Below are 56,931 nucleotides of genomic sequence, written 5' to 3'. Positions count from 1 at the left end.
GCTGCGGCAGTTCTTCCTCAGCCTGCCCGCCGAGCTGGAGGAGGCGGCCCGGCTCGACGGCGCCGGACCGGTGCGGATCTACTGGTCGGTCATGCTGCCGCTCGCCCGGCCGGGCCTCGTCGCGCTGGCCGTCCTGACGCTGCTGTGGTCGTGGAACGACCTGTTCTGGCCGCTGGTGGTCAACACCGACCCGGAGAAGATGACCCTGTCCGCCGGGCTCGCCTCCCTGCAGGGGCAGTTCCAGACCGACTATCCCGTGCTGATGGCCGGCTCCCTGCTCGCCTCCCTGCCCGTCATCACCGTCTTCGTGTTCCTGCAGCGCCAGTTCATCCAGGGCATCGCCCACACCGGCATCAAGGGCTGAAACCACTCACCGTCACATTCGCCCAGGGAGACCCCCATGTCCCGAATCCTCGCGTTACTCGTGTTCTTAGGGGCGATGGTCGTCGTCGCGCCTCCGGCGCACGCGGCCATCGGCGGCCAGTCGGCCACCAACACGGCCACCACGGTGACCTACCGGTTCACCTACACCGGCAGCCCGGCCTTCGCCCGCACCTACATCGACACCGACCGCGACCCCGGGACCGGATTCGCCCAGGGGCCGGTCGGCGCCGACTACCTGCTGGAGAACGGCGGCCTGTACCGGCACAACGGCGGCGGGTGGAGCTGGACGTTCGTCAAGCCGGTCGCCTACTCCGCGTCGGGCGGGACCGCCCGCTGGACGGTGGACCGGGCCGACATCGGCGAGAGCGCCACCCCCAACGACGCCGACCTGGTCTTCCAGGTCGAGGCACCGCTGGAGACCTCCGCCAGGTACACCCACGTCTACAGCGGGGGCGGGGGCGGGGGCGGGGGCGGGGGCGGCACGACGGTCACCTACCGGCCGTCCGGGGAGAACTTCGCCAACCCGGAGCGCGGCCTCTACCACCACACCGGCGACTGCGACAAGAACGACTTCTCCCTGCCGACCCTGCGGAGCTACCGCACCGACCAGCACATCTCCCTGGTGATGTGCGTCTTCTACCTGGCCGAGTTCAAGGCCGCCCCGATCGGCAAGGCGGCGCTGGACCGGCTCCAGCGGCAGTTCGACACCGTACGGGCGGCCGGGTTGAAGATGATCCTCCGCTTCGCCTACACCACCTCCACCACCGGCGACGACGCGCCCAAGGACCGGGTTCTCGCCCACCTGGACCAGCTCGCGCCCTACCTGAGCGCCAACAGCGACGTCATCTACCTCATGCAGGCCGGCTTCATCGGAGCCTGGGGCGAGTGGTACTACACGCAGCACTTCGGCAACGCGGGCAACGTGACCGCGGCCGACTGGGCCGCCAGGAAGGCCGTCACCGACAAGATCCTCAGCGTGCTGCCGTCCACGCGCATGGTGCAGCTGCGCACACCGGCCATCAAGCGGACGATGTACGGCACCGCCGCGCTGCCGCCCGGCCAGGCCTACGGCGGTTCGGCGAACGCCCGGCTCGGCCACCACAACGACTGCTTCCTGGCCGGCCCCGACGACTACGGCACCTACCAGGACCCCGCCGCCGAGTACCCCTATCTGGCGGCCGAGACCCGCTACCTGGCCATGGGCGGCGAGACCTGCGGCGTCGACCCGCCGCGCTCGGACTGCCCGACGGCCCGCGACGAGCTGGCCCGCTTCCACTGGTCCTTCCTCAACACCGACTACCAGCCCGACGTGCTCGCCGGCTGGAGCGCGGGCGGCTGCCTGCCCGAGATCGGCCGTGACCTCGGTTACCGCTTCGTCCTGCAGAGGGGCACCTACCCGAGCACGGCCTCGCGAGGCGGTCCGCTGCCCGTCAGCGTCACCATCAGGAACGACGGGTACGCCGCGCCCGTCAACCCTCGAGGCCTGGAACTCGTCCTGCGCAACGGGTCCACCGTCTACAGGTTCCCCCTGAGCGGTGATCCCCGGCGCTGGGCGGCCGGGACCACGACCACCGTCGGTCAGACGCTCACCCTGCCCCCGGCCATGCCCGCCGGCACCTACACGCTCCTGCTCAACCTGCCCGACCCGAAGCTCGGCGACCGGCCGGAGTACTCCGTCCGCATGGCCGACGAGGGCACCTGGGAGGCGGGCACCGGCATGAACCTCCTGCTGCACACCGTCACGGTCGGAGACGGCGGAAGAACGTCCTGACGTCGGCGACGAGGGTGTCCGGTGCCTGCATGGCGGCGAAGTGGCCACCCTCGTCGAACTCCGACCAGTGGACGACCGTGTGGTTGCGCTCGGCGAAGCGGCGGATCGTGGAGTCGCCGCGGAAGACCGCCACCCCGAGCGGGACCTTGGAGAACTCCACCTCGCGCCCCCACGCGGACGCGCCCTCGCGGTACAGGCGCGCCGCCGAGCCCGCCGTGCCGGTCAGCCAGTACAGCGACACGTTGGTGAGGATGGCGTCGGCGTTCACGGCGCCGACGTTCTCGCCGTAGTCGTCGAACCATTCGAGGTTCCAGGCGAGCTGGCCGACCGGCGAGTCGGCGAGGGCGTACGCCAGGGTCTGCGGGCGCGTGGCCTGGATCGAGGCGTACCCCATCCGTTCGGTGTGCCAGCGGCGCAGCAGCGCCAGCCGGGCCTGCTCGGCCTCGGTCAGCCCCTCCAGGTCCGCCGCGTCGCCGGACGGGGCGACGCTGAAGGCGTTGACGTGCACCCCCGCGACGTGCTCGGGGTCGGCGCGCCCGACCTCCGGGGAGATCTTGCCGCCCCAGTCGCCGCCCTGCGCGCCGTACCGCTCGTACCCCAGGCGCCGCATCAGCTCCGCCCAGGCGCGGGCGATGCGCTCGACACCCCAGCCGGCCTCGGTGGTCGGGCCGGAGAAGGCGTACCCGGGGAGCGAGGGCGCGACCACGTGGAAGGCGTCGGCCGGGTCGCCCCCGTGGGAGCGCGGGTCGGTCAGCGGCTCGATGATCTCGAGGAACTCCGCCACCGAGCCGGGCCAGCCGTGCGTGACGATCAGCGGCAGCGCGTCCGGCTCGGGTGAGCGGACGTGCAGGAAGTGGACGTTCTGCCCGTCGATCGTCGTGGTGAACTGGGGGAACCCGTTCAGCCGGGCCTCCTGCGCCCGCCAGTCGTAGCCGGTCCGCCAGTATTCGGCCAGCTCCCTCACCCGTCCGGGCGAGACGCCGTACGACCATCCGGAACCGGGGGGCTCGTCGGGCCAGCGGGTGCGGGCGAGCCGGTCCCGGAGGTCGTCGAGCTGCTCCTGCGGGATGTCGACACGGAAGGGTCGGATGTCGTCCATGAGGGTGACGCTAGACGCCCATCCGGTCAGATTGCGGCCTGAATTCACTTTCTTCGACCTGCTCCAGGAAGGCGCGGACCTCGTCGGCCTCCGGGACTCCGAGCTCGCCGTAGAGACCGAGAGCGGCCCGCCCGTGCTCACGAGCCTGCTCCGGGCGCCCGAGCGCGAGGTGGGCGCGCGCCAGCCCGTCGTGAGCACGCGCCTGCTCCGGCCGGTTGCGCGTCAGGCCGGCGAGCGTGAGCGCGGCGGTGTGCTCCTCGACCGCCCGCGCCGGGTCGTCCGCGGCCTCGGCCAGCCCGTTGAGCGCGGCCGCCTCGTCGGCGGTGTTGCCGAGCCTGCGGCAGAGCGCCGCGGCCTGCTCGTGGCGGGTGCGCGCCTGGGCGAGATCGCCCTGGTGCCGGAGGACGACGCCGAGGTGGTCGAGGACCACCGCCTCCCCGGCCGGGTTGCCGACCTTGCGGTGGAGCGCCAGCGCCAGGTCGAGATGGCGCCGGGCCTCCTCGGGGCGGCCGGCCCGGTCGAGGACGAGCGCGAGGACGCCGAGCACCTGGGCCTCGCCCCAGGTGTCGGCGCCGATCCGGCTGAGGTCGAGCGCCTGGTCGAGGTACTGCTCCGCCTGCCTGTCCCGCCGCCGGCGCACGGCGACATTGCCCAGCGTGAGCAGCGCCCGGGCCCGCTCGTAGGCCTCCTCACACGCCTCGAGGGCCTGGTGAGCGTGCTCCTCGGCCTGCTCGTACTCGCCGAGCCGCCAGTAGGTCCACGCCAGGTCGGTCAGCGCCCGCGCCTGGACCTCGCGGTCGCCGAGCTTGCGGCTGCGCTGGAGCGCCAGGGTGTGCAGCGTGAGCGCGTCGTCGTGGTGCGCCTGCCGGTCGAGATAGGGGCGCAGCGCCAGGGCCAGCATCCCCAGGCAGATCTCGGGCCCGTGGACGGCGGTCGCGATGATGTTGGAGCGCTCGGCGTCGAGCCAGGCGATGGCCTCCGCGGCGTCCCGGATGGGCGCGATCGGGGCGGCCGGCTGTGGGATGCCCTCGCGCTGGGCGACGCTGTAGGGGTAGAGCCGGTCCATCGCCGCCCGGGAGCGGTGCAGGTAGTAGGTGAGCAGCCGCAGCACCGCGCCGTCGTCCTCGGCGATCGAACGGGCGTGCTCGCGGAGCAGGTCGTGGAAGGTGTAGCGGCCCGGTTCGAACTGCAGGAGCATGTGGGCGTCGAGAAGGCCTTCGAGGAGCTCCTCCGCCTCCTCCTCCGGGATGCCCGCGAGCGCGGCCGCGCCGCAGGCGTCGATGTCGCGCCCGGGCACCAGCCCGAGCAGGCGGAACATGCGCCGCTCGTCCTCATGGAGCTGTTCGTAGGAGAGGGCGAAGGCCGCCGACACCCCGTCCAGGAGCCGGCGATGGTCCCGCAGCCGGCCGGCCAGATAGGACACGCTCCAGCGCGGGCGGTGCTGGAGGCGGGCTGCCGAGATCCGGATGGCGAGCGGCAGGCGCCCGCACAGCCGCAGCACCTCGCGTACGGCGTCCGGCTCGTGGCGGGCGCGCTCACCGACGATCCGCTCGAACATCTCGGCGGCGTCCTCCTCCTCCAGCACGTCGACCGACAGCGCGTGGGCGCCGTCCAGGTCGACGAGCCGCCGCCTGCTGGTGATCAGGACCAGGGTGTCGGAGTGCCCCGGCAGCAGGGGGCGCACCTGCTCGGCGTCCAGGGCGTTGTCCAGTACGGCGAGCACGCGGCGTTCGGCCAGCTCGGCACGCCACAGGGCGCTCCGCTCGGCCGGGGTGACCGGGATGCGGTCCGCGGGCACCCCGAGCTGACGGAGGAGCGCCTCCAGCGCGGCGGCGGCGTCGACGGGCTCGCGGCCCGCGGTGTGGGCTTGCAGGTCGAGGAAGAGCCTGCCGTCCGGGTAGCGGGCGGCCAGCCGATGGGCCACGTGGACGGCGAGCGTGGTCTTGCCGATCCCGGCCATGCCGTCGATCGTGACGACCGCCGGCCCCTGGTGCGTGTCCACCAGCCGCTCCAGCTCGGCCGCGCGTCCGGAGAAATCGGGAATGTCGTAGGGCAAGGTGGAGCGGGGCGCCGGGGCGGACACCACCGGTGCCGCATCGGGCAGGCGCAGGGCCGGGTCGTCCGTCAGGACCGCCCGCTCCAGCTCGGTGAAGGCGTGCCCGGGGTCCAGCCCCTGTTCGTCCGCGAGAGCCGTACGGTAGGCGCGCGCCGCGGCCAGGGCGTCGGCCTGCCGCCCCGCCCGGTGCAGGGCCAGGACGAGGTGACCGTTGAGCTTCTCGCGGAGCGGGTTGGCGCTCACCTGGGCGGCGAGCTCGTCGAGCAGGGCGCCGTGCCGCCCGGCGGCGAGCTCGCCCTCCACCAGACGCTCGTACGCCGACAGCCGCCGGTCGTTCCAGAGCTCCCGGACGCCGCCGACGTAATGGGCGTGCACGTCCTCAAGCGCCTCGCCGCTCCACAGATCCAGGGCTCGGCGCAGCTCACCCGCGGCCACCAGATCGGTGAACTCCTGCGCGTCGACCTGCCCGGGCTCCGGCCGGGCGACGTAGCCGCCGGCCCGCGTCTCGAGGAGCCGTACGGCTCCCGCGCCCCGCAGCGCCTTGCGGATCGCGGTGATCGAGGCATGGATCTGCGATCGGGCGGTGTCGGGCCGGTCGTAGCCCCACATCGCGTCGCTCAGCCGCTCGATGCTGATCACCCGGCCGGCGTTGAGCAGAAGGTAGGCCAGCACAGCCCGGTGACGTGGGGCGATGCCCGTCAGCGGCACACCGTCGACGACCATCTGGACGGGGCCGAGAAGGGTGAAACGCAGCATCGTCCCCCCAATCACCATCGCATCGTGCGCCCATAGCGAATGTATCAATCCGTGCGGACACTCTGATCTCACACGAACCGAGACGGAGGAACACGATGGAAGCCCGGATGAAGAACCCCGCCACGATCATCCCCACCGCGATGAAGCCGATCATGGAGCTGATGAAGGCCGCTCAGTCGCAGGGTCTCCCCCAGGAGCTCATGGAGATGATCCACCTGCGGGTGAGCCAGATCAACGGCTGCAGCTTCTGCGTCGACGCCGGCCTGAAGAGCCTGCGCAAGCTGGGCGAGAGCGACGAGCGCATCGGCCTGGTCGCCGCCTGGCGGGAGGCTCCGTACTACACCGACGCCGAGCGGGCCGCGCTGGAGCTGGCCGAGGCCTCGACCCGGCTGTCCGAGAACGCCGGCGGCGTCTCCGACGAGGTCTGGAACAACGCCGCCGGCCACTTCGACGAGCGGCAGCTGGCCTCGATCCTGCTGATGACCGCCGTCACCAACCTCTTCAACCGCCTGAACGCCCCGATCCGGCAGGTCGCCGGCAGCTGGTGAACCCCCCGACCCCACGTACAGAAGGAGACACCGACATGTCCGTCGTCCGCTCGCACCGCTACTCCGTCGCCGGCGCCGACCTGGAGGAGTTCCTGGCCCGCCGCAGCTCGCTGATCGCGACCGTCCGGAAGGGACACCCCGGGCTCACCCACACCGTGCTGATCCGGCTCGAGGACGGCACCTACACCGACACCTGGCACTGGGAGACCACCGAGCAGCTGGGCGCCGCGCTCGCCGCCCTCCCCACCTTCCCGGAAGCACCGCTCACGATGGCTCTCACCAAGGACGGCACCGCCCTGAACGGCCAGGTCGTCGACGCGCACTGAGACCAGCTCGTCGCAGGCGCCCATCAGATCCCGACCTCGTTTCCCCGCTCACCCGGGGGAACGGAACGAGCGTCGCCCCGGCCATGAGGACGGCCGCGATGAGGAAGGCGTGCGGGACTCCCTGGGCGAGCCCGGCTCCGTCGCCCGGCGGAGCACCGCAGAGGGCCACCGTGATCACGACGCCGACGGCGGCGCCGAGGTTTCCGGCCGACTGGACCACCCCCGCCGCGCTTCCCGCCGTGGCCGGGGACGTCCCGGCCAGCGCGGCGGTCTCGCACGTCATCCAGATCAGCGGCGCCCCGGCCCCTGCCAGCGCCATGCCGGGCAGGAAGCCGCTCACATAGCTCGCGTCCGGGGTGATGCCGGACAGCAGCACCAGTCCCGTCCCGACCAGGAGACAGCCGAGGTGATAGGCGGCGCGAGGTCCGAGGCGGGCCAGGAGGCGCCGGTGGCTCCGGCCCGCCAGCACCACCCCGCCCAACGCGGGCAGCAGCGCGAACCCGCAGGTCCGGGCGTCGAGACCGTGGACCCCCTGGAGATAGAGGCTGCTGCCGAAGACGACAGGGCCGGTCGCGGCGGCCACCAGGAAGACACCTGCGCAACCGGAGATCAGCCCGCGCTCACGCATCAGGCCGCGAGGGAGGAGCGGGTGCGGGCTACGGGCCTGGACGGCCGCGAAGAGGGCCCCCTGGACGACGACCAGGCCGAAGGCGGCCCAGGTCACAAGGTCCCAGCCGCTGTCCGGAAGGCGTACCAGCGCGTGGGTGAGGACCAGCAGGCAGCCGATCAGAGCCAGAGCGCCGGGGATCTCCGCGAGGGAGCCTCCGGCACGCGTCCGCCGGGACAGGCTCCGCCAGGCGACGGGCCAGACCGCGACGACGAGCGGGAGGTTGAGGTAGAACGCCGCCCGCCAGCCGAGATCGCTCACCACCAGGCCGCCGAGGACGACTCCGCAAACAGTCCCCGCGCCGCCGACGCCGACCCAGGTGGCCAGGGCTCTGGCCCGCTGGGCCGGTGTGGACGCCGCGCCGGCCAGGGCCGCCATCGCGGCGGGGACCAGCAGGGCCGCGGCCACGGCCTGGGTGGCGCGGGCCGCGATCAGGAACCCCGCTGTGGGCGCCGCACCGCAGGCGGCGGACGTCGCGGCGAAGCCGGCCAGGGACACGAGGAACAGTCGCCGCGCGCCCAGGTGGTCGGCCAGCCTGCCACCGAGCACCTGCAACCCGCCGACGACCAGCACGTAGATGTTGGTGACCCATTGGGCGGTCGCGAGGGTCATCGCGAGATCGCGCTGGATGTCCGGGATCGCCAGGGACACGATGCCGCCGTCGGCGTTGGCGAGGAACGGCGCCAGGGCGAGCAGCGCCACCGCGGGCCGCCGGACCGGTACCGGTGACCGAGGAGAGCCGAGCGGAGGGCAGGTGGGGGCGGCCATCAAGGCTCCTGGAAGAGGCGGGCGACGGGAGACCCGACCGGGCCGGGCACGGCGCGAGCCTGGGTCAAGGAGGGTGAAAAGGGGCCACAGCACGCGGAAGGGGCCTCCGCCGTTCGGAGAAGGCCCCTTCCGTGCCGGTCACAGCTCCCTCGAGGGAAGCCGGAGTCAGAGCTCCTTGAGGAAGCCCCCGTCGACGGCGACGTCCGCGCCGGTGGTGGAGGCCGAGCGCGGGGAGGCCAGCAGGGCCACCATGTCGGCGATCTCCTGCGGGTCGACCAGGCGGCCGGTGACGAGCTTCATCATCTGCGGCGCGACCGTGTCCAACACGGCGTCCCGGTCGGTGCCGGCCTGGGCGGCGATGATGTCGGCGGCACCGCCCTCCTCGGTCCACCACGCCGTCCGCACCGGCCCCGGCGAAACGGTGTTCACCCGGATGCCCTGCGGGCCGTACTCCTCCGACAGCGCCTTGGTCAGCGTGTTCAGGCCCGCCTTGGCCGCGTTGTAGTCGACGTTCATCGGCGCGGGCTGCCGGGCGAGGACCGAGGAGACGTTGACGATCGAGCCACCGCCGCGGGCGAGCAGCTCGGGGATGGCCGCGCGGATCGCCCGGACCACGGAGAACAGGTTGAACTCGAACATCTCCCGCCAGTCCGCGTCGCTCGGCGTCTGGAAGCCGAACCGCGGCAGCTTCACGCCGGGGGGCGGCCCGCCGGCGTTGTTCACCAGGATGTCCAGGCCGCCGAACCGCTCGACGGCGTGCGCCACCGCCTGGGCCGGCGCGTCCGCGTCCATCAGGTCGACGGCCGCGTGGTGGAGGCTCGGCCCGGCCAGCGCGTCCAGCTCGGGGCTGCTCTTACGGGAGGCGGCCACCACCCGCACGCCCTCCTCCAGCAGTGTGCGGACGACCGCCAGGCCGATGCCCTTGGAGGCGCCGGTGACGACGGCGACCTTGCCGGAAAGCTGCAGATCCATCGAATCTTTCCCTTCGTTCGCTTGTGGTGACGAAGGTATTCGGACGGAGCGTGCGACCACCGGCTGGAATCAGACCACCGATTGTGGAGGGTTTCGGACGTGGTTCACGAACGCAGGAAGGGCCCGCGCGCGGGGACTTTCTAGGCCGGCTGGGTTATCTGGGGGGAGGTGCCCGTCATGGCCGCGAGGGTCTCGTACATGTGGCGGCGCAGCTCCTCGAGGCGGACCTCCAGGATGAACGAGGCGATCTGGGGGTTGTTCTCGATCATGTCGCGCAGCCCGCTGCCGCCGGGGCCGTGGACGAAGCTGTGACGGACGACCGTCTGCTCCGGTGAGGCGCCCGGCAGCAGGTCGTAGCGCCAACTCGAGGAGGGCCGGTCCGGGTCGTCGCGGCCGTCGAGGACCAGCCAGGCGAACGAGGACGGCCGCTGGGCCTCCGTCACCACGCAGGTGACCGACCACACCATGTCCTGCCTGCGGTTACGCGCCTCGAAGCGCTGTCCCTCGCGCAGGGCGGGCGCGCCGAGCCAGGCGGCGTACTCGCACTCCGGGCTCCACTCCCCCAGCCGCGGCACGGACGTTATCAGGTCCCAGAGCCGCTCCGGCGGCAGGTCGACGGTGGCCTCCAGGTCGACCCGTGCCCCCGTGACGCCGTAGTCCTCCATGCCGACCTCCGCGATGCCGTGGCACTCCACGCCGTGCCTTCCGCCGATCGCCTCCCAGAATGGACCATCGGCCCCGGCGCGGACATACCCCTAGTCTCGCCCTCCGGGAGTTAGGGGTGCGCCGGACCCGAAGCGCGTGTCCGCCGTCGTGGCGGCCGTGACGAGTCCGGACGCGGCCTCCGCTGTTCTGGCTGTGAGTCGAGGGTCAGGGGCGGCGCGCGGCCCAGACGGTGCGTTCGGTGCGTACCGAGAGGTCGTCGCGGCGCAGGATGCTGTGGGGGCTGCCGGTGTCGAGCAGCCGGTCGAGCGCGGCGAGGTCTTCGCCCGGGAGCGCTTCGGCGGCGGCGCCGCGGATGCGCCGAAGGGCGCCCAGGGCGTAGTGGCCGACGGCTTCGGAGCGGGCACCGTCGATGTTCACGGTGATGGTGCGCTCGCCGTCGAGGGCGAACCCGGCGGCGGTGAGCATCGGACCCCAGTCGGCGCCGCGGTAGGGCACGTGTTCGGCGTGGAAGCGGTCGGTCGCCGCGTGACAGCGATCTTCCAGGCCGGGCCGGTCTTCGGGGGCGCCTTCCGGCAGGAAGCGGGGGAACCCCGCCAGCTCGACGACGGCGAACAGGCCGCCGGACGGGAGCATGTCGTGGACGTTGCGCAGGGCGTGGCCGGGGTCGGCCATGTGGTGCATCGAGGCCGAGGCCCAGACCAGGTCCGGCGTGCCGAGGTCGGGCCAGCGGGCGGCGTCGAGGTCGGCCTGCACGGTGCGCACACGGTCGTCCGCATCCTGGGCGCGCAGCTTCTGCCGCAGGCGCTGAAGGTGTCCGGGCGAGGCGTCGACGGCGATGACGTGAGCCTCGGGGAAACGGTTCAGAAGGGCGAAGGTGCCCGCTCCCGTGCCGCAGCCCAGGTCGACGATCCGGCGCGGGCTGGTTCTCAGGGGCAGCCATGCGGTGATGGCGGCGATGTGCTCGGCGAGGACCTCCGCGTCCAGGTCGAGGATCTCCGCCTGGCCGGCGTCGTCCTGGTGGTGGCCGTGGTGAGGGGTCTGCGGGTGTGCGTGGGTCATGCCGTCAACCTAAGACCGGTTTGCTCGAACGGCACGATGGCTCCCGGAACACGCAAGAGATCGGCGCGTGGCGGTGCCCGGCGCGCAAGGCGCACCGGCACCGAGGGTGCGCCTCGCGGTCATTCGCCGATGCCAGGAGTGTCGCGCTGGTGTCCGCGGCGGGCGTCGCGGTCGAAGATGCCCAGAATCTCGCATGGTCCGCCTTCGGCGCCGATGGCGTGCGGCATCATGGTCGGGAACTCGGCGGCCTGGTTGGTCTCCAGACGGAAGCGCCGGTGACCCAGCATGAGGATCGCGGTGCCGGAGAGCACGACAAGCCACTCCCGGCCGGGGTGGGCACGCATGCGGGCGGGATTGTCGGGCGGCGGCTCGGTCATGCGCTGGCGTACGACGCTCATGCCGGGGTCACCCTTCACGGGCCAGCGCATCAGGCCGTGGGCGCCGTCGACCATCGGGCTGGTGACGACGTCGTCGGTGGCGGTCTCGACGAGCTGGTCGAGGGTGGTGTCCAGCGCGCGGGCGAGGGTGACGAGCTGGTCCAGGGCGAGGCGGCGCTGACCGTTCTCGATGCGGCTCAACGAGGACTGGCTGAGGTTGGCGCGGGTCGCCAGTTCTTCCAGGGACCAGCCTTGGGCGACCCGCAGGGCGCGGATGCGTCTGCGCACGAGGCCGTCCAGCTCTCCATCTCCTTGCGTCATGCGCAACACCGTATGCCCTCTTCGCAAGCACGGTGAATTCCGCGTAACGCCCCCGCCGAACGCACCGAGGGCCTGGAGGCCTGAAGCCGCCGTTCGGAGGTCAGCGGCTCAGCGTGCGCATCTGCGCGGCGGCGTACCGCTCGCCGGAGGCGACGCCCGGAGGGGCGACGGCGTCGATGGCGGCCAGGTCGTCCGGGGTGAGGGTGATCTCCGCCGCGGCCGCGTTGGCCTCGAGGTACGCCCGCCGCTTGGTGCCGGGGATCGCCACCACGTCGTCCCCCTGCGCGAGCACCCAGGCCAGCGCCAGCTGTGAGGAGGTGACGCCCTTGGCGTCGGCGAGCACGCGCAGGCAATCGACCACGGCGAGGTTGCGCGCGAAGTTGTCCCCCTGGAAGCGCGGGAAGAAGAAGCGTCTGCGGTCGTCCTCGGGCAGGTCGTCGACGCTGCGGATGGTGCCGGTGAGGAAGCCCCGGCCGAGCGGGCTGTAGGCGACGAAGCCGATGCCGAGCTCCCGGGTGGTGGCCAGGACGCCGTCGCCCTCGACGTCCCGCGTGAACAGGGAGTACTCCGTCTGCACGGCGGCGAGGGGGTGGACGGCGTGCGCGCGGCGGATCGTGGCGGGCGCGGCCTCGGAGATGCCGAGATGGCGGACCTTGCCCTCGGCGACCAGTTCCGCCAGCGCGCCGAAGGTCTCCTCGACGGGGACGTCCGGGTCGACGCGGTGCTGGTAGTAGAGGTCCACGTGGTCGACGCCGAGACGCTTGAGGGAACCGTCGAGCGCCTGGCGGAGGTACTCGGGGCGGCCGTTGACGCGGCCGGTGATCATGCCGTCCTCGACCTCGTTGCCGAACTTCGTGGCGAGCACCACCTCGTCGCGGCGCCCCGCGATCGCGCGGCCGACGAGCTCCTCGTTGGTCCACGGCCCGTACATGTCGGCCGTGTCGAGGAAGGTGATGCCGAGGTCGAGCGCGCGGTGGATGGTGGCCGTGGCCTCCTTCGCGTCCGCGGGGCCGTAGGCCACGCTCATCCCCATGCAGCCCAGGCCTTCCGCGGAGACGCGGAGGCCCTGGCCGCCCAGGCGGCGCTGTCTCATTGCTGAACTCCCCAAATCGATATATCGACGGTCCGTCCCTTGCGGAGGGTGACGGCCGCTTGGTCCCGCTGCTCACGATCTTCGCTCCTGCTCGCGCCTTCGCGCCACCGACCCGCCGCTCACCTGCACGGGGAGGTACGGCCGCCGCCCGAGTGGGGACGGCGGCCCTGTCTAATTGCCTCGCTCCGCTCGGCGGCGAGGGGCGCTCCTTGAGGCGGCGGCCTTCGTCGTCGTCCGGGCTCGTACCTCACCCTCCCTCCTCCTCAGACCACCGCCGCGCCCGTGCTTGACTGCCTCGCCTTCGCTCGGCGGCGAGGGGCGCTCCTTGAGGCGGCGGCCTTCGTCGTCGTACGGGCTCGTACCTCACCCTCCCTCCTCCTCAGACCACCGCCGCGCCCCTCGCTGGTTTAATGGCCTCGCGGGTCAGCAGTACTGCGATTGCTTGCCGATGATGCGGTAGACGCAGTCGGAGTACTCCAGGAACCGCAGTACCGCCTCCTTGTTGCGGGTGGTCTGCGGCACGATCTGCTCGTCCGGCGGGTAGAAGCCCGGCGAGCCGTTCTTCGGGTACATCTCGAAGGTGAAGCTGAAGATCTTGTAGGTGCCCCACAGCCAGTCGTCGATGGAGCCGTCGGTGATGTAGAGGTCGCTGGCCTGCTCGGGCGTGTAGCCGTTGGTGCTCGCCATGTTCCGCCCGAGGGCGGCGAAGGCGTCGTGGTCGTCCTGGGTCATGCCGGGCGCGGTGTCGCTGTAGGTGTAGCCGTACGGCCACAGGACCAGCTCGCTGTAGGTGTGCCAGTCGATGTTCGTCTTGATCTGCTGGACACCGCCGACGACCCGGCCGCGCACGAAGTCGGCGACCGCCTTCACCTCGGGCGCCGATTCGGCGGCGGACCCGCGGTAGGTCTCGCTGGAGGTCGAGCCGGAGGAGCCGCCGCAGCAGCCCCACTTGAAGGCCCAGTTGCGGTTGAGGTCGGTGCCGACGTAGGACGAGCCGGAGTTCGGCTGGCGGTTCTTGCGCCAGGAGCGGTAGGAGCCGCTGGCGATGTCGTACTCGCCGCCGTCGGGGTTGACGTCGGGCAGGATCCAGATCTCCCGGCTGTTCACCAGGCCGGTGATCCTGCTGTCGGACCCGTAGCCGCTGGTGAACAGGTTGAGCAGGTAGAGCGCCATTTCGACGGTCAGGTGCTCACGGGCGTGCTGGTGGGCGGTGAACAGCACCTCGGGTTCGTTCTCGTCGGTCGCCACGTTGTCGCTGATCTTCACACCGACCAGGTCGCGGCCTCCGTAGGAGGTGCCGTAGCTGAACTTCTTGGCGATGGACGGGTACTGCGCCACCACCCGGTTCACCTCTGCCGTCATCTCGGCGTAGTTGTGGTAGCCGGAGTCGGCGGGCGGGAAGTCCTGCGGCTTGGGCAGGGTCGGGGACAACGGACGGGCGATGCGGGTGACCGTGTAGCCGAGACTCTTGATCTCGGCGATCTCGGTGTCCGACGCGGTGACCACGATCGATGTGGCCTCCACCTCGTCGATCGCGGCTCCGGTGCGCGCGATCGCGGTCCTCTGCTGGGCGGTGCTCGGCCCCTGGACGCGGTACTGGTGGCCGGAGGGCGGCTCCGCGGAGGCCCCGGCGCCGGTGATCCCGCCGGCGCACAACAGCGCCAGGATCGCCAACGCGACGAGCAGACGACGTCTCACCTGTTCCTCCCTTGGGCGCGCGCTGCTGGGGGTTTGGCACGCGCCTGCACTGAGAGTCAGGTCAACGGTCGGAAGTTTGAAGGCCCAAATTTCACGACTTGTGGGGATCGGACCCGGCGAACACCAGGGGGAACAGATCGGGCAACTAATCGCAGAACCATGATTAACACGCGTCGTGGGGGTAACACACTGCCGACCAGACCAGCGGCCCGCACGACGGCCCCGACAGAACCGCCAAGGAGAACCACCCATGGCCCTCCCCGTCCTCACCCCCGAGCAGCGCCAGGCCGCCCTCGTCAAGGCCACCGAGGCCCGTCAGGCCCGCGCCGCGCTCCTCGCCCAGCTCAAGAAGGGCGACCTCACCCTCGCCCAGCTCTTCGAGCGCGACGACGACACCGCGAAGAAGATCAAGGTTTCCCAGGCGCTCCGCGCCCTGTCCGGCATCGGCCCCACCAAGGCCGCCGCGCTGATGGAGCGGGCCGGGGTCGACGACAAGCGGCGCGTCGGGGGCCTCGGCGTCCAGCAGCGCCGCAAGCTCGTCGAGGCCGTCTCGTCCTGAGCGTCCGGGGGCGGGGGGACGGACGGCTCCCCCCGCCCGGGGCGGCATTTCCCCGAGGATCGTGAGCGCATAGTCTCCCCATAACGACATCGCTGCGGGAGGCGACCTTTGAGCAAGCTCACGGACGACGAGCGCCGGGACCTGGCGGACATCCTGTCGAGTCCCGAGCTGAACCACCCGCGGGTCCACGCCGACCGCGAGGTGGGCCAGCAGCTCGCCGACTTCTTCCGCAAGGACATGCCCGACGTCGACGAGGTCGTGATCGGCCGGGTCTTCCTCAGGGCCGCCGTCACCATGACCCAGCTCGGCGACGCCGGCATGCCGCTGGAGCAGATCGCCAACATCTTCACCCTGAGCGCCGTGGACCTGACCGCGCTGGAGCTCGCGCGGGAGGTCTAGACGGCCCCGTGACGGCAAAGCGCCCGGCCCCCGAGGTCCGGGGGCCGGGCGCGTCGCCGGTGACTCGAGAACTAGCGGACGACCCTCACGAAGTCGGTCGCCTGCGACCCGTACAGGCCGCGCGAGCCCTCGAAGACCACCTTCCAGGTGCCGGACCAGTAGGCCGGGATCTTCGTGTAGAAGCTCCCGTCCGGGTTGGTCTGGATCGTGTCGACGTACTCCCAGCGGCCACCGTGGGCGCGCTGGAAGTACACCTTGATGTCCTGCCAGCCGAGGTTACGCCAGTTGTGCCAGCGGTAGTCGTCGCGGCAGTGGTTTCCGCCCACGACGTAGGCGTCACCGTCCCACCACCAGTCTCCGTAGCAGCGGGCGACCGCGAGCGTGCCCTCGAGGGACAGGTTGCGGCCCTTCCTGACCGGCTCGGGGCTCGCGTCGAACTCGATCCGCGTCGCGCGCGGACCGTGAGGACGGTGGCCCTCCACGTGCTTCACCCAGAACGAGGACTTGGCCCTGACGACCGTGCCATCCTGGCCGGTCGCCTCGACGTAGACGTTCCACTTCCCGTCCGGATCGTGCCGGTCGAGAACGATCGTCTTGTCCCAGGTCTTCCAACCGCTGGACTTGGTGGACGTCGCCTTCGCCGCGCCGGCGCAGGGGTTGCAGTCGGACTGACCGCCGCCCTGTCCCGTCGGGTCGAACTCGATCTTGACGTCCTCCGCGCCGACGGTGTTGACCGTGGCCGTGACCGCAACGTCATCGTTGCCGCGGATGACCACCGGGTCGGGGGTCACCCTGACGGACTCGATGCTGACCGCGTCCGGCGCCGTGTCGGCCAGCGCCGGAGCCGCCACGGATAGCGCCGAGGCGCCCATGGCGGCCGCTACCAGAGCGGTAGCGATGCGCTTCATCATGCGGAACTTCCTCTCCCCGTAGAGAAAGGCATACCAATGGGGGTGTGCCTACTTACTAGATGTCTTGAGCGGGTGGAAAGTTGCACGATACGAGCGAAAAAAATGATTACAAATTGGACACTTTGTCCGAGCAGTGCCGGAAATAAGGGGATTTGTCCTAATATCTAGAGATATGTCGGCCCGATGTGGCCGAACCCGCGTAATACCGCGTCCCGCGGTAGACGACCCGCCATACGCCTCGCGCGCGCCTGACCCGGCGGTGGAAATACCCATCTCGATCGGTTCCAGTCCTCGCCACGCTTTTCCAGTTTCGCGCCCCGCGCTCGCGGAACTGCACGGTCACGCGCTGCCCGGGGAACGACCAGTAATCGAACCTGCCGGCGGGATCGACCCGCAGCAGCATCCCGCTGACCCGTACGAACCTCCTCGGCCGTTTCCGTGTCCGGGTCACCCGGACCCCGCTGAACCTGGTCGCCTTTCTGAGCAGGAAGGTCGCCGACGCCGTCGCGGTGGCGCCCCCGGCGTCGCGCGCGGTCGCGACGACCCGCCAGCGGCCCGAGGGGTACCAGCGGGTCAGGCCCACCGGCGGATCGAACCGCCACACCTCCCACGCCGGCGCCGGCCGGGCCTGGACGGCCACCGGCACCACGGCGACGGGCGGCACGGCCGTCCCCTCCGGCCCTCGCCCCCCTCCGCGGCCGTACCCGTCGTCAGGGACCCGGCGGTGCCTCTCCCGGCCTCCGCGCCTCCCCGGGGCCGGGTGCCTCCGGGCGGCCTTGTGGCCGCCTCGCGCACGCCGCCGGTGCCCGGCCGGCTCCACCCGCAGGGTCACCCCGTCGCGCCCGGCGGCTCCCCGGGCGACGACCTCCACCACCAGCCTCACCGCCCCCCGGGGCCCGGCCACCGGGGAGCGGGGCCGGACCTTGACCGACCTGATCGCCGGCCGGTCCGGCGCCGGGGCGGCCGCGCGGGCCTGCGGGACGCGGGAGGCGAGGCAGGGGGCCGCCTCCGCCAGGACCGTGAGCGCCGCCAGCACTGCCACCGGCGACGCGAGCAAACGTCTCATGGTCATGGGTGGACGCTAGGGACCGGCCGGTAACGGCCGGTCCCCGACACGCTCCTCCCCCGGCAAAGCGCGCCCCGGCGTCAGGCCGTGCCCGCACGCGGGCCCGCCGGTCAGCCCGCGTACATCGAGTCGATCACGTCGGCGTACTTGGCGTGGATGACGCGGCGCTTGAGCTTGAGGCTCGGGGTGAGCTCCTCGGTCTCGGGGGTCCACTCCCCCGGCAGCAGCCGCCACCTCTTCACCTGCTGGACGCGGGCGAGCTTGGCGTTGGCGACGGCGACGGCCTCCTCGACCTCCTTCAGCACGTCGGGGTGCTCGGCGAGGTCGGCGAGGGAGGAGAACCCGATGCCCCGGGCGCGTGCCCACGCCGGGGCGACCTCGCCGTCGAGGGTGAGGACCGCCACGACGTACGGCCTGCGGTCGCCGTACGCGAGCGCCTGCCCGACGAGCGGGTGCTCCTTGAGGTGGTTCTCGGTGTTGGCCGGGGAGATGTTCTCGCCCCCGGCGGTGATGATCAGCTCCTTCTTCCGGTCGACGATGCCGACGAAACCGTCCTCGTCGATGGAGCCGATGTCGCCGGTGTGCAGCCAGCCGTCCTCGTCGATCAGGTCGGCCGTCGCCTCCGGGCGGCGCAGATAGCCGTGGGTGTTGGCCGGGCTGCGGGTGAGGATCTCGCCGTCGGGGGCGATCCGTACCTCGACACCCGGCGCGGAACGGCCGACCGTGCCGAGTTTGAACCCGTCGTTGCTGTTGGCGGTGAACGCGCCGCTGGTCTCGGTCATGCCGTACACGTCGAGGATCCGCAGGCCGAGCCCGGCGAAGAAGCGCTGCACCTCGGCGGGCATCGGGGCGGCCGCGGAGGCGAGCCAGCCGGCGTCCCCGAATCCGATCATGGAGCGGACGACCGACAGCAGGGCCGCGTCGGCCCGCTCGTACGCCTCCACCACCTCCGGGGCCGGGACCCGGCCGTACTGGGTGCCCTCGATGTAGGCGAGGCCGGCGGCCATCGCGGCGCGGACGCTCTCCTGCTGCTCCTCGGGCTGGGCGCCGAGCAGCGCCTGCAGGCGGGCCATCATCTTCTCCCAGACCCTCGGCACGCCGAAGAACAGCAGCGGCCTCACCTCGGCGAGCACGCCGCCGAGCCGGGCGAGGTCGGTGCAGAAGTGCACGTGGTAGACCTTGAACAACGGCAGGTAGAGGCTGAGCACCCGCTCGGCGATGTGGGCGTAGGTCAGGTAGGAGATCTGCGACCCGTGGGCGGGGAGATCGGTCATGCGTTCGGTGGCGAGCACCTCGTAGAAGATGTTGCGGTGGGTCAGCGGCACGCCCTTGGGGTCGCCGGTGGTGCCGGAGGTGTAGAGCACGGTCAGCACGTCGTCGGCGGTGACGGCGGCGGCGCGGGCCTCCACCTCGGCGGGGCCGGCCGCCAGGGCGTGCTCGCCGAAGGCCAGGAAGTCGTCCCAGCTCATGAAGAGCTCGCCCTCGGGCGCGCCCTCCAGCACGATCACCTTGCGCAGGCCGGGCAGCCGGCCGAGGACCGGCTCCCAGCGGGACAGCTCGGCGGGGCCGCCCAGCACCGCGATCTTCGCCTGGACGTCTCGCGCGACGAAGGCGACCTGCTCGGGGGCGAAGGTGGCGTACACCGAGCACGGCACGCCGCCGGCGTGCACCGCGCCGAGGTCGGCGAGCACGTGCTCGCTGCGGTTGACCATCATGAGCGCGACGGCCTCGCCCGGGGCGAGGCCGAGGGCGGCGAACCCGGCGGCGATGGCGAGCACCCGCCGCCGCGCCTGCGCGTAGGTCAGGGTGTCCCAGCCGCCCCCTTCGGCGGCGTCGGAGTAGGCGGGCGCGTCGGGATGCCGCTCGGCCGTCAGTTTCAGCTGCTCGCAGATCGTGCGGTCGCCGATCTCTCGCTCGATGTCGGAACGTTGCGCGAGGACGGTGGGATCGGCCATGTAACGCCTCCAGAATGCACCGGCGTGCTGGGGTGGCCTGCATCGCATCACACGCCCTGAACCGGGAACAAGACCCGGAAAGGGAGAAGATCCGCCGTCCTCGCCGCCCGAGGGCCGGGTGAGCGCCATCGTTACCGATGGGGCCGCTGATCACCGGCCTGGTCGCGGATTCGGCAGGAAACGGCTTTTCGACTACATATGACGGGCAGTTCACCCGGCGAGTCAACGAAGAGGTGGACCGGCATGGTCCCACAGACCGAGCCGCGAGCGCCGGAAAAGACGATCTTCGGACATCCACGCGGCATCGTCACGCTGTTCCTCACCGAGATGTGGGAGCGCTTCAGCTTCTACGGCCTTCGGGCCATTCTGTTCTTCTTCCTCACCGCCACCGTGGCGGGCGGCGGCCTCGGGCTGCCCAAGCCCACCGCGACGGCGGTCGTCGGCGTGTACGGCGCGCTGGTCTACCTGCTGACCCTGCCGGGCGGCTGGATCGCCGACCGCCTGCTCGGCCCGCGCAGGGCCGTGCTGCTCGGCGGCGTCGTCATCATGCTCGGCCACATCTCCATGGCCGTCCCGCTGCGGGGGCCCGCCCTCATCTGGCTCGGCCTCGCGCTGATCGTGGCGGGCACCGGGCTGCTCAAGCCGAACATCGCCACCATGGTCGGCCGCCTCTACCCCGAGGGCGACAACGCCCGCCGGGACGCCGGATTCTCGATCTTCTACCTCGGCATCAACCTCGGCGCGTTCGCCGCCCCGTACGTCGTCAGCAACCTGGCCAAGGACGGCCGCTGGCACCTCGGCTTCGGCGCGGCGGCCGTCGGCATGGCGCTCGGCCTGACCCAGTACGTCCTCGGTGGCCGGCACCTGCGGGGCGTCGGTGACACGCCCGGCCACCGGCTGACGCCGGAGGAGCGCCGGCATTTCGGGCTGATCGCCGCCGCGGGCCTGGCCGCCGCGGCGCTGGGGCTGGGGGTGTGGGCGGCGAGCGGCACGCTGACGGTCGACCGGTTCACCGTCGTCCTGACCGTGCTGACGATCGTGGTCCCGGCCGCGTACTTCGCCTACATCCTGCTCGGCAGCCACAACCTGACACCGTCCGAGCGATCGAAGATGAAGGCCTACATCTGGCTGTTCGCGGCGGCGTCGATCTTCTGGATGCTCTACGACCTGGCCCCGACCGTCCTGAACGACTTCGCCGCCACGAAGACCGATCTGCACCTGTTCGGGCGGCCGATCACGGCGGCCACCACGCAGTCGTTCAACCCACTGCTCATCATGATCTTCGTGCCGATCTTCGCGGCACTGTGGGTGCGGCTGGGCGATCGGGTCGGGGCGGCCCAGAAGTTCGCCTTCGGCCTGTTCATGATCGGCCTCAGCTTCGTGGTGATGGCGGTCGCGGCCGGACTGGCCGAGCAGTACAAGGTCTCGGTCTGGTGGCTCTTCCTGGTGTACCTGATCCAGGTGTTCGGGGAGCTGTCGCTGAGCCCGGTCGGCCTGTCGGTCACCGTGGAGCTCGCGCCCGCGGCCTTCCGGAGCCAGATGCTGGGCGTCTGGTACCTGTCGTTCGCCGTCGGGGACGGGGTCGGCGGGCAGACCGCGCGCCTGCTGACGCACATGTCGCAGCCCGCGTACTTCCTCACGCTGGCCGCCGTCGCCCTGGCCGCCGCCGCCGTCCTGATCGCCTTCGCCCGCAGGCTGCGGGTCCTGATGGGCGAGATCTGACGACGGCCGTCACAGGGTGGGCGTCAACGGCTCCCGCACGCGGGGCTCGTAGGCCGGGGCGGGCGCGCCGAGCGAGCGCGCGGCGGCCAGGCGCTGCACGGCCTCGGTCAGCAGCTGCGGCGGCATGGTGAACGGCAGGCGCAGATAGCGCTCGAGGGTGCCGTCGACGCCGAACCACGGGCCCGGCGCGAGCCGTACGCCTCGCGCGGCCGCGGCGTCGGCCAGGGGGGTGGCGACGGGTGAGTCGAGGCGGACCCACAGGTATCCCCCGCCCGCCGGGACGGTGAACTCCCACTCGGGGATGCGCTCGCGCAGCGCCTCCACCAGCGTCGAGCGCGACGCCGCGAGCAGGCGGCGGCGCTCGGCCCTCGCCTCCTCCACGCGGCCCAGCAGATGGGCGACGGTGAGCTGCTCCAGCAGCGGGGCGGCGATGTCCACGGCGGCGCGCAGCACCGCCAGTCTGCGGATCAACGCGGTGGTGGCGCGGATCCAGCCGATGCGCAGACCGCCCCACCACAGCTTGGAGGACGACCCGATGCTGATCACCCGGCCGTCGGTGTCGAAGGCGGCCACCGGCGAGGTGCGCGCCTCGTCGTCGATGGCGAGCTCGGCCCAGCTCTCGTCCACGATCAGCGTGGTGTCGTAGCGGCGCGCGGCACCGGCCAGCGCGGCGCGGTCGGCGTCCGCCATCAGGCGGCCGGTGGGGTTCTGGAAGTCGGGGATGAGGTACGCCAGCCGCGCCGCCGACTGCCGCATGGCACAGGTCACCAGGTCCATGTGCCATCCGTCGTCCTGGATGCCCACCGGGACGATGCGCGCCCCGCGCAACCGGACGGCGTCCAGCGCGTGCGGGTAGGTCGGCGACTCGACGAGCACCGGGTCGCCCGGACCGGCGAGGAGCGTCGTCACCAGGTGGAGGGCGTGCTGGGCGCCCGCGGTGACGAGGATCTGGTCGGGCCTGGTCGCGACGCCGCGCGCGTCGTAGCGGGCGGCGATCGCCTCGCGCAGCGGCGCGAGGCCGACCGGCTCGTACCCGATGCCGAGGCCGTAGCGGGGGTAGGCCTCCACGGCGGCGGCCATGGCCTCCGGCAGCAGCGAGGAGGCGGGCGAGGCCGCGCAGTGCAGCGGGATCAGCCCGTCGTCGCGCGGGGCGATCCAGGGGTTGTCGGCGCCGAGGGCTCCCGGGTCGGGCAGGGCGGTCCAGCTTCCCGCGCCCTGGCGGCTGTCCAGGTAGCCCTGCTCGCGCAGCCGGTCGTAGGCGGTGGTGACGGTCGTGCGGCTGACGCCGAGCGCCTCGGCCAGGTGCCGCTCGGCCGGCATGCGCACCCTGATGGGCAGCCGCCCGTCGAGGATCAGCCCGCGGACGGCCTCGGCGAGGGCGCGGTAGTACGGCCGGGCCCCCGGCGGCACGTCGACGAGCTTGGCCAGCTGTGGCCCGCTCAGGTAGCGCTCCATCAGGCCACTTTCTCTGATTGGCCCTTTATAGGCAAGCCAATGGCATCAGAGCATTACCTGCACTATGAGTGAGATATCCCTTCCGAGCCTCGGTTCGTTCCCCAGCCGCCTCCTCCGCCTGTACGCCGGGCTCGCACTGTACGGGGCCGGGATCGGGCTCCAGGTCGAGTCGGGGCTCGGCAACGACCCCTGGGACGTGTTCCACCAGGGGCTCTCCATCCGCACCGGCTGGTCGATCGGCACCTGGATCATCGTCGTCGGCGCCCTGGTGATGCTCTTCTGGATCCCCCTCCGGCAACGTCCGGGGATCGGCACGATCAGCAACATCGTCCTCGTCGGACTCTCGGCCGACGCCACCATCTGGCTCGCCCCGACGCCGGGCCACCTCGCGGCGCGCTGGCTCTACCTGGTCACCGCCGTCGTGCTCGTCGCGGCCGCCACCGGCCTGTACATCGGCGCGGGCCTCGGCCCCGGCCCGCGCGACGGGCTGATGACCGGCCTCAACCGGCTGGGGCTGTCGATCCGCCTGGCCCGCACCGTCATCGAACTGACCGTGCTCGCCACCGGCTGGCTGCTCGGCGGCACGGTGGGCGTGGGCACCGTCGTCTTCGCCGTCACGATCGGCCCCCTCACCCAGTTCTTCATGCCGCTCATGCGTCCCCGCCCCCACCGATCTGCGGAATCCGCGTAGGCGTACTAGCGTGACGGGCATGCGGATCGAGGACTACGCCATGATCGGCGACATGCAGTCGGCCGCCCTGGTCGGCCGTGACGGTTCCATCGACTGGCTCTGCCTGCCCCGTTTCGACTCCCCCGCCTGCTTCGCGGCGCTGCTGGGGGAGGAGCGCAACGGCCACTGGTGGATCGGCCCCGCGGGGCCCGGCCGGCAGCTGAGCACCAGGCGCCGTTACCGCGAGGGCACGCTGATCCTCGAGACCGAGTGGGACACCGAGAGCGGCACGGTCCGGGTGACCGACTTCATGCCGCCCCGGCAGGCCAACCCCGACCTGGTGCGCATCGTGGAGTGCGTCGCCGGCAGCGTCGAGATGGCCACCGAGATCCGCATCCGCTTCGACTACGGCCGTATCGTGCCCTGGGTCCGCCGCAGCAACGGCCTGCTGCAGGCGGTCGGCGGGCCCGACTCGGTCTGGGTGCACTCCCCCGTGCCGCTCCAGGGCGGCGACTACGCCCACAAGGCGACCTTCCGGCTGTCGGCGGGCGACCGCATGCCGTTCGTGTTCACCTGGCACCCCTCCCACTCCTCGGTCCCCGAGCAGATCGACCCGATCGTGGAGCTGGCGGAGACCGAGGCGATCTGGAAGCGGTGGTCGGCCCGGTGCGAGCCGCGCACCGAGCAGCAGTGGGAGGAGCCCGTGCTCCGCTCGCTGATCACCCTGAAGGCGCTGACGTACGCCCCCACCGGCGGCATCGTGGCCGCGCCCACCACCTCCCTGCCCGAGGACCTCGGCGGCGAGCGCAACTGGGACTACCGCTACTGCTGGCTGCGCGACGCCACCATGACGCTCGACGCGCTGATCTGCGCCGGGTACGTCGAGGAGGCCCGCGACTGGCGCGAGTGGCTGCTGCGCGCGATCGCCGGCCGCCCCCAGGACCTGCAGATCATGTACGGCGTGGCGGGCGAGCGCCGCCTGCCCGAGATGGAGGTCCCCTGGCTCGACGGCTACGAGGACTCCCGCCCGGTGCGCATCGGCAACGGCGCGGTCGAGCAGTTGCAGCTCGACGTCTACGGCGAGGTGCTGAACTGCCTGTTCGTCTCGCGGGCGTCGGGCCTCATGGCCAGCCAGCGCACCTGGTCGATCCAGCGGTCGCTGATGGACTTCCTCGAATCCCACTGGGACGAGCCCGACGAGGGCCTGTGGGAGATCCGGGGGCCGCGCCGGCACTTCGTCCACTCCAAGGTGATGGCCTGGGTCGCCGCCGACCGGGCGATCAAGCAGGTGGAGATGTTCGGGCAGAGCGGCCCGCTCGACCGCTGGCGCGTGCTGCGCGACCGCATCCACGCCGAGGTGCTGGAGAAGGGCTACGACCCGGCGAGGAACACCTTCACCCAGTCGTACGACTCGCACGAGCTCGACGCCTCGCTGCTGCTGATCCCGCAGACCGGGTTCCTGCCGCCGGACGACCCCCGGGTGATCGGCACGATCGACGCGGTCGAGCGCGAGCTGATGTCCGACGGCTTCCTGCTGCGCTACCCGCTGGCCGAGCGGAGCACCGTCGACGGCCTGTCCGGCGGGGAGGGGGCGTTCCTGGCGTGCAGCTTCTGGCTCGCCGAGGCGCGGGCGATGGCCGGCCGGCGGCGCGAGGCGGTCGAGCTGTTCGAGAGGCTGCTGGCGCTGCGCAACGACGTCGGGCTGCTCGCCGAGGAGTACGACCCGCGCTATGGCCGCCAGGTGGGCAACTTCCCGCAGGCCTTCAGCCATGTCCCGCTGATCCACACCGCCCACACCCTGTCGCGGGCGAGCTGCACGCCCCGCTACGCCGAGCTGCGCGGGTAGTCCCCGCCGCCCACTTCACCGGGTGTGCCCTGGATCCAGCCTCGTTCCTTGGGCCCGCGGCATCGCCCCCGGTGGGAGACCTCACCCGGGCGACCCTTGATCCGCTAGTGGCCCTGGGCGAAGGTGGCGAGCAGGCGGGCGAACTCCGGGGGCGGGGTCACCACCAGGCGGCGCTGGCCGTTCTGGTCGACCAGTTCGGTCTCGATGCGGGCCAGCCGCCCGCGGTGCCACCAGTAGACGTGCGGGCTGAGCCCGTCGTCGTGCGAGTGGTACTCGCGGCGGGCGAGCAGCCACAGCCGTTCGATGGCCCGCATCACCGACAGGCCGCCGATGGGATGCACGACCATCTCGCCGGGGCGGGGAAGCGCCACCATGAGGCCGTCGGGCGCGGCCGGCAGGTAGTCACCGATCCGGCGCAGGTGGACGGCGGCGCTCTCGGCCGAGCCCGTCATGACCCACGCCGGGGTGCCGTCGAGGTCGACGCGCTCGGCCGACAGCTTCTCGTCGGCCAGCACGTTGCCGACGGCCACGTCGAGGGCCTCGCCGGGCGGGAGGGGCCAGCAGAAGGCCTCCTCGGGGCGTACCGCGCGGCCGGACACGGTGAGGATCTCCACCAGGTCGGAGCCGATGTGACGGCCGATCAGCCGGGAGGGGTCGTCGCCGAGGTCCTCGGCGCGCACGACGCGGGTGCGCAGCAGCGGGCGGACCTGCGGCAGGTCGCACACGTCGGGCAGGCCGTCGGCCCGGGAGACGGCGCGGGTCAGGTGCCCGGAGACGAGCACGGGCCAGTCCTCGCGGGGCCGCCGCACGGCCTCGCGGCGCAGCCCGGACAGCCGTACGGTGACGTGCCGGGGGCCGCTGAGGGTGAGCGAGGAGCCGTCGGCGTCGAACGCGCAGTCGTAGCCGAGGTTGTCGGCCACGAGCGCGAGCAGGGAGTCGAGATCGACGTCCTCGATCGGGCGGCGTGGCACGCCGGCCCGCCGGTCGCGGTTCCGGTTCCGCCTGAACAAGCCCACGCGAAGGCTCCCAACTGCAGCTGTCTTCCCCGGACCTGGCCCTACAGTGTCGTCGCCGGGTCGCGGAACAGGCAAGTCAAAGAGCACGATTCCGTATCAATGGCCGCGTCCGCCCCCAACCAGGCGGTGAACTGTGGTGTGCCGTGGCCGATCGGCAGGCCGGCGATCATGGGCACGCCCAGCGGGGCCAGCCTGTCGACCAGCACGTTCATCGGATCGCCGCAGTCCACCCAGGAGCCGAGCGCGATGCCCACGGCGCCCTCCAGGCAGCCGGCCTGGAGGAGCTGGGTGAGCATGCGGTCGATGCGGTACGGCTCCTCCCCGACGTCCTCCAGCAGCACGATGCGCCCCTCGGCCCGCATGGCGTAGGGGGTGCCGCACAGCGCCGCGAGCAGCGCCAGGTTGCCCCCGGTGAGCGGCCCCTCGGCGTGACCGGGGACGATCACCTGCTCGGCGGCCACCGGGTCGGGCAGTCCGGGCTCGAACAGCGACGCGCGCAGGTGGGCGAGGGTGGCGGGCTCCGGGCCGGTCTCGTCGGCGATCGTCTCGCAGGCCGGCATCGGGCCGAAGCAACTGGCCACCCCGAGCCGTACGGCGAAGGCCTGGTGCAGCGCCGTGATGTCGCTCGACCCGAGCAGGATCTTGGGCCGGGCCGCCGCCATGGCGGGCCAGTCGAACAGGTCGAGCAGCCGGGTGGCGCCGTATCCGCCGCGGGCGCAGATCACCGCCCGCACCTCGGGGTCCAGCCAGGCCTCCTGCAGGTCGGCCGCCCGGCCGGCGTCGGACCCGGCGAGGTAGCCGCGCCGGTTGAGCACCCTGGGCATGACGACCACGTCGAGGCCGAGCTTCTCGGTGAGCACCTGCCTGCCGCGCGCGAGCCGTACCGGGTCGACGGGGCCGGAGGGCGCGACGACGGCGACCCGGTCGCCAGGACGCAGGCGGGCCGGGATCCACAGCCGCCGGCCGCTCATCGGCCGGTCCCCTCATCAGCGAGGGTGCATGGTTCGAAGTGCACGGATAAATCCCCTGTTGTGGGTACTCTTACCCCGGTCGCGTCACATGCCACCGACGGGCGGGGCGTGACCGGTTCGCTCACCTCGCAAAGGGTGTCAGACTGTCCTTACTTATGCGACCCCCGCCCCACATCCTCGTGGTCAACGGCATCAAGGTCCGTAGACCCGTGTTCGTGCTCGGCGCCCCCCACTCGGGCGCGGACCTCCTGGCGCGTGCCCTCAAGCGTTCCCCCGGCTTCCACGTCACCATGGGACGGGCCGCCGTCGCGCACGTCGTGTACGCCTTCGCCCGGCGCCCGTCGATCATGCGGAGGAAGGGCGGCGGCGCCGTGCGGGTGCTGCGCGACGCGCTCGCCGAGGCCTGGCAGATCGTCCCCGGGGCCTGCGCGGAGTGCCCGGCGCCCTGCAGGGACGCCGGAGCGGTCACCGGCGAGGGCCCCTGCGCCTCCCCCGGCACGATCGTGAGGTTCGGCGACGCCAACCCCGACCTGCTCTACAGCGCGCCGGTGCTGATCCAGGCCTTCCCCGACGCGCGCTTCGTCCAGCTCATCCGCGACGGCAGGGACGTCGCCGCCGACATGCTCGCCGACCGCGCCTCCATGAGCCTGTTCCGCACCAGCATGCTGAGCGACGAGACCGAGTTCCCCAACCCCTTCCTCGGGGTCAACTCCGGCGAGCACCGCGACAAGTGGACGCGGATGAGCTCGGCGGGCAAGTGCGCACTGCGCTGGCGCAGCGCCGTCCGCCTGAGCGCCGCGCTGCGCCAAGAGATGCCGAAGGACCAGCTCCTCACGATCCGCTACGAGGACATGGCCGCCTCACCCGCCGAGACCATCGCCACCGTGTCGGCCTTCCTGGAGAGCCGCGTCTCCAAGGTCGCGCTGTACGGCGCGGCGGCCCCGAAGGTCGGCGCGTGGCGCTCGCGCCTCAAGCCCGACGACGCCGCCCTGGTGGAGAAGATCGCCAAGGAGGAGCTGACCCGGCTCGGCTACATGTGACACGCCGAAACCGGGGGATGCGCCCCCGCGGCGGTCACCGCTGGTGTTCGAACTGGGTCCGGTACAGCTCGGCGTAGGCGCCGCCCGCGGCCAGCAGGTCGTCGTGGCGCCCGCGCTCCACGACGCGGCCGTCCTGCACGACGAGGATCATGTCGGCCTCGCGGATCGTGGAGAGCCGGTGGGCGATCACCAGGGACGTGCGGCCGGCCAGGGCCGACTTCAGCGCCCGCTGCACGGCCGCCTCGGACTCGGAGTCGAGGTGGGCGGTGGCCTCGTCGAGAACCACCACGCGGGGCGCCTTCAGCAGCAGGCGCGCCAGGGCGATCCGCTGCTTCTCGCCGCCCGACAGGCGGTACCCGCGGTCGCCGACCACCGTGTCCAGGCCGTCGGGCAGCGACTCGACCAGCTCGCCGATCTGCGCGGCGCGCAGGGCCTCCCAGATCTCCTCGTCGGTCGCGCCGGGCCGGGCGTAGCGGAGGTTGGCGCCGATGGTGTCGTGGAACAGGTGGGCGTCCTGCATGACCACGCCTACGGTCTCGCGCAGCGAGTCGAGGGTGGCCTCGCGCACGTCGAGGCCGTTGACCCGTACCGCGCCGCCGGTGACGTCGTACAGCCGGGAGACCAGCGAGGTGATCGTGGTCTTGCCCGCGCCGGAGTGCCCGACCAGGGCGATCAGCTCGCCCGGGCGGGCGGTGAAGCCGACCCCCTTCAGCACCTCCTGGCTCGGCCCGGTGTCTGGGCGCGCCACCGACTCCAGCGAGGCCAGGGAGACCTCCTCGGCGGCCGGGTAGCGGAACCGGACGTCGTCGAAGTCGATGGTGACCGGCCCGTCCGGGACCGGCCGCGCGTCCGGGCTCTCGGAGACCATGGGCTTCAGGTCGAGCACCTCGAAGACCCGGTCGAAGCTGACGAGCGCGGTCATGACGTCGACGTGGACGTTCGACAGGCTCGTCAGCGGCCCGTACAGGCGCATGAGCATGGCCGCGAGGGCCACCAGGGTACCGATGGCGAAGGCGCCGTCCACGACCAGCGCGCCGCCCACCCCGTACACCAGGGCGGTGGCGAGGGCGGCGACCAGGCCGAGCGCGATCCGGAACACCGTGCCGTACATGGCGACGGTGATGCCGACGTCGCGCACCCGGCCGGCGCGGTCGCCGAAGTGGTGCGCCTCGTCGTCGGGGCGGCCGTACAGCTTGGCGACCATCGCGCCGGCGACGTTGAAGCGCTCGGTCATCACCGAGCTCATCTCGGCGTCCAGCTGCATCTGCTCGCGGGTCAGCCCCGACATGCGGCGCCCCACCCAGCGGGCCGGGAAGATGAAGACCGGCAGCAGCACCAGCGCCACCAGCGTGACCTGCCACGACAGCACCAGCATCGCGCCGAGCACCATGACGAGGCTGACGACGTTGGACACCACCGACGACAGGGTGCTGGTCAGGGCGCGCTGCGCGCCGATGACGTCGCTGTTCAGCCGGGAGACCAGCGCGCCGGTCTGGGCCCGCATGAAGAACGCCACGGGCATGCGCTGCACGTGGTCGAAGACCTCGGTGCGCAGGTCGTAGATCAGGCCCTCACCGATGCGCGCGGAGAACCAGCGCTGCACCAGCCCGAGCCCGGCGTCCAGCACCGCCAGGCCCGCGATGACCAGCGAGAGCGCCACGACGACGCCGGTGCGGCGCGGCAGGATGCCCTCGTCGATGATCGACTTCAGCAGCAGCGGCTTGGCGACGACGATGACCGCGTCGAGCACCACCAGCGCCAGGAACGCGGCGATCTGCCAGCGGTAGGGCTTGGCGTAGCGGGCGATACGGGGCACCGTGCCCGGTGTGAGCCGCTCCTTGGTCACCGAACTGTCGCGCCGCAGGGACCGCATCACCTGGGGCCCGTATCCCCCGTGCATCATCGCCATGTCGTCCTTCGCCGTTCCTTTCCCCGCGTCCCGGGAGACGGGGGCACGCCCTCCGTCTCCTCATTCCGGCGAAGCATGCGAACCGGTCGGGCCATTCCCGGCTCAGCTTCTGGCGAACGATCGATCTCCTCCCGGCGACGGTGATCCCTCCGCTGGGCGGCCGCTCGCGCGCCGCCGCCTTCGGCCGTGATCAGCCCCCCTGGCCGCCGAACAGGGCTCGGACGCGGGCGGCCTGCTCGATCCTCTCGGCGGCGGCCTGCTCCTCCAAGGTGCGCCCCGAGGCACCCTGGAGCAGCCGCTTGGTCGCCGCCGCCGCGTCCCTGTTCGTCGAGAGCAGGGCGGAGGCGAGCCTTCGGGTGGCCGCCTCGAGCTCGGCCCTCGGGACGAGCTGCTCGGCGAGCCCCAGCCTGAGCGCCTCCTCGGCCTCGACCACGCGGGCGGTGAGGCAGATCTCGACGGCTCTGGGCAGGCCGACGATGTCGACCAGGGGCTTGGTGCCGGTCAGGTCAGGGACCAGCCCAAGCGCGGGTTCCTTCATGCAGAATCTGGCGTCGTCGGCGATGACCCGCAGGTCGCAGGCCAGGGCGAGCTGGAAGCCGGCCCCGATAGCGTGCCCGTGGACCGCCGCGATCGACACGATGTCGGGGCGGCGCAGCCACAGGAACCCCTCCTGTGCCTGACTGATCCGCTCCTCGAAGGCATCGCCGTCGAGCGCGGCCGCCGACGCGAACGACCCCTGCCCCGGCACTCCCTCCGGGGTGAACATCCGCAGGTCGATGCCCGCTGAGAAGGACGGCCCCTCGCCTCGGACCACGACGACACGTACCTGCTTCGGCAGTGTGCTGCCGATCCGTGCAAGGGCCGACCAGGTCGCGAACGTTTGTGCGTTCCGCTTTTCCGGCCGGTCCAGCGTGATCGTCGCGATCTCGCCGTCCACCTCGAAGCGCAAACCGATCTCCGCGAGCTCGTCGTCGCCGGGAACTCCGCCGGCCTCGTCACGCACCCCTCCGGCGCGCGCCGACGCTTCCTGCGTTCCGGCGTTCTCACTCGCCGAGATCGCCGCCGCACTCCCCCCAAGCGTCGCTTCCGGCATCGCCCGCTCCGTCCGTGTGTCGCTGTCCCGTCACGCCCGAACCCAGTGGAGGTTCCAGAATCAGATTCTACCGGCGCGGGCGGGACGGGTACCGACTGAACGGGACGAGCGGCTGCGGTCGCGCGTATCCGAGGCGGCTTCTAGCGCTTCGACTTGCCTCGGGTGGCTCCGCCGCGCCCCCGCAGAGTCACGCCGGACTCGCTGAGGATGCGGTGGATGAACCCGTATGACCTGCCGGTCGAGGCGGCCAGCGCGCGGATGCTCTCACCCGCGGCGTAGCGCTTCTTGAGATCGGCGGCCAGTTTTTCACGGTCGGCCCCGGTCACCCGGGTGCCCTTCTTCAGAGTCTCGGCCACGAGTACCTCCTGTAGTGCCAGACTTCCGCAGCGTTACTCACGCCATGATCAGTCATTTCAGCCGGATCGGCTACCTACTCCGTGGGAAAAGATCCGTACCCGCTCAAATTAAGATCAGGCAAGTGCCACAAGATCGGAAAATTCGTCGCTCCACGCGTCTTCAACTCCGTCTGGTAGCAAGATCACCCTATCCGGTCGTAGGGCCTCTACGGCACCCTCATCATGTGTAACAAGGACAATTGCCCCAGAATAGGACCTCAGCGCAGAAAGTACCTGATCTCGGCTCACCGGGTCGAGGTTGTTCGTGGGCTCGTCCAGCAGAAGCACGTTGGCGCTCGACAGCACCAGCGTGGCCAGGGCCAGTCGCGTCTTCTCGCCTCCCGACAGGACGGACGCGGGCTTCTCGGCGTCGTCACCTGAGAACAGGAACGAGCCGAGGACCTTGCGAAGGACGACGTCAGGGACGTCGGGACCGGCCGATCGCATGTTCTCCAGCACGCTGCGCCCGGCGTCCAGGGTCTCGTGCTCCTGGGCGTAGTAGCCCAGCTTGAGCCCGTGCCCCGGGCGGATCTCGCCGCTGTCGGGCTCCTCGAGCCCGCCGAGCATGCGCAGCAGGGTGGTCTTCCCGGCGCCGTTCAGGCCGAGCACGACCACGCGGCTCCCCCGGTCGACGGCGGCGTCGACGTCGGTGAAGACCTCCAGCGAGCCGTACGACTTCGACAGCCCGGTCGCGGCCAGCGGGGTGCGCCCGCAGGGCGCCGGGTCGGGGAAGCGCAGCTTGGCGACCTTGTCGCTGCGCCGCTCCTCCTCGACACCCGCCAGCAGGCGCTTGGCCCGGCGCTCCATGTCCTGCGCGGCCTTGGCCTTGGTGGCCTTGGCCCGCATGCGGTCGGCCTGCTGCAGCAGCTGCGAGGCCTGGCGCTCGGCGTTGGCGCGCTCGCGCTTCCTGCGGCGCTCGTCGCTCTCGCGCTGGGCGAGATAGGTCTTCCAGTCGACGTTGTAGGTGTCGATGACGCCGCGGTTGGCGTCGAGGTGCAGGACCCTGTTGACCGTTGCTTCAAGGAGGCCGACATCGTGGCTAATAATGATCAAGCCGCCCTGGTGGGATCGTAAAAAATCACGAAGCCACCCGATTGAGTCCGCATCGAGGTGGTTTGTCGGCTCGTCAAGCAGGAGAGTCTCCGCCCCGCTGAACAGGATTCGGGCCAGTTCGACCCGGCGGCGCTGCCCTCCGGAGAGCGTCTCGAGGGGCTGCTTGAGCACCCGGTCGGGCAGACCGAGGCTGGAGGCGATCGACGCCGCCTCGGCCTCCGCGGCGTACCCGCCGAGCACGTGCAGGCGGTCCTCCAGGCGGCCGTACGCACGGACCGCGCGGTCGCGCACACGCGTGTCGTCGGACGCCATGCCGAGCTCGGCCTCGCGCAGCTCGCGCAGCACCTGGTCGAGGCCGCGCGCCGACAGGATGCGGTCGCTGGCGATGACCTGCAGGTCTCCGGTGCGGGGGTCCTGCGGGAGGTAGCCGACGCTGCCGGTGGTGCTGACGGTGCCGGCGGCCGGGAGGCCCTCACCGGCGAGGACCTTGCACAGGGTGGTCTTGCCGGCGCCGTTGCGGCCGACCAGGCCGATGCGGTCACCGGGGTTGACGCGGAAGGACGCCCCTTCGATGAGCAGGCGGGCACCGGCGCGCAGTTCGATGTCAGAGGCGATGATCATGGCTGAGGGAGAACTCCGAGAGCGGGGAACGATGGGGCAGGAGATGCCTTCGGAACTAAGCGGGGATGACGCAGGGCGGCCGCGCGGCTCGGCCCGCTTCCGTGAGCGCGCTGATCAGTCAGGGGAGCGCATACGCCTAGTGTACGGCCGGTTCCCCGCCGGGATTGATATCCGACCACCGGCGACGGCCGGGGCGCACGGTGTGATCGCCGAGCGTGCCCAGGCGGCTACGAGCGCGTAAAGTGAGGAGTTCGGGGGAATCAATCGTCTCCGCCCGGCGCCTTCCGGCGCGGCGCGACCCGGCGCCCGCCATCGAGCGGTGGCGATTCCCGTCACGTCACTCCGGCGACGCCTGGACACGCGGATGCCCGGCCGCGCCGGGACGGGGGGACGACCGGTGAGGACGATGATCTCGTGGCGGCGAGACGCCCGCGCGCCGGGGGCGGGCGATCGCGCATCTCTGAATGCCCTCTCCGGCACCGTGGTGATCTTGCTGGCCGTCCTCGGCGGGCGCGCGCTGGGCCGCAGGCTGCTGGTGCGGATCGCCGCCATCGCGAGGGAGCTCACCGGGATCAACGAGAGGGACCGCCACGACCAGCTCGGCCTGGGGCACGACCCGGCCCAGATCAGCCAGCTCGTCAGGTGCGTCAACAAGACGCTGGACATGCTGGACCGTGAGCGGCAGTACGCCTCCAACGTCTCCCACGAGATGCGCTCACCCATCACCGGCCTGCGCACGGAGCTGGAGGAGGCGCGGCTGCACCCCGAGCAGCTCGACGCGACGGCCCTCGTCGACCACGCGCTCGACGGGGTCGAGCGGCTGGAGGCCATCGTCTCCGACCTGCTGTTCATGGCCCAGATGAACGACGCGGAGTCGCCCGGTGGTCACGAGGTGCTGGATCTGGGCGAGTTCGTGCGGCACGAGGTGCGCCGGCGGAGCGACCGGCACCCGATCGACCTGTGCCTCACCCGCGGGGTGATGGTCGACGTCGTCCGCAGCGAGATGTGCCGGGCGCTGGCCAACCTGCTCGACAACGCCCAGCGCTACGCCGACTCCGTCGTGGACGTCGAGGTCTACCGGACCCACGGCAAGGCGGAGCTGGCGGTGTGCGACGACGGGCACGGCATCGCCAAGGTCGACCGGGAGCGGATCTTCGAGCGGTTCGTCCGCCTCAGGACGGCCCCGGAGCGCGACCTGGAGGGGACCGGCCTCGGCCTGGCCCTGGTGAAGGACGTCGCCCTGGCCCACCGCGGCTCCATCCGCGTCGAGGAGTCCTCGACCGGGGGCGCGTGTTTCGTCCTCCAGCTTCCCCTGGCCGCCGGCGTCTCTCGCTGACCGCGCACAGCGAAAGGCCTGCCGGCGGAGCCGGCAGGCCTTTCGGGTCACGTCCGGGAGAGGGTCACCCGGCCGCGGTGACGCGGTCCAGCGCGGGCGGCGCCACCGTCCGGCCGTCGGCGAAGTACGACCGGAAGGCCTCGTAGTCGCGGGAGCCGCGCACGGGGTCGGTGAAACCGGTGAAGGCGGTGAAGCCGTCCCCGCCGATGAAGGTGTAGGCGAGTCCCGCCACCCGGTAGGTGCGCGAGGGGTCGAGGGTCGCGCCGTTGATCAGCACGCCGGCCGGGTCGACGCGCTCGCCGACCGGCTTGCGGGCGTCGTAGGAGTAGCGCACGTTGGCCGAGACGGCGAAGGGGGTGAACTTCACGGTGCCGTCGGCCTGGGTCTGCCACTGCTGTTCGAGCGCCTGGTCGATCTGCTGCCCGCTGAGGGAGACGGTGAGCACCGGGTTGGCGTAGCCGTACACGGCGCGGGCCTCGCCGAACAGCACGGTGCCGTCGGCGTCGGCCGGGTTGCTCCCCTTGGCGAAGCGCAGGTCGCCGCGCAGGCTGTTGGAGCCCTTCAGCGGGGCGGTGGCGACCAGCGCGAGGTCGGCCTTCCCGCCCTCGGTCCGCTGGGAGTCGGCGTACTCGGCGTCGGCGATCAGGTTGCCGAGCGTGCTCTCGCCGTCGGCGGCGCGGGCGCGGGTGATGTCACCGCTGATCTTGCCGATGGGACGGGCGTACGTCTGGTCGGACCGGGCCAGCCAGTAGTCGACCATCTTCGCCGCGGCCGGGTCGGGGGTGACGTCCCGGGTGACGGGGTGGTTGACGGAGACGGTGGCGGAACGGATCACGTCCCGGGTCTTCGGGTCGATCTTGAGGTTGATCTCGCTGATCAGGCGGCCGTGGTTGGCCGCCTCGACGACCGGGCGCGGGTTGCCGGCCGGGTCGGGGACGGTGCAGTTGAACAGCGCGTGCCAGTGACCGGTGACGATCGCGTCGATGTCCGGGGTGACCTGCCTGGCGAAGTCGAAGACCGGCCCGGTGGGGTTGGTGTTGCACCGGTCGAAGACGTCCCCGGCGGTGCCGCCCTCGTGGACGTTGGCGATGATCGCCTCGACGCCGCGCCGCTTGAGCTCGGCCGCGTACTTGTTCGCCGTCTCCAGCATGGGCAGGTTGTCCAGGCCCGGCTGGTAGGAGGTCGACCCCTCGACCGTGGTCGGGGTCGTGAGGTTGATGAAGCCGATCGGGATGCGCTTGTGCCCGCGCCCGGCCTCCACGTACTTGATCACGTACGGCGGGAGGATCGGCTTGGTGGAGCCCTTGGGGGTGATGTTGGCCGACAGGAACGGGAAGTCGGCGCCGTGGAAGCGTCGGCCGCTGGAGTCGGTGAAGCAGCTGTCGACGTCGATGGTGCTGAAGCAGCCGCCCCGCTCCATGTGGTCGCGCAGGAACTCCATGGAGAGGTCGAGCTCGTGGTTGCCGACGGCGGAGAACTGCACTCCGATGGAGTTGAGGAACTCGATGGTCGGCTCGTCCATGTGGAACGACACCTCGTTGGGCCAGCCGCTGAAGTTGTCGCCGGTCGAGAAGGTGATCGAGTTGCGGTGGCCCGCCCTGAGGTTCTTCAGGTGGGTGGCGATGTAGGGGGCGCCGCCCACGACGATGGTGTTCCCCTGGGCGTCCTTCACGGTGCCGTTGGCGGCGTCGCTCTGCGGCTTCAGGTATCCATGGAGGTCGGTGATCGACAGTAGCTGCACGTCGACGGGAGGCTGCTTGGCCTCCGCGGGTCCCGACGGCACGACCGTGAACGCGGACAGCGTCGCCGCCGCCAGCCCCACCGCCCAACGCCGAAAGCTGATCTGCACGCCTGCTCCTTTTGCGCGTTCTTGCTTGAGGGCCGCACCATTCGATCAGCTTTGGGTAACGGGCGGCAAGACTTTGCACGCCCAAAAAGTGAAATGTCGGAAATCTTCGCGCTCAGGCCACCTGCTCGATGGCCTCGTTCGATCACCTCGCTCCGCTCGGCTGCGAGGCCGCTCCCGTCAGGCGGGGGACGGCGGCCACCAGGGCCTGTGTGTAGGGGTGCCGGGGACGGAGGAACACCTCGTCCACCTCGCCCTCCTCCACCACGCGGCCGTCCTTCATCACCAGCACCCGGTCGGACAGGTGGTGGACGACCCCGAGGTCGTGGGAGATGAACAGCAGCGCGGTGCCCTCCTCGGCCTGGATGTCGGCGAGCAGGTCGAGAACCTGTGCCTGGATGGAGACGTCCAGCGCCGAGACCGGCTCGTCGCAGACCAGCACCTCGGGACGGGGGCCGAGAGCACGGGCGATCGCCACCCGCTGACGCTGCCCGCCGGACAGCTCGCGCGGGTGACGCCCTGCCGTCTCCGGCGGGAGCCCGACCCGGTCGAGCAGTTCGAGGGCCCGCTCCGCGCGCCGCCCGCGCGGCAGGCCGCGCAGCGGCTCGGCCACCAGGCGGGCGACCGTCAGCCGGGGATCGAAGGAGTCCAGCGGGTTCTGCGAGATGAGCTGGATCGCCGAGCGGTACGGACGGCGCCGCCGCTCGGGCACACCGCTCCACCTGCGGCCCCCGAGCAGGACCTCGCCCTCCGACGGCGCGAGCAGCCCGAGGACCAGCCGGGCCACCGTCGTCTTGCCCGACCCCGACTCGCCCACCAGCCCGAGCGTCTCCCCCGGGTGCAGGGCGAACGACACCCCGTCCACCGCCCGGCGGCCGGGATAGGAGACCGACAGGCCTGAGACGGTCAGCACGGGCGCGGAGCGCGGCGGCCCGGCAGGCGACGGCCCGGTGTCCGCCCCGCGGCCGGGAACCGGTGGCGCCGCCGGTCCCGGCGTCCCGCCGCCCGCGGGCCGTGCCAGGCCGGCAGCCGGTGGCGCCGCGTTCGCCGCCGGGACCGCGGGCCGTGACAGGCGGGTGCCGCGCGAGGCGGCGGAGGGGACGGCGGCGAGCAGCGTCCGCGTGTACGGGTGGGCCGGGGCGGTCAGGACCTCCCCGGCCGTCCCCTCCTCGACGACGGTCCCGTCCTTCATCACCAGGACCCGGTCGGCGATGGAGGAGACGACGGCCAGGTCATGGCTGATCAGCAGCAGCGACGTGCCGCCGGCCCGGCGCTCGGCGAGCAGCCGGAGGATCTGCGCCTGGACGGTGACGTCGAGCGCGGTGGTCGGCTCGTCGGCGATGACCAGCGGCGGTTCGGCGGCGATCGCCGAGGCGATGAGCGCGCGCTGCCGCAGCCCGCCCGAGAGCTGGTGGGGGTGCTGCCGGGCCCGCACCGCGGGCTCGGGGACGCCCACCGCCTCCAGCAGCTCCAGCACCCGCGCCGTGCGCCCGCCCCTCGGCAGGGAAGGGTGCGCGGCGAGCGCCTCGCTTATCTCGGCGCCGACGGTGCGCAGCGGGTCGAGCGAGACCAGGGCGTCCTGAAGGACCAGGCCGGCGTGCCGTCCGCGCAGCCGCCGCCAGTCCGCCGGGCGGAACGACCGGGCGTCCCGGCCGCCCAGTTCCAGCCGGGTGGCGGTCACCACGGCGCCGGGCCCCGCCAGGCCGAGGAGCGAGCGCGCGGTCACGCTCTTGCCCGAGCCCGACTCGCCCACGATGGCGACGCACTCGCCCGGGCCGATCGTGAACGACACGCCTCGCACGGCCTCGACCCCGGCGGCGGGGAAGGCGACCCGCAGGTCGGCCACCGACACCACGGGCGAGGCGGCGTCGATCCCCCGCTCCTCCCCTCCGGCCGTCGTCCCCCCGTACGTCCCCGGTGCCCGGCGGTCGGCGATCTCGGTCATCGGGTTCTCCCGTCGAAGCGGCGTTGCAGGCGCCGTCCGGTCACGGTCAGGCAGGCGACCGTGGCGATGATCGCGGCCGCCGGGAACAGCGCCTCCCACGAGGCGATGCGCAGGTACCCGCGGGCCTCCGACAGCATCGCGCCCCACTCCGGGGAGGGCGGCTGCGGGCCCAGCCCGAGGAAGCTGAGCCCGGAGGCGGCGATGATCGCCTGCCCGAGCCCGACGGTGGCCAGCACCGGGATCGGCCCGAGGACGTTGGGCAGCACGTGCCGCACGATCAGGACCGCCCGGGGCAGGCCGAACGTCACGGCCTGCTCGACGTACGCCGACCGCCGTACGACGAAGGTCTGCGCGCGGACGACGCGGGCGTAGGTGGGGATCTGGGCGACGCCGATCGCGACGATCACGCTGCCGGTGCCCGGCCCGGTGATCGCGATGACGAACAGGGCGAGGAGCAGTTCGGGGAGGGTCGACAGGACGTCGAGCGACCGGGCGAGCGCCTCGTCGGCCCAGCGGGGCGACAGCCCCGCCGCCAGGCCGGTCAGCACGCCGGCGCCCGCGGCCAGCCCGACCGCGAGCAGGCCGATGCCCGTGGAGTGGCGTGCCCCGTGCACGACCCGGGCGAGGACGTCGCGGCCGAGGTGGTCGGTGCCGAACCAGTGGGCGGCGCCGGGGGGCCGCAGCGCCTGCAGCGGGTCGGCCGCGAGGGGGTCGGCGCCGGTCAGCACCTCCGGTGCGGCCACCGCCACGACCAGCAGGGCGAGGACGACGGCCGCGGGCGCCAGACGGTACGGCCGGCGGCGCGCCGGCAGGGCGATCCCGGCCATCAGCCGGTCCTCAGCCGGGGGTCGATGAGGCGGTAGGCGATGTCGAGGAGGGTGCTGACGGTCACGTACACCAGCGCCGAAAGGATCACCAGCGCCATCACGACCGGCATGTCCTTGCCGGTCACCGCGAGCAGCGTGACCTGGCCGAGTCCGGGCCGGCCGAACACGGCCTCCACGATGATCGCCCCGCTCAGCAGCAGGCCGGTGAACCAGCCGGTGAGCGTGACCGCGGGCAGCAGCGCGTGGCGCAGGGCGTGCCGGGCCACCAGGGCCCGCTCGGTCAGCCCGCGAGCGCGGGCCGTGACCGCGAACGGCTGCTCCATGGCCCGCTCCAGCCCTTCCCTGAGCACCTGGCCGAGCACCCCGGCGATGGGCAGCCCGAGCGTCAGCGCGGGCAGCACCAGCGCGTTCCAGCCCTGGGCGCCCGACACGGGGAACCAGCCGAGCCTGAAGGAGAGCACGGCCAGCAGCAGGAGCCCGATCACGAACGGCGGCACGGACACGGCCACCAGCTCGGCGCCGGAGGCCACGCGCCGGGCCCAGGCGCCCCGGCCCGCCGTGGCGAGCGCGACCGCGACGGCGAGGACGACGCCGGTCGCCGCGGCGGCCAGGGTGAGCTGCGCGGTCGGCCCGATCTGCGAGGCGAGGACCTCCCCCACGCCCCGTTGCAGCTGGTAGGAGCGGCCGAGGTCGCCGTGGAGGAGCCGGCCGAGATAGGTCAGGTACCGGACGGCCGCCGGGCGGTCCAGCCCCCACTCGGCGGCGATCCGCGCCCGGATCTCGGGAGTGTCGGCCCCGTCGCCGATGAGGACGTCCACGACGTCGCCCGGGGCGAGCAGGAGGGCCAGGTAGGCGGCGGTCGCCGCCGCCCACAGCACGGCCAGCCCCGAGGCGAGCCGCCGGGCGACGGCCACCCCCGTCCGCCGGCCCCGGCGGTCCTTCTCCGCCCGACGCCGGCCGAGGCTGAGCGCGCGCTCGCTCACGTGCCGATCCGGACGTCGTAGGCGCTCGCGGGCGTGCCGGAGCCGGGCTCGAAGCCGAGGCCCTGGATCTCCTTGCGGGCGGCGATCTGGTCGCTCGGCACGTACACCGGCCAGACGATGGCCTCGTCGGCGACGACCTTCCGCTGGATCTTCGCGTAGAGGGCCTTGCGCTCCCCGATCCGCGAGCCGGCCGACGCCTCGGCCAGCCACCTGTCGACCTCGGCGTCCTTGAAGTGGGTGCGGTTGATCGCGCCCTTCTCCGGCAGGATCAGGTTCAGCGCGGTCCCGGCGTCGGAGTCGCCACGGGAGTTGCCGAACAGCTCGTACTGGTCGTCGTCCAGCGCCTTCTGCGCCGTGCCCTGGTCGACGACCTTCACCTGGAAGTCGATGCCGGCGGTCTGCTTGACCTGGGCCTGGATGGCCTGGGCCAGGATCTCGCGGCGGTCGCGGACGAAGGGGGCGGAGGCGACCTCGCGCACGGTGAGCCTCCTGCCGTCCTTGGTGCGATATCCCTGGGCGTCCCTGCCGGTCCATCCGGCCTGGTCGAGCAGGGCGTTGGCCTTGGCCGCGTCGCCGCCGTAGGTGTGCTCGAGGCTCGGGTCGTAGAACTGGCCGCTCTGCGCCACGATGCTCCAGGCCCGGGTGGCGGTGCCCTGGTAGACCGAGGCGAGCACCTTGTCCAGGTCGACGGCCTCGCGGAACGCCTGCCGTACGCGCTTGTCGTCGAAGGGGGCGTGGGAGGTGTTGAAGTAGTAGGAGTACGAGGTGCCGGAGTTGAGGGCGGTCCGGTAGGTCAGGCCGGGGTCGTTCTTCACCAGGGCGACCTCCGTGGCGGGCACCCCGTCGATGACCTGCACCTGGCCGGAGGTGAGCGCCCCGACGCGGACCGACGCCTCGGGCAGGAAGCGGTAGGTGATCTCGGCGAGGTGGGCCGGTCCCTGGTGGCCGGCGGTGGCGGGCGCCCACTTGTAGGCGGGGTTGCGCCGGTAGTGCGCCTCCTGGCCGCGCACGTACCGGTCGAGGATGAACGGCCCGGTGCCGACGACGTCCGGGCCGCCCGCCTTGAGGTCCTTGGCGTTCTTCAGGGACCTGGGTGAGACCTGCCCGGCGTACGGCGAGGACAGGAAGTCGAGGAACAGCCCGTCCGGCTCCTTCAGGACGATCTTGACGGTGGTGGGCGAGACGACCTCGGTGTGGTCGTAGGCGTGCAGCTGGATCGCGGCGACCGCCGGGTTGTAGCCGGGGGCGTGCAGCTGGTCGAGGTTGGCCTTGACCGCGGCGGCGTCGAACTTCTCCCCGTCGTGGAAGGTGACGTCGTCGCGCAACCGCAAGGTGTAGGTCCGCCCGTCCTTGGAGACCTGCCAGGACGTGGCGAGCCAGGGGACGAACCGGCCGTCCTTCGTGCGCGCCACGAGCGCGTCGAACTGATCGAACACCAGCAGTCTGGCCTTGTTCTGCGCCCACTGCTGGGGGTTGAAGGTGATGGGCTGGGTCTCGACGGCCCAGGTCAGCGACCCGCCGGAGGCGGTCTCGGGGGCCGGGCCGGCCTGCGTCCCGCACGCGGCCGCCAGCAGGGCGGCGGCCAGCGCGGGGAGCACGCGCCGGGTGGAGATCTTCGGTCCTCCCGCCACGGTCATCGGCCTTCCCGCCACGCCGCGGCCAGCAGTTCGTAGGAGCGCACGCGGTCGGCGTGCGCGTGCGTCGCGGTGGTGACCAGGAGTTCGTCGGCCCGCGTGGCGCGCTGGAGCACCCGCAGCCGTTCGGTCACCGTCTCCGGTGACCCGACGAACTGCGTGTCGACCCGGTCGGCCACCAGCGCCCGGTCCGCCTCGCTCCAGACGTGGGCGCCGGCCTCCTCCGGGCTGGGGTACGGCATGGCGCCCTGGCCGGTGCGGATGCTGCGCACCCACAGCGGGTACGGCTTGGCGAGTTCGGCGGCCGTGGCGTCGTCCTCGGCCACGACCGCGTCGGCGGAGACGACCACGTACGGCTCGGCCAGCGTCGCCGAGGGCTTGAACGCCTCGCGGTAGGCCTCCACGGCCTCCAGCACCGAGGACGGGCTGACGTGGTAGTTCGCCGCGAACGGCAGCCCGCGCTCCCCCGCCACCTGGGCGCTCTGCCCGCCGCTGCTGCCCAGGATCCACACCTCGACGTCCGCGCCCTCGCCGGGCACCGCGTGCGCGGCGTACCCGTCCGGAGAGGTGAAGGTGCCGCGCAGGAAGGCGATCACGTCGTCGACCTGCTCGGCGAAGTCGGGGGTCCGCGCGCCCGGCTGCTGCAGCAGCGACGCCTGGAAGGCCAGCTGCGGGGACCGGGCCAGCGCGGACCAGTCGAACGGCGGCGGGATGAGCAGCCCGTCCACGACGCGGGAGCCGGCGGGCCCGGCCGGCCGCTCCGGCGGCTTGGCGGTCTGTCCGGCCAGCTCGGCCCGGCGCTGCCCCGACCGGCCGAGGCCGAGGTCGACGCGGCCGGGATGCAGGGCGTCGATCAGGCCGAACTGCTCGACCACGGCCAGGGGCGTCTGGTGCCCGAGCTGCACCGCGCCGGAGCCCACCCTGATGCGGCTGGTGGCGGCGGCGACCAGGGCGATCAGGACGGCCGGGGCCGAGCTCGCGACCCCGGCGGCGAAGTGGTGCTCGGCCAGCCAGTACCGGTGGTAGCCGAACTCCTCGGCCCGCCGGGCGAGGTCGAGCGTGTCACGCAGCGCGTCGCCGGCGGTGCTCCCGGACGGGATGGGTGCCAGATCGAGGATGGACAGGGGAACGGTCATGACAGCCCTTCCGGGAACGGCCTGCTGGGGATCTCTCGGCGGAGCACGGGGGCGATCTCCGCCTGGAACAGTTCGAGCGCGGCGCGGTGCCGGGCGGGGGGCAGCCCGTCGGCGTCGGCGTGCAGGTGCATCACCTCGTGCCCGAAACGCTTGTGGTAGCGGAGGACCTTGTCGATGATCTGCTGGGGACTGCCCACGAGGTGCGAGCCGCGTTCGACGGCGTCCTCCAGCGAGTCGAACACCCGCGGCGCGCCGTACCTCCTGAACGTCTCCTGCCGCGCCTCGAAGATCGGCCGGTAGGTCTCGATCGCCTCCTGCGAGGTGGGGGCGGTGTAGAACGCCGCGGTCCCGGCCCCCACCAGGGCGCCGGCCGGGTCGTGCCCGTAGTACGCCCACCGCTCGCGGTAGTGGTCGATCAGCTCGGCGTACGGCTCGATGGGGTTGGTGACGTTGGCGGAGAACAGCGGGTCGCCGTAGCGGGCGGCCAGGTCCACCGAGTCCTTGCTGGTGGCGCTGCCGTGCCAGACGCGGATCGGCCGCTGCAACGGCCGCGGCAGGGCCTCGGCGTCGGTGAGCGAGGGCCGGAAGCGGCCCTCCCAGGTGACCTTGTCCTCCCGCCACAGCCGGCGGAACAGGTCGTACCCCTCGGCGTTGCGGTCCCACTGGTCCTCGGTGGTGACGTGGAACAGCTCGGCCTGCGCGGATCCGTTGCCCTTGCCGATGATCAGTTCGAGGCGGCCGCCGGACAGGTGGTCGAGGGTGGCGTAGTCCTCGTAGGCCCGCACGGGGTCGAGGAGGCTGAGGGTGGTGACGGCGGTGAACAGCCGGATGCGAGAGGTCCTGGCGGCGATGTGGCTGAGCACCACGGGCGGCGAGGAGGAGATGAACGGCCGCTCGTGCCGCTCCCCCACCCCGAACCCGTCGAAGCCGAGCTCCTCGGCCAGCACCGCGCCGGCGACGACCTCGCGGAACCGTTCGGTGGTGGAGACCCTGCCGTCGTGCGCGATGAGGGTGATCGCGAGGAACTTCACGCTGTGGTCGCCTTCTCGTGCAGGTCGGCGGGGTGGTGGGGGTCGAGGACCTTGCGCGGGTCGACGAGCCGGTCCCGGCCCTCCGGCGTCCGGTAGCGGCCGGCGGGACGGGGAAGGCCGAGCAGCCCGCGCAGGGTCGCCGCCTCGTACCGGTCCCGGAAGGCGCCGCGGGCGCGCAGTTCGGGGACCAGCCGTCGGCTGATCGCCTCCAGGTCCAGCGGCAGCACGCCCGGGCGCAGCCGGAAGCCCTGGATCCCGGCGCGCCGCCAGTCGAGCAGCAGGTCGGCCAGCTCCCCCGCGCTCCCGGCGAACACGGCGGCGTCGGAGACCGGCTCCGCCCCGGCCAGCTCGTCCAGCCGGGCCCTGCGCTCCACGGCGTCCTCGCCGAGGAAGACCAGCAGGTCGGCGAAGATCTTCAGCGGCTCCCCCTCCCTCGGGACGCTCCGGACCTGCCGGACGATCGCCTCGGCCTCCTCGCGGCTGTGCGGGGTGACGAACACCACGTCGGCCGAGCGGGCGGGCAGCTCGTACGGCACCCGGGAGCGGCCGTGGTCGAGCACCGTGACGAGCGGCTGGCCCTGGGGCGGGCGCGGGGTGATCGAGGGGCCCTTCACCGAGAAGGCCGGCCCGGCGAAGTCGATGTAGTGGAGCTTGTCCCGGTCGACGAACCTGCCGGTCGCCACGTCGCGGATCTCGGCGTCGTCCTCCCAGCTGTCCCACAGGCGGCGGGCCACCTCCACGGCGTCCGCGGCCTCCTCGAACAGGCCGGCGACCCGGTCGGGCGACAGGTCGTCCGGGTCGAGGAGGGGCACGTCCCTGCGCCCGAAGTTCGCGGCCTCGGACCTGCGGGGCGAGACCTGCACCCGCCAGCCCGCCCGTCCGAGACTGACGTGGTCGAGAGTGGCGATGCCGATCGCCACGTGGAACGGCTCGGTGTGGGTGGTGGTGGCGGTCGGCACCAGGCCGACGCGGCTGGTCAGGGGCGCGATCGCGGCCGCGATCAGCACCGCGTCCAGGCGTCCGCGGACCTGGTCGGCCCGTCCGTCGGGACCGTCGAGGAGCGTGGACTGCAGCCCGAGGGAGTCCTCGATCGTGACGAAGTCGAGCAGGCCGCGCTCGGCCTCGGCGGCGAGCCCGGCCCAGTACCGCGCGGTGAGCAGCGCCCTGGGGGCGGCGGCCGGGTCGCGCCAGGCCGCCGGGTGCCATCCGGCGCCGTCGAGGGCGACGGCCAGGTGCAAGGGGGCGGTCGTCACAACGTTCCTTCCGGGACGGGGGCGGATTCCTGCGGGACGGCGACGGATTCCTGCGGGGACAGGGCACCGCCGCGGCCTCCTGACGGCTTCGCGCCCGCCGGCAGTGGCGGGCGCGGGGACAGGGCCGTCACGGCGCCACTCCGGGCCAGGCGGGCACCGCCAGGCCGAGGTGGTCGCGGAGCGTGCTCCCCTCGTACTCGGCGCGGAACACGCCGCGCTCCTGCAGGAGCGGGACGACCCGGTCGACGAAGTCGTCCAGCCCTCCGGGGGTGAGGTGCGGGACGAGGATGAAGCCGTCGGCGGCGTCGGCGCGGACGAACTCCTCGATCCGCCGGGCCACCGTCTCCGGCGACCCGACGAACGACTGGCGGCCGGTCATCTCGATGACCAGATCGCGGATGCTCAGGCCCTTCTCCTCGGCCACCGCGCGCCACTTGGCCGCGACCGCGCCCCGGTCGGCGAGCCGGACCCGGCCCTGCGAGAGGTCCTGCTCCAGCGCGGGCTCGACGTCGGGGAGCGGGCCCTCGGGGTCGTAGGCGGACATGTCCCGGCCCCACACCTGCTCCAGGAAGGCGATCGCGGTCTGCGGGCCGACCTGCAGGCGGCGGATCTCGGCCGCGTTCTCCGCCGCCTCGGCGTCGGTGTCCCCCAGGGCGTAGGTGGCGGCGGGCATGATCTTCAGCTCGTGCCTCGCGCGGCCGTACTTCGCCAGGCGGCGCTTGACGTCGGCGTAGAACGCCCGGCCGTCCTCCAGGGTGCCGTGGCGGCTGAAGATGATGTCGGCGTTCGCGGCGGCGAACTCCCTGCCCTCGTCGGAGTCGCCGGCCTGGATGACCACCGGGTGCCCCTGCGGGCTGCGCGGCACGTTGAACAGCGCCTCGACGTCGAACTGCTCGCCCCGGTGCCGGACCGTCGCGACCGAGCCCGGCCTCAGGAACGTTCCCGCCTCCCGGTCCGCGAGGATCGCCCCGGGCCGCCAGGAGTCCCACAGCCGGCGCGACAGCCGTACGAACTCCTCGGCCCGGGTGTAGCGGTCGGCGCGGTCGAGGTAGCCGCCGCGGCGGAAGTTCTCGCCGGTGAAGGCGTCGGAGGTGGTCACCACGTTCCAGGCCGCCCGCCCACCGCTGAGGTGGTCGAGGGTGGCGAGGCGCCTGGCCAGCTCGTAGGGCTCGTTGAAGGTCGCGTTGACCGTCGCCGCCAGGCCGAGCCGCTCGGTGACCGCCGTGAGGGCGGCCAGGACGGTGAGCGACTCCGGACGCCCGACCACGTCGAGGTCGTGGATCCGCCCCTTCAGCTCGCGCAGCCGCAGGCCTTCGGCGAGGAAGAAGAAGTCGAACCTGCCGCGCTCGGCGGTCCGGGCCAGGTGCTCGAAGGAGGAGAAGTCGATCTGACTGCGCGATCGCGGGTCCGCCCACACGGTGGTGTTGTTCACCCCGGGGAAGTGCGCGGCCAGATGGACCTGCTTCTTGGGCGGCGCCGTCATACGCCCCACCCGCCCCGTCCGCGCCCCCGCGGACGGCACCGGCCGGGGCCGTGCCGGCGGGGTGGGAGCAGACGGGCGAGACCACGGCGGCGGACCCTTTCGAGAGCACCGCGACTCACGCGATCAGGCACAACAGAGGGAACGGTCATCAGGGCACCTCGTTCCACACGGGGTATTACCTATATAAACAGTAGGAAAACTATGTTTCCCTGTCAACAACCCCACCCACCCCGCCCCTCCCCCAACACCCCCACCCCGTCCAACCTCCGGGAACTCCCCCCGTCCGACCTCCCCGTCAACGCCCCCGCCCCGCGGCGTCCCTCTTAGCGCTTCACCCTCCTCCACCGAGCACTCCCCCCGTCCGACCTCCCCAGCGCCCGCACCTCCATCCGGCCGCCCCTCAACCCCCCGCCCCGCGGCGTCCGCGATCTCCGCCCCCGTCCGACACCCACGGAACGGCGCCGCGACGGCGAGAAGCAGTACGGCGAATCCGGCGCCCCACTACGGCGGCCGACCGGTTCCTCCCTGGTTGCTGTACTGTCGCGGGTCATGGCAGGACGACCGGCGGCAGGTGGGGGGCGATGGGTCGCGGTCGGCCCGGAGCGGCTCGAGGGCTGGCTCGGCAGGTTCGTCGAGCGGCATGGAGCCGCGAAGATCGACACCTCAGGTGACGTCGTACGGGTGCGGGCCACCGACGGCGCGGTCGCGGAACTGCATGTGCCCTTTCCTCCGCTACCCGAAGTCCCTTCGCCACCCCCGGAGACCGGCGAGCCCGCGGCCGGGGCCGTCGTGCTGCGCGCCCTGGTGGCACACGCCGACACCGAGCGCCGGATAGGTGTTCTTCTCGTCCGGCTCGGCGGCTACGCGGCAGGTGTGTTCGAAGGGGAACGGCTGATCACGTCCAAGGTCGGTTCGCGGCTCGTCCACGGCCGCAGCGCGGCGGGCGGCTGGTCGCAGCAGCGCTTCGCCCGGCGGAGGGAGAAGCAGGCGGGCGAGGCGTCACGGGCGGCGGCCGAGGTGGCCGTACGCGTGCTGGTGCCCCAGGTGGACGCGCTGGACGCGGTCGTCCTCGGAGGAGATCGCCGCGCGGTCGACGCCCTGCGCGCAGACCGGCGACTGGAAGCCGTCTTCGCGCTTGAGACGCCGCCGTTCCTGGACGTGCCCGACCCCCGGCTGGCCGTCCTCCAGGAGACCCCCAAGACCTTCCGCGCCGTCCGTATCCGCCTCCTCGACCCCGCTCCGTAGGCGGCGGTCAGGTCGTCGGTGGGCCGTAGGCTCTCAGGAACGTGTCGACCGCGGCCGTGGCCACCTGGCGGGTCTCCGTGGACGGGACCTTGCGGGTGCCGAGGCGGGAGCGTGTCTCCATGGGGGCGGTGAGCAGGGCCAGGAAGTGCTCCGCGGCCTGGGCGGGGTCGCAGTGCCGTAGGCGTCCGGAGAGGGAGAGCCGGGCCAGCCTGTCGGCCAGCGCCTCGGCCAGCCCTCGCGAGGTACGACCCTGGACGATCTCGATGATGTCGGGGAAACGGGCCACCTGGGCGTAGGTCAGCCAGCGCAGTGATCGCGAGCGCTCACTGGAGCAGACCCGGAGCATCCGGTAGGCGACGTCCTCCAAGGCGGCGCGCAGGTCGTCGCCCGGCTCGCGCAGCCGTTCGACGACGGCGAGGTTCTCGGCGGCCACGACCTCGGCCGCCGCCTCCAGGGCGTGCCGGAACAGGTTCTCCTTGTCGTGAAGGTGGTTGTAGACCGTCAGCTTGGCGACGCCCGCCTCCTCGGCGATCTCCTGCACGCACGCCTCGGAGTAGCCCCGGCGGGCGAACACGGTGAAGGCGGCGTCCAGGATCGCCCGCCGCTTGTCGATGCGCCCACGTGAAGCCGCCCGCCCGGTCTGGGCCGTTCCTCCCGTCACGCTCGCACTGTACCGCCGGCGCATGCGCCCTGCACTGGTCAGGGCATCCTGATGAACCGGCCTGTACAGAACGTAATCAGATCATTAAAGTGAACCAATGAGTTCATTTCTGGTCCGGTCACCTGCGACGAAGGGACGAATATGATCGTCAACATCCTGCGGTTCAGCTTCAAAGAGGAGACGACCGAGGAGGAGAAGGCCGAGGTGCTGACCGCGATGCGGCGCACCGCGAGCGTCGAGTCGGTGTCGTTCTCGACCGTCGGCCAGGACCTCGGCGATCCCGCCGAGGGCTACACCCACGCGTACTGCGTGGGGGTGGCGGACCTGGCCGCACTGGAGAGGTACATGCACGACCCGGTCCACCTCGCGGGGGACCACGTGATCCTTCCCCACCTCGCCGGCCTCTCGGCGGTCCGCCTTTCGGACGACATGGATCCCGAGCTGAACGACAAGGTCACGGCGATGCACCTGAAGAAGGTCGCGACCTATCCCGACTGGGGCCGGCTCGTGGAGGCGGTCTCCGGCGGCCAGATCCCCGCCCGCGCCTGAGCCGGAACGGACCCGGCAGGAACCGTGCCGCCGCGCCTCACGACCGGCGCCGGCCACAGCGGAGCCTCATATCGGCGCCGACCGCGATGGCAGGTCGTTGTATCCGGCGGAGGTGCGGCGGCACATCAGGGACTTTCACGGCAGCATGGCGATATATCGCGCGGGACCGCGCAAACCGGCTACGCGCTCCCACCGAGGCGCGGCAGAACATCGCACGGCATCGGGCGCACACGGGCCATCCGCTTCCAGGCGGGCACGGTATCGCGTGATTTGGGTGGTATGTGGATGATGCATGGTGGATACACCCGGATGCGCATGAGGCGGGGGACTGCCGACACGGAAGGGATGGCCCGAAACCCGGATACGTAAATGACTGATTTCTCGACTCTGCGTAAAGAATTCTTCCCTTCCAACATCGGGGGAAATATCGGTGAATTTCCCTGCGCTGCGCCGCTCTTCCCCTGCCCGTGGCAGGAGAATCGACGCGTGCGCGTACGGCACTAGAGTTCCGCACCGCGCACGTCCCCCGGTGACCCGCCCCCGCATCCCTGGGAGCCTCGATGGCCCCTTCGCACTCGTCCGGACTCCACGGAGCCTCCCACTCCGCCGCGACCTTCTTCCCGATCGTCGACCTCGACTCCGGAGGGGTGATCGCCGTCGAGGCGGCCGCCGAGTTCGCCCCGTTCGGGCCGTCCGGTGACGTCTCCCCCACGGTGGCCGCCGTGTACGCGGCCGCCCGCGAGGAGGCCCTGCTCCCCCTCGTCCTGACGGTCCCCTCCGCGGCCGTGATCCAGGGATCGGCCGCCCTCGCCCCCCTGCACGAGTCCCTGCGGGCGACCAGCCGCCGCCCGCGTGAGGTGATCCTCGTCATCGCCGGCGACTTCGCCACGGAGGACCGTTCCGCCCTGCTGACGGGGATGGACGGCCTGCGGGCCATCGGCTACCTCGTCGCGGTCGGCGGCGTCGGCGCCTCCCACGTGCCGCTGGACCTGCTCGCCGACGCCTCGCCGTACGCGGTGGTGATCTCCCCCGAGCTGATCGAACGGGTTCCCCGGGACGCTCGGCGCAACGCCGTCGGCGAAGCGGTGTCGCGGATGGCCAAGGGCATGGGCGTCCACGTGCTCGCCCCGCAGGTCACCGACGAGGGGCAGCTCGCGGCGGTGCGGGGCTGGGGCATAAGGCTCGCCCAGGGACCACTGCTCGCCCCGCTCGACTGGCGGCCTTCGCACGGACGCGTCCACGTCCCCCTGCCGGTGCCGGCGGCCGAACCCGAGCCGTGGGTGATCGACCTGGGCCCGCGCGTCCAGGAGTTCCTCCTGCCGGCGGTGACCCTCGACATGCTGGCGACCGCCGAGGACGTGGTGGAGGCCTTCGGCACCGAGCCGTCGATCACCAGCGTCGTCCTGGTGGACGAATACCAGCGCCCGAGAGCCAGCCTGGAGCGCAGCCGGTTCCTGTTGTCCATCGCCGGGCCGTACGGGCACGCCCTGCACGCCAAGAAGCCGGCGCACCGCCTGGCCGACCCACCACGGGTGGTGCCCAAGACCACGCCCGCGATCGCCGCGACGCAGGTGGCGGGCAAGGACGCGGCTCGCGTGTACGACGACCTGGTCGTGGTCGACGAGGTTGGACGCTGCATGGGGGTGGTCCACGTCAGCGACCTGATCCGCCACGTCGCCGAACTCCAGCCGATCCCGCACTGACATCTCGCCGCACCGGCCGATCCCGCACTGACGCGTCGCCGCGCTGAGCCGGTCTCACACAGGCACCTCACCGAGCCGGCCGATCCCGTGCGCCTTCCGCCGGGCTACGGTCGCGCGCCTTTACATTGTAGATTTCTATCGTCGGAGTGGCCGCGCGCCTCTAACTTCATTACCTCGGACACATGCGGGCTTTGACCGAGGACCGGCCTTTCCGGAAATACGGCCGATGGCGCCTGGCGAGGAATTTCACCGTCCCCCGCCAATTCTCGCCCTCACGACGGTCGCCGCAGCCGGGACCGGGGCTCCGGCGTCTGGATAATCGTTCGCACCGGCAGGAAAAGGATTCCTCCGGGTCCTGCCGCCGGAAAGGACGATATCTTGCTGATGAAACAGAATGTCCATTCGACGCCGCACCGGCCCGCTCGGGGGCGATCGCCGCTTTCGGCCGCCGCCGCCTCCCTGGTGGTGCTCGTGTCCACCGTGACGCCGGCCGCGGCGGCCGATTCCGGGGAAGCGCCGGTTCCGGAGATGCCGGCCGCGAAGGCGTACGACGGGAGCACCCCGCTGCCGTCCGTCCGCGAGGTGACGAAATTGTGCACCAACGCCTCCCGCTGCACGTTCACCATCGACAAGTCGGCCTCCAGTGAGTACTACGACGGCGTCGTGGCGCTGGGCAACGCGATCATCAACTGCTCGATGAAGGACATCGACGTCGACCGGACGGTCACGCTCGAACAGAGCAGCACCGACAACATCAGCGGAGAGATCAGCGGGCAGGTGAGCACGGACGGCACCACCGACACCACGGCCGAGGGGACCGCGGAGGCCTCCCACCAGGACGGCAAGGAGGACTCCTCGACGCACCACACCGCGCCGAAGGACAAGGGCCCGAACGACGAGATCACCAAGAAGAACACCAGCCAGGACGCGACCAAGGGCACCGCCAGGGGCAGCAACACCGTCGGCACGAAGATCAGCTTCATGGCGGCGTTCAAGATGGCCTACAGCCGCGAATGGTCCGACAAGAACACCGAGGCCACCTCGTACAAGACGAGGATCGCGCCCAACGACATGCTGTGGTTCGTCGGGAAGAACGCCGTCACCCGGGTCGTGGGGGCGCTGAGGGTCGGCGACACCTCCAAGCACGTCGAGAACGTCGCCGCCCAGGGCCCCTCGACGGTGAACCGGAGTTTCATCTTCGCGATGACCTCCGTCGTCCCCGCCGGTCTGTGCGGGCGCATCACCCGGCCGCCCGGCCTCCGCACCACGGGAACGGCCGCCGGCACCCCGTCGCCGGACGGCCTCGTCGACATCGGGCCGGCGAGGGCGGACTGGAAGGCCGGCAAGGTCGTCCGGCTGACCCCCCGTTCCCGCTGACCCGCCGCAGCGGCTCGGCGAAGCACGGCACGAGTTCCACCGCCAGAAAGGACGCACCCTTGCCGAACGACCATGGACTCCACCCGCCGGAACCCGTTCCGGGGAAAGGCGACCCCGCCCCGGCCGCGCATCGGAGGCGTCACCTGCCGCGACGCGGACGGCTCGCGCTCCTGGCGTCCCCCGTGCCGGTCGCTCTCGCCGTGGCGGTGATGTCCCCCGCCGGGGCCACCCCCGGATTCCCGGGCATCCCGCCGCTGCCCGACGTCCAGGCCGTGTACACCTACAAGGGCGAGAACCCGAAACCGGCCACGGTCGAGGACGTCATCGACAGGTGCAGCGACCAGAGCAGATGCACCTGGACCGAGGTACGCAACACCGAATACTGGAGCAGGCCGAAGGGCATCGGAGAGGTCTACATAAACTGCACCAGAGAAAGCGTGAAAGACCCTCGGGCGATCCCGCTCCAGACCACGAGCATCGACAACGCCAAGGGCAGGCTCGTCTACGACGAGAAGACCACCGGCCCGAAGAACGAATCCATCAAATGGATCGAGGGCGTCCTGCTGGCCAAATACGACGAGCAGTGGATCTGGAAGAACCCCAAGCCGGTCCAGATCGACGGGAAATGGGTGGAAGGCCCTTACGTCAAGAAAGTGGAGGCCACGGTGCTGCCCGGAGAGGCGAGCTGGATCGAGATCCAGTACGCCAGGCACCGCATCGTGTTCGATCTGAAGTCCAAGCCGAAGGTGTGGGGCGACTACGACTACGAGGCGAGGAACGTCACGCTCGACAGCCCTTCGGCGGTCAACCCGGACCGCGTCTACCAGCGGACCGGCCCGATGACCCGCGCCGAGAGGGCCCAGTGCGACACGCCGAGGCTCGGCTCCACCGTGCCCAACGCCAGGCTGTCGGAGGCCGCCCTGCTGGACGCCGGGCCCGCTCTCGTCCCCCGGCCCGCGGGCACCCCCTCGCCCTGAACCTCCCGCACACCGAAGCCGGCCGCTCGCCAGGCGATGGCGGGCGGCCGTCTCTTGAACCGCCGACCGGGTCCCTTGAACGGCTGACCGGACCGTCCTTCAGGCGGGGGCCGGGCTCGCCCAGCCGGTATCCAGGGCCGTTCAGCCGCTGACCGGCGGTCCTTCAGAGGGGGCCGGGTCGGTCCGCTCAGCCGGGGCCGGGCGTGTCAGTCGGTGACGGGGCGGGGGGCGGGGTTGCGTTCGGGGGTGGCCGGGGCGGGGCACTGGGTGGTGGTCACGTACCTGATGACCAGGTCGAGCCGGTCCTGCTCGCTCTTCGGCTGCTGGTCCAGGGCCCTGTCGTCGGGACCGAGGCCGATGGCCGCCAGGTGGTTCTTGAGCTCCTGCGCGCCCAGGCCGGCCAGTACGCACAGCCGTCCCCACTCGCTCTTGACCTTGGCCTCGAACCCCTTCACGTCGTCCTGCACGGAGGCGAGCGTGCCGTCCACGGTCTTCTGGGCGGCGTCGCCGCAGGTGGCGTCCGGCCGGCCGGTGCTGCCGACCGGGATCTTCGACCCGGTGTCGCCCGGCACGGAACCGGTGGTGGTCACCGGGGCCGTACAGGGGACCCCCGCGGCGGCGTGGGCACCGGCGGGCAGGGCCAGGGCGCTCGCGCCCAGCGCGGCGACGACGAGACCGCGGACGGGCCGGGCGGCGGATATGACGATCATGACGACCTCCGAGACAGCCGGGGCGCTCCCGCCCTCGGGCGACACGATGATCACTCAATGTACATGCGCGGCCACTTCTCGCGGCGGAGGCCGTCCGGCTCTGGTGATCACGCCGCCACGTCGCCCGCGCACGGCCCGCTCCCCCGCCCTGAGCAGCGGTAATACGCCATCCGGACAGAGGTGGCAGGATGCGGCCAACGGCGTGCAGGTTGCTGCCGTCCATTCGTCTGGTTCTAGGGCTTCGAATGCCGCAGAGTTGATTGTGCAAGGACGAATTCGAAATCCCTCAAGAAAAGAGACGAAGAAATGAAGAACTCGGCCGCCTCCGCGATTTCCATCCTCCGCTCCGCCGGCACCACCTGGGACTCCCGCTCCCGCACCGCCGGCACCACCTGGGACTCGTACTCCCGCACCGCCGGCACCACCTGGGACTGAGAACTCCCTGTTCAGAGCACCGCGCGACGCACGTCGCCCCTGGCGGCCGCACCAGCCGCCCGACGGTGAACCGAAAACCCGGAAACCCAATCGAAAAACCGCCGCAAAGAGATTTTCCAGGCGGTATCCCGAGAACGCGACACCGGCGAATCGCCGAACCCCCCACGCCACCGGATCACCGAATTCCGTGAATGCATCACCGGAAATCGACCGGCTACGGCGGCCCGCTCTCCCCGCTCCCGGCCATTCGGCGCGGCCGGATCCCCGCACCGTCCGATCAGCGGGCGTCCACGGCGCTGCGAACCCCCTCGCCGGGATCCTCCACCGCGACACGGCGGGCCGGCCGAGGACGAAACCCCAGCAGCAGGCCCGCGATCACCAGCGCGGCCCCCAGCAGCTCCGGCAGACCCGGGTGACCGGTGCCCAGCACCATGGAGGCCACGATCGTGCCGAGCGGCAGGAAGCCGGAGAACAGGCCCGCGCGGTCGGCGCCGAGTCGGGGCAGCGCGTCGTACCAGCAGAAGAACGCCAACGCCGTCACCACCACGGCCAGGTAGCCGAGCACGGCCGCCTCGGACGGCGTGGGCACGCGCAGCAGCCGGGTGCCGTCCTCGGCGAGCCCCGCGATCAGGAAGAGCGGCACCGCCGCGGCGGCCGAGTACGCCGCCACCCGGACCGCGCCGAACCGCGGCAGCAACGGGATGGCGAGGAGCGAGAATCCGACCTCACCGGCGAGCGCGCCGAACGCCAGCAGCACCCCGGCGAGCGTCGCGCCGCCGAGGCCGATCGTGACGGCCGCCCCCGTGGCCACCACGACGGCCGCGACCACGACGTACGACGTCGGGCGCCTGCCCTCCATCAGCGGCGTGACCACCGCCAGGACGACGGGGACCGTCGCCACGATCGTGCCGACCGTCGCCGGGTCGGCGTGCCGGGTCGCCTCCACGACGAACGCGTTGAACGCCACCAGCCCGACCACGGCCAGCAGCACGACGAGCACCAGCTCGCGGCGGGTCGGCCGCAGCGCCGGCAGCCCTCTCACGCGGAGGACGGCGAACAGCACGGCGGCGGCGATCGCGTACCGAATGGCCTGCCCGCCGTACAAGGGGTAGGCGTGCAGGGCCGGAGAGACCCCTGTCAGCGTGCCGACCAGGAACATCGCGGTCGCCGCACCGATCATCCCGCGCCGCCGGTCGGCCATGTTTCGTATCGCCTTCACGGAAAGCCATCGTGGTCACCGGGCTTGAGCGTCGGAAGTGCCAATAAGCGACGAAACAGCAGACCAATCCATCGCTAGAGTCGGATCATGACTCGTGAGGCACTGCTCGCCTATCTCGGCATCGTCGCGATGATCACCATCACTCCTGGCCCTGACACCGCGCTGGTGGTGCGGAACGCCATGCGCCAAGGGTGGGGCGCGGGGGTGCGGACGGGCCTCGGCAGCGCGGCGGGTCTCCTGCTGTGGGGGCTCGCGGCGTGCGCGGGCATCGCCGCGCTCCTCGCGGCCTCCATGGTGGCCTTCACCGTGCTCAAACTGGCCGGAGCCGCGTACCTCGGCTACATGGGAGTGCGGATGCTGTGGCGCGCCTGGCGCTCGTCGGCCCCGGCCACCGCCGGCCCTCGCCCCGCCGACGCCGCCCCGGCCACCACCAGCGTCTCCGCGGCCGGTACGAACGCCGCTTCCCCCGGAGCCCACGCCTCGTCCAGGGCGCTCTTTCGGCAGGGGTTGTCCACCAACCTGCTCAATCCCAAGGCCGCGGCATTCTTCACGGCGCTGCTGCCGCAGTTCGTCACCGCCCACGACGGCACCGCCACGCTGTTGATCATCGGCCTGACGCTCATCGCGGCCGCCTCCAATCTGACCGGCCAGTTCGTCTTCGCGATCACGGCCGACCGCACGGCCCGCCTGGTGGACCACCGCCACTTCGAGCGGGTCATGGACACCCTGGTCGGCTCGGTCCTCATCGCCCTCGGCCTCAAACTCGCCACCGGCGACCGCCCTTGAGCGTCCCGCTGCGGCGGACAGCGTTCGAGGCGCCGTACTTCAGAGCATCATGACGGACCGGAACGGGACGATCTGTCAAGAATCACGCTCTAGGTTGTAAAGAGCGACCCGACAAGCGATCATGGATGCCCGTGAACAAAAAGATCCTTTCCGGTGTCGCCGGCATCGTTCTCGGAACCGCCGCCCTCGTCGGTGGCACCGCCTCCCCCGCCGCCGCGGTCAGCGGCTGCTCCAAGACCGCGAGCACCGACCACTCCGTGAGCGTCAAGTGCACCAGCGGGCTCGAGACCTACTTCCGGGTCTACGGCTACTTCTGCTCCACCTCGTCCTGCTCCTACGTGCCGGGCAGCCTGGTCTCCGTGGGCGGCACGAGCAAGGCCACCAGCGGCGCCTACTACAGCGGCAAGTGGTACGTGAAGGGCTGCTACGTGACCGACGGCTGCTGAGCCGCCCGGGCCGGCCTGGACCTCGAGGAGCGGGGGGGGCAGCCGCCCCCCCCCCCCCCCCGGGGGGGGGGCCCCGCCCCCCCCCGCGGGGGGGATTGCACAACACA

At 71.8% G+C, this 56,931-nt stretch carries 50 protein-coding genes (1 of these 50 only partly in view); 19 read left to right on the top strand and 31 right to left on the bottom strand.

What is annotated here, in order from left to right:
* Both KIK05_RS12695 and KIK05_RS12690 read left to right on the top strand, forming a co-directional pair.
* On the top strand, positions 1-364 hold the final stretch of the coding sequence (locus KIK05_RS12695; protein ID WP_214410869.1) for a carbohydrate ABC transporter permease. Its footprint begins 449 nt before the window's first position; the window shows 364 of its 813 coding nt (coding positions 450-813); its start codon lies off the left edge, out of view; it ends in the stop codon at positions 362-364.
* Between the two features lie 36 nt (positions 365-400).
* Positions 401-2,155, top strand: a complete 1,755-nt coding sequence (locus KIK05_RS12690; RefSeq protein WP_214410868.1) for a DUF4832 domain-containing protein — start codon at positions 401-403, stop codon at positions 2,153-2,155.
* Here KIK05_RS12690 and KIK05_RS12685 read toward each other — a convergent pair.
* Positions 2,124-3,254, bottom strand: coding sequence for an epoxide hydrolase family protein (locus tag KIK05_RS12685; protein WP_214410867.1), 1,131 nt, complete (start codon positions 3,252-3,254; stop codon positions 2,124-2,126). The genes KIK05_RS12690 and KIK05_RS12685 overlap by 32 nt on opposite strands.
* A 10-nt stretch (positions 3,255-3,264) precedes the next feature.
* Positions 3,265-6,066 carry an AfsR/SARP family transcriptional regulator gene (locus tag KIK05_RS12680; protein ID WP_214410866.1) on the bottom strand — a complete coding sequence of 934 codons (2,802 nt, stop codon included), beginning with the start codon at positions 6,064-6,066 and terminating at the stop codon, positions 3,265-3,267.
* 95 nt (positions 6,067-6,161) lie between these two features.
* Here KIK05_RS12680 and KIK05_RS12675 point away from each other — a divergent pair, with 95 nt between their 5' ends.
* Positions 6,162-6,614, top strand: a complete 453-nt coding sequence (locus KIK05_RS12675) for a carboxymuconolactone decarboxylase family protein (protein WP_214410865.1) — start codon at positions 6,162-6,164, stop codon at positions 6,612-6,614.
* 35 nt (positions 6,615-6,649) lie between these two features.
* The gene (locus tag KIK05_RS12670; RefSeq protein ID WP_214410864.1) at positions 6,650-6,940 is read left to right on the top strand and encodes a hypothetical protein; all 291 of its coding nucleotides are present in this window, start codon (positions 6,650-6,652) and stop codon (positions 6,938-6,940) included.
* Here KIK05_RS12670 and KIK05_RS12665 read toward each other — a convergent pair.
* From KIK05_RS12665 to KIK05_RS12635, 7 genes are all read right to left on the bottom strand, one after another.
* Complete coding sequence (locus KIK05_RS12665) at positions 6,891-8,375, bottom strand: MFS transporter (protein ID WP_214410863.1); 1,485 nt, start codon at positions 8,373-8,375, stop codon at positions 6,891-6,893. The two genes, KIK05_RS12670 and KIK05_RS12665, sit on opposite strands and share 50 nt — an antisense overlap.
* A gap of 165 nt (positions 8,376-8,540) precedes the next feature.
* Positions 8,541-9,347 (bottom strand): SDR family NAD(P)-dependent oxidoreductase, encoded by an 807-nt coding sequence (locus tag KIK05_RS12660; RefSeq protein WP_214410862.1) that lies wholly within the window; start codon positions 9,345-9,347, stop codon positions 8,541-8,543.
* Between the two features lie 140 nt (positions 9,348-9,487).
* Positions 9,488-10,012: an SRPBCC family protein gene (locus tag KIK05_RS12655; protein ID WP_214410861.1), complete on the bottom strand. Its 525-nt coding sequence runs from the start codon at positions 10,010-10,012 to the stop codon at positions 9,488-9,490.
* Positions 10,013-10,217: 205 nt separating this feature from the next.
* Positions 10,218-11,072 (bottom strand): class I SAM-dependent methyltransferase, encoded by an 855-nt coding sequence (locus tag KIK05_RS12650; protein WP_214410860.1) that lies wholly within the window; start codon positions 11,070-11,072, stop codon positions 10,218-10,220.
* Positions 11,073-11,191: 119 nt separating this feature from the next.
* A complete protein-coding gene (locus KIK05_RS12645) occupies positions 11,192-11,770 on the bottom strand; it encodes a helix-turn-helix domain-containing protein (RefSeq protein ID WP_214410859.1) in 579 nt (192 codons plus the stop codon).
* A gap of 100 nt (positions 11,771-11,870) precedes the next feature.
* Complete coding sequence (locus tag KIK05_RS12640; RefSeq protein ID WP_214410858.1) at positions 11,871-12,863, bottom strand: aldo/keto reductase; 993 nt, start codon at positions 12,861-12,863, stop codon at positions 11,871-11,873.
* Between the two features lie 423 nt (positions 12,864-13,286).
* Positions 13,287-14,561, bottom strand: coding sequence for a M14 family metallopeptidase (locus tag KIK05_RS12635; RefSeq protein WP_214410857.1), 1,275 nt, complete (start codon positions 14,559-14,561; stop codon positions 13,287-13,289).
* A gap of 250 nt (positions 14,562-14,811) precedes the next feature.
* Here KIK05_RS12635 and mihF point away from each other — a divergent pair, with 250 nt between their 5' ends.
* Positions 14,812-15,120 (top strand): integration host factor, actinobacterial type, encoded by a 309-nt coding sequence (gene mihF / locus KIK05_RS12630; RefSeq protein ID WP_214410856.1) that lies wholly within the window; start codon positions 14,812-14,814, stop codon positions 15,118-15,120.
* Between the two features lie 108 nt (positions 15,121-15,228).
* Positions 15,229-15,519, top strand: a complete 291-nt coding sequence (locus KIK05_RS12625) for a Rossmann-fold NAD(P)-binding domain-containing protein (RefSeq protein ID WP_214410855.1) — start codon at positions 15,229-15,231, stop codon at positions 15,517-15,519.
* 71 nt (positions 15,520-15,590) lie between these two features.
* Here the strand turns inward: KIK05_RS12625 and KIK05_RS12620 are convergent, their stop codons facing one another.
* The 3 genes from KIK05_RS12620 to KIK05_RS12610 form a co-directional block, all read right to left on the bottom strand.
* Positions 15,591-16,430, bottom strand: a complete 840-nt coding sequence (locus KIK05_RS12620) for a hypothetical protein (protein ID WP_214410854.1) — start codon at positions 16,428-16,430, stop codon at positions 15,591-15,593.
* Between the two features lie 157 nt (positions 16,431-16,587).
* Positions 16,588-17,502, bottom strand: a complete 915-nt coding sequence (locus tag KIK05_RS12615; RefSeq protein ID WP_214410853.1) for a hypothetical protein — start codon at positions 17,500-17,502, stop codon at positions 16,588-16,590.
* Between the two features lie 104 nt (positions 17,503-17,606).
* Positions 17,607-19,451 (bottom strand): AMP-dependent synthetase/ligase, encoded by a 1,845-nt coding sequence (locus tag KIK05_RS12610; RefSeq protein ID WP_214410852.1) that lies wholly within the window; start codon positions 19,449-19,451, stop codon positions 17,607-17,609.
* A 243-nt stretch (positions 19,452-19,694) separates the two neighbouring features.
* On the opposite strand from KIK05_RS12610, the gene KIK05_RS12605 reads away from it, so the two are divergent.
* Positions 19,695-21,173, top strand: coding sequence for a peptide MFS transporter (locus tag KIK05_RS12605; RefSeq protein WP_214410851.1), 1,479 nt, complete (start codon positions 19,695-19,697; stop codon positions 21,171-21,173).
* A gap of 9 nt (positions 21,174-21,182) precedes the next feature.
* Here the strand turns inward: KIK05_RS12605 and yczR are convergent, their stop codons facing one another.
* On the bottom strand, positions 21,183-22,628 hold the full coding sequence (yczR, locus tag KIK05_RS12600; RefSeq protein ID WP_214410850.1) for a MocR-like transcription factor YczR: 1,446 nt from the start codon (positions 22,626-22,628) through the stop codon (positions 21,183-21,185).
* Between the two features lie 64 nt (positions 22,629-22,692).
* Here yczR and yczE point away from each other — a divergent pair, with 64 nt between their 5' ends.
* Entirely contained in the window at positions 22,693-23,319 is a 627-nt protein-coding gene (gene yczE, locus KIK05_RS12595; protein ID WP_214410849.1) for a membrane protein YczE, read from the top strand.
* 19 nt (positions 23,320-23,338) lie between these two features.
* On the top strand, positions 23,339-25,144 hold the full coding sequence (locus KIK05_RS12590) for a glycoside hydrolase family 15 protein (RefSeq protein WP_214410848.1): 1,806 nt from the start codon (positions 23,339-23,341) through the stop codon (positions 25,142-25,144).
* 104 nt (positions 25,145-25,248) lie between these two features.
* On the opposite strand, the gene KIK05_RS12585 is transcribed toward KIK05_RS12590, so the two are convergent.
* Both KIK05_RS12585 and KIK05_RS12580 read right to left on the bottom strand, forming a co-directional pair.
* A complete protein-coding gene (locus KIK05_RS12585) occupies positions 25,249-26,160 on the bottom strand; it encodes a hypothetical protein (protein WP_308249884.1) in 912 nt (303 codons plus the stop codon).
* Positions 26,161-26,201: 41 nt separating this feature from the next.
* On the bottom strand, positions 26,202-27,131 hold the full coding sequence (locus tag KIK05_RS12580) for a S66 peptidase family protein (RefSeq protein WP_214410847.1): 930 nt from the start codon (positions 27,129-27,131) through the stop codon (positions 26,202-26,204).
* A gap of 155 nt (positions 27,132-27,286) precedes the next feature.
* On the opposite strand from KIK05_RS12580, the gene KIK05_RS12575 reads away from it, so the two are divergent.
* Complete coding sequence (locus KIK05_RS12575; RefSeq protein WP_214410846.1) at positions 27,287-28,171, top strand: sulfotransferase family protein; 885 nt, start codon at positions 27,287-27,289, stop codon at positions 28,169-28,171.
* Between the two features lie 34 nt (positions 28,172-28,205).
* On the opposite strand, the gene KIK05_RS12570 is transcribed toward KIK05_RS12575, so the two are convergent.
* From KIK05_RS12570 to KIK05_RS12555, 4 genes are all read right to left on the bottom strand, one after another.
* A complete protein-coding gene (locus KIK05_RS12570) occupies positions 28,206-30,080 on the bottom strand; it encodes an ABC transporter ATP-binding protein (RefSeq protein ID WP_214410845.1) in 1,875 nt (624 codons plus the stop codon).
* A 190-nt stretch (positions 30,081-30,270) separates the two neighbouring features.
* A complete protein-coding gene (locus KIK05_RS12565; RefSeq protein WP_214410844.1) occupies positions 30,271-31,173 on the bottom strand; it encodes an enoyl-CoA hydratase/isomerase family protein in 903 nt (300 codons plus the stop codon).
* A 140-nt stretch (positions 31,174-31,313) separates the two neighbouring features.
* Positions 31,314-31,529 (bottom strand): helix-turn-helix domain-containing protein, encoded by a 216-nt coding sequence (locus KIK05_RS12560; protein ID WP_093173121.1) that lies wholly within the window; start codon positions 31,527-31,529, stop codon positions 31,314-31,316.
* A 114-nt stretch (positions 31,530-31,643) separates the two neighbouring features.
* Positions 31,644-33,242: an ABC-F family ATP-binding cassette domain-containing protein gene (locus tag KIK05_RS12555; RefSeq protein WP_214410843.1), complete on the bottom strand. Its 1,599-nt coding sequence runs from the start codon at positions 33,240-33,242 to the stop codon at positions 31,644-31,646.
* Between the two features lie 481 nt (positions 33,243-33,723).
* On the opposite strand from KIK05_RS12555, the gene KIK05_RS12550 reads away from it, so the two are divergent.
* Positions 33,724-34,578 carry a sensor histidine kinase gene (locus KIK05_RS12550; RefSeq protein ID WP_214410842.1) on the top strand — a complete coding sequence of 285 codons (855 nt, stop codon included), beginning with the start codon at positions 33,724-33,726 and terminating at the stop codon, positions 34,576-34,578.
* Between the two features lie 64 nt (positions 34,579-34,642).
* Here KIK05_RS12550 and KIK05_RS12545 read toward each other — a convergent pair whose 3' ends face one another.
* The 9 genes from KIK05_RS12545 to KIK05_RS12505 all read right to left on the bottom strand — a co-directional run bounded on the left by KIK05_RS12545 (position 34,643) and on the right by KIK05_RS12505 (position 46,716).
* On the bottom strand, positions 34,643-36,427 hold the full coding sequence (locus tag KIK05_RS12545; RefSeq protein WP_214410841.1) for a bifunctional metallophosphatase/5'-nucleotidase: 1,785 nt from the start codon (positions 36,425-36,427) through the stop codon (positions 34,643-34,645).
* 142 nt (positions 36,428-36,569) lie between these two features.
* Positions 36,570-38,369: a dipeptide ABC transporter ATP-binding protein gene (locus tag KIK05_RS12540; RefSeq protein ID WP_214410840.1), complete on the bottom strand. Its 1,800-nt coding sequence runs from the start codon at positions 38,367-38,369 to the stop codon at positions 36,570-36,572.
* Positions 38,366-39,196 carry an ABC transporter permease gene (locus tag KIK05_RS12535; RefSeq protein ID WP_214410839.1) on the bottom strand — a complete coding sequence of 277 codons (831 nt, stop codon included), beginning with the start codon at positions 39,194-39,196 and terminating at the stop codon, positions 38,366-38,368. The genes KIK05_RS12540 and KIK05_RS12535 overlap by 4 nt, the downstream gene beginning before the upstream one ends.
* On the bottom strand, positions 39,196-40,179 hold the full coding sequence (locus tag KIK05_RS12530; RefSeq protein WP_308249883.1) for an ABC transporter permease: 984 nt from the start codon (positions 40,177-40,179) through the stop codon (positions 39,196-39,198). Before KIK05_RS12530 ends, KIK05_RS12535 begins: the two co-directional genes overlap by 1 nt.
* Positions 40,176-41,816 (bottom strand): ABC transporter substrate-binding protein, encoded by a 1,641-nt coding sequence (locus KIK05_RS12525; protein WP_214410838.1) that lies wholly within the window; start codon positions 41,814-41,816, stop codon positions 40,176-40,178. Before KIK05_RS12525 ends, KIK05_RS12530 begins: the two co-directional genes overlap by 4 nt.
* Positions 41,813-42,949: an MsnO8 family LLM class oxidoreductase gene (locus tag KIK05_RS12520; RefSeq protein WP_214410837.1), complete on the bottom strand. Its 1,137-nt coding sequence runs from the start codon at positions 42,947-42,949 to the stop codon at positions 41,813-41,815. Before KIK05_RS12520 ends, KIK05_RS12525 begins: the two co-directional genes overlap by 4 nt.
* Positions 42,946-43,980, bottom strand: a complete 1,035-nt coding sequence (locus KIK05_RS12515) for an LLM class flavin-dependent oxidoreductase (RefSeq protein WP_214410836.1) — start codon at positions 43,978-43,980, stop codon at positions 42,946-42,948. The genes KIK05_RS12520 and KIK05_RS12515 overlap by 4 nt, the downstream gene beginning before the upstream one ends.
* A complete protein-coding gene (locus tag KIK05_RS12510) occupies positions 43,977-45,233 on the bottom strand; it encodes an LLM class flavin-dependent oxidoreductase (RefSeq protein WP_214410835.1) in 1,257 nt (418 codons plus the stop codon). The genes KIK05_RS12515 and KIK05_RS12510 overlap by 4 nt, the downstream gene beginning before the upstream one ends.
* Before the next feature lie 127 nt (positions 45,234-45,360).
* Entirely contained in the window at positions 45,361-46,716 is a 1,356-nt protein-coding gene (locus KIK05_RS12505; RefSeq protein WP_214410834.1) for an NtaA/DmoA family FMN-dependent monooxygenase, read from the bottom strand.
* A gap of 549 nt (positions 46,717-47,265) precedes the next feature.
* Between KIK05_RS12505 and KIK05_RS12500 the strand changes: the two genes are divergently transcribed.
* Complete coding sequence (locus KIK05_RS12500) at positions 47,266-47,961, top strand: acVLRF1 family peptidyl-tRNA hydrolase (RefSeq protein ID WP_214410833.1); 696 nt, start codon at positions 47,266-47,268, stop codon at positions 47,959-47,961.
* 7 nt (positions 47,962-47,968) lie between these two features.
* On the opposite strand, the gene KIK05_RS12495 is transcribed toward KIK05_RS12500, so the two are convergent.
* Entirely contained in the window at positions 47,969-48,622 is a 654-nt protein-coding gene (locus KIK05_RS12495; RefSeq protein WP_308249882.1) for a TetR/AcrR family transcriptional regulator, read from the bottom strand.
* A gap of 141 nt (positions 48,623-48,763) precedes the next feature.
* Here KIK05_RS12495 and KIK05_RS12490 point away from each other — a divergent pair, with 141 nt between their 5' ends.
* The 4 genes from KIK05_RS12490 (at position 48,764) to KIK05_RS12475 (ending at position 53,228) form a co-directional block, all read left to right on the top strand.
* A complete protein-coding gene (locus KIK05_RS12490) occupies positions 48,764-49,171 on the top strand; it encodes a Dabb family protein (protein WP_214410831.1) in 408 nt (135 codons plus the stop codon).
* A 560-nt stretch (positions 49,172-49,731) separates the two neighbouring features.
* Positions 49,732-50,874 (top strand): EAL domain-containing protein, encoded by a 1,143-nt coding sequence (locus tag KIK05_RS12485; RefSeq protein WP_214410830.1) that lies wholly within the window; start codon positions 49,732-49,734, stop codon positions 50,872-50,874.
* 384 nt (positions 50,875-51,258) lie between these two features.
* A complete protein-coding gene (locus KIK05_RS12480) occupies positions 51,259-52,251 on the top strand; it encodes a hypothetical protein (protein ID WP_214410829.1) in 993 nt (330 codons plus the stop codon).
* Between the two features lie 59 nt (positions 52,252-52,310).
* Complete coding sequence (locus KIK05_RS12475) at positions 52,311-53,228, top strand: hypothetical protein (RefSeq protein ID WP_214410828.1); 918 nt, start codon at positions 52,311-52,313, stop codon at positions 53,226-53,228.
* Between the two features lie 206 nt (positions 53,229-53,434).
* Here the strand turns inward: KIK05_RS12475 and KIK05_RS12470 are convergent, their stop codons facing one another.
* Positions 53,435-53,938, bottom strand: a complete 504-nt coding sequence (locus KIK05_RS12470) for a hypothetical protein (protein WP_214410827.1) — start codon at positions 53,936-53,938, stop codon at positions 53,435-53,437.
* Positions 53,939-54,244: 306 nt separating this feature from the next.
* Between KIK05_RS12470 and KIK05_RS48080 the strand changes: the two genes are divergently transcribed.
* Positions 54,245-54,373 (top strand): hypothetical protein, encoded by a 129-nt coding sequence (locus KIK05_RS48080; RefSeq protein ID WP_284681301.1) that lies wholly within the window; start codon positions 54,245-54,247, stop codon positions 54,371-54,373.
* A 277-nt stretch (positions 54,374-54,650) separates the two neighbouring features.
* On the opposite strand, the gene KIK05_RS12465 is transcribed toward KIK05_RS48080, so the two are convergent.
* Positions 54,651-55,592 carry a DMT family transporter gene (locus KIK05_RS12465; protein WP_308249881.1) on the bottom strand — a complete coding sequence of 314 codons (942 nt, stop codon included), beginning with the start codon at positions 55,590-55,592 and terminating at the stop codon, positions 54,651-54,653.
* Positions 55,593-55,679: 87 nt separating this feature from the next.
* Here KIK05_RS12465 and KIK05_RS12460 point away from each other — a divergent pair, with 87 nt between their 5' ends.
* Together KIK05_RS12460 and KIK05_RS12455 are read left to right on the top strand one after the other, a co-directional pair.
* Positions 55,680-56,378: a LysE family translocator gene (locus tag KIK05_RS12460; RefSeq protein ID WP_214410826.1), complete on the top strand. Its 699-nt coding sequence runs from the start codon at positions 55,680-55,682 to the stop codon at positions 56,376-56,378.
* A gap of 131 nt (positions 56,379-56,509) precedes the next feature.
* Positions 56,510-56,824, top strand: coding sequence for a hypothetical protein (locus KIK05_RS12455; RefSeq protein WP_214410825.1), 315 nt, complete (start codon positions 56,510-56,512; stop codon positions 56,822-56,824).
* Positions 56,825-56,931 lie beyond the last annotated feature (107 nt).

This window comes from Sphaerisporangium fuscum (assembly GCF_018531465.1).
In the GTDB taxonomy this organism is placed as follows: Bacteria; Actinomycetota; Actinomycetes; order Streptosporangiales; family Streptosporangiaceae; genus Sphaerisporangium; species Sphaerisporangium fuscum.
Note: the sequence above shows the minus strand (reverse complement) of the source record. Positions and strands in the feature narration are given on the sequence as shown.

Excerpts from the sequence above, each read along its gene's own strand:
- KIK05_RS12690 (WP_214410868.1), top strand. The coding sequence starts at position 401 with ATGTCCCGAATCCTCGCGTTACTCGTGTTCTTAGGGGCGATGGTCGTC.
- KIK05_RS12685 (WP_214410867.1), bottom strand. The coding sequence starts at position 3,254 with ATGGACGACATCCGACCCTTCCGTGTCGACATCCCGCAGGAGCAGCTC.
- KIK05_RS12680 (WP_214410866.1), bottom strand. The coding sequence starts at position 6,066 with ATGCTGCGTTTCACCCTTCTCGGCCCCGTCCAGATGGTCGTCGACGGT.
- KIK05_RS12675 (WP_214410865.1), top strand. The coding sequence starts at position 6,162 with ATGGAAGCCCGGATGAAGAACCCCGCCACGATCATCCCCACCGCGATG.
- KIK05_RS12670 (WP_214410864.1), top strand. The coding sequence starts at position 6,650 with ATGTCCGTCGTCCGCTCGCACCGCTACTCCGTCGCCGGCGCCGACCTG.
- KIK05_RS12665 (WP_214410863.1), bottom strand. The coding sequence starts at position 8,375 with ATGGCCGCCCCCACCTGCCCTCCGCTCGGCTCTCCTCGGTCACCGGTA.
- KIK05_RS12660 (WP_214410862.1), bottom strand. The coding sequence starts at position 9,347 with ATGGATCTGCAGCTTTCCGGCAAGGTCGCCGTCGTCACCGGCGCCTCC.
- KIK05_RS12655 (WP_214410861.1), bottom strand. The coding sequence starts at position 10,012 with ATGGAGGACTACGGCGTCACGGGGGCACGGGTCGACCTGGAGGCCACC.
- KIK05_RS12650 (WP_214410860.1), bottom strand. The coding sequence starts at position 11,072 with ATGACCCACGCACACCCGCAGACCCCTCACCACGGCCACCACCAGGAC.
- KIK05_RS12645 (WP_214410859.1), bottom strand. The coding sequence starts at position 11,770 with ATGACGCAAGGAGATGGAGAGCTGGACGGCCTCGTGCGCAGACGCATC.
- KIK05_RS12640 (WP_214410858.1), bottom strand. The coding sequence starts at position 12,863 with ATGAGACAGCGCCGCCTGGGCGGCCAGGGCCTCCGCGTCTCCGCGGAA.
- mihF (WP_214410856.1), top strand. The coding sequence starts at position 14,812 with ATGGCCCTCCCCGTCCTCACCCCCGAGCAGCGCCAGGCCGCCCTCGTC.
- KIK05_RS12620 (WP_214410854.1), bottom strand. The coding sequence starts at position 16,430 with ATGATGAAGCGCATCGCTACCGCTCTGGTAGCGGCCGCCATGGGCGCC.
- KIK05_RS12615 (WP_214410853.1), bottom strand. The coding sequence starts at position 17,502 with ATGACCATGAGACGTTTGCTCGCGTCGCCGGTGGCAGTGCTGGCGGCG.
- KIK05_RS12610 (WP_214410852.1), bottom strand. The coding sequence starts at position 19,451 with ATGGCCGATCCCACCGTCCTCGCGCAACGTTCCGACATCGAGCGAGAG.
- KIK05_RS12605 (WP_214410851.1), top strand. The coding sequence starts at position 19,695 with ATGGTCCCACAGACCGAGCCGCGAGCGCCGGAAAAGACGATCTTCGGA.
- yczR (WP_214410850.1), bottom strand. The coding sequence starts at position 22,628 with ATGGAGCGCTACCTGAGCGGGCCACAGCTGGCCAAGCTCGTCGACGTG.
- yczE (WP_214410849.1), top strand. The coding sequence starts at position 22,693 with ATGAGTGAGATATCCCTTCCGAGCCTCGGTTCGTTCCCCAGCCGCCTC.
- KIK05_RS12590 (WP_214410848.1), top strand. The coding sequence starts at position 23,339 with ATGCGGATCGAGGACTACGCCATGATCGGCGACATGCAGTCGGCCGCC.
- KIK05_RS12580 (WP_214410847.1), bottom strand. The coding sequence starts at position 27,131 with ATGAGCGGCCGGCGGCTGTGGATCCCGGCCCGCCTGCGTCCTGGCGAC.
- KIK05_RS12575 (WP_214410846.1), top strand. The coding sequence starts at position 27,287 with ATGCGACCCCCGCCCCACATCCTCGTGGTCAACGGCATCAAGGTCCGT.
- KIK05_RS12570 (WP_214410845.1), bottom strand. The coding sequence starts at position 30,080 with ATGGCGATGATGCACGGGGGATACGGGCCCCAGGTGATGCGGTCCCTG.
- KIK05_RS12565 (WP_214410844.1), bottom strand. The coding sequence starts at position 31,173 with ATGCCGGAAGCGACGCTTGGGGGGAGTGCGGCGGCGATCTCGGCGAGT.
- KIK05_RS12555 (WP_214410843.1), bottom strand. The coding sequence starts at position 33,242 with ATGATCATCGCCTCTGACATCGAACTGCGCGCCGGTGCCCGCCTGCTC.
- KIK05_RS12540 (WP_214410840.1), bottom strand. The coding sequence starts at position 38,369 with ATGACCGAGATCGCCGACCGCCGGGCACCGGGGACGTACGGGGGGACG.
- KIK05_RS12535 (WP_214410839.1), bottom strand. The coding sequence starts at position 39,196 with ATGGCCGGGATCGCCCTGCCGGCGCGCCGCCGGCCGTACCGTCTGGCG.
- KIK05_RS12525 (WP_214410838.1), bottom strand. The coding sequence starts at position 41,816 with ATGACCGTGGCGGGAGGACCGAAGATCTCCACCCGGCGCGTGCTCCCC.
- KIK05_RS12520 (WP_214410837.1), bottom strand. The coding sequence starts at position 42,949 with ATGACCGTTCCCCTGTCCATCCTCGATCTGGCACCCATCCCGTCCGGG.
- KIK05_RS12505 (WP_214410834.1), bottom strand. The coding sequence starts at position 46,716 with ATGACGGCGCCGCCCAAGAAGCAGGTCCATCTGGCCGCGCACTTCCCC.
- KIK05_RS12500 (WP_214410833.1), top strand. The coding sequence starts at position 47,266 with ATGGCAGGACGACCGGCGGCAGGTGGGGGGCGATGGGTCGCGGTCGGC.
- KIK05_RS12490 (WP_214410831.1), top strand. The coding sequence starts at position 48,764 with ATGATCGTCAACATCCTGCGGTTCAGCTTCAAAGAGGAGACGACCGAG.
- KIK05_RS12485 (WP_214410830.1), top strand. The coding sequence starts at position 49,732 with ATGGCCCCTTCGCACTCGTCCGGACTCCACGGAGCCTCCCACTCCGCC.
- KIK05_RS12480 (WP_214410829.1), top strand. The coding sequence starts at position 51,259 with ATGAAACAGAATGTCCATTCGACGCCGCACCGGCCCGCTCGGGGGCGA.
- KIK05_RS12470 (WP_214410827.1), bottom strand. The coding sequence starts at position 53,938 with ATGATCGTCATATCCGCCGCCCGGCCCGTCCGCGGTCTCGTCGTCGCC.
- KIK05_RS48080 (WP_284681301.1), top strand. The coding sequence starts at position 54,245 with ATGAAGAACTCGGCCGCCTCCGCGATTTCCATCCTCCGCTCCGCCGGC.
- KIK05_RS12460 (WP_214410826.1), top strand. The coding sequence starts at position 55,680 with ATGACTCGTGAGGCACTGCTCGCCTATCTCGGCATCGTCGCGATGATC.